Origin of the sequence: Bradyrhizobium sp. PSBB068 (genome assembly GCA_016839165.1) — a bacterium.
Classification (GTDB): Bacteria; Pseudomonadota; Alphaproteobacteria; order Rhizobiales; family Xanthobacteraceae; genus Bradyrhizobium.
On record CP069300.1, the window covers coordinates 112619 to 170289 of the forward strand.

General features: G+C 62.4%; 53 protein-coding genes. 31 read left to right on the forward strand and 22 right to left on the reverse strand.

Annotation, left to right across the window (positions count from 1 at the left end):
* Positions 1-626: 626 nt before the first annotated feature.
* Both JQ507_00540 and JQ507_00545 read right to left on the reverse strand, forming a co-directional pair.
* The gene (locus JQ507_00540; GenBank protein QRI70071.1) at positions 627-1502 is read right to left on the reverse strand and encodes an SIR2 family protein; all 876 of its coding nucleotides are present in this window, start codon (positions 1500-1502) and stop codon (positions 627-629) included.
* On the reverse strand, positions 1499-2557 hold the full coding sequence (locus JQ507_00545) for an AAA family ATPase (GenBank protein QRI70072.1): 1059 nt from the start codon (positions 2555-2557) through the stop codon (positions 1499-1501). The genes JQ507_00540 and JQ507_00545 overlap by 4 nt, the downstream gene beginning before the upstream one ends.
* Positions 2558-2697: 140 nt before the next feature.
* Here JQ507_00545 and JQ507_00550 point away from each other — a divergent pair, with 140 nt between their 5' ends.
* Positions 2698-3579 carry a hypothetical protein gene (locus JQ507_00550; protein QRI70073.1) on the forward strand — a complete coding sequence of 294 codons (882 nt, stop codon included), beginning with the start codon at positions 2698-2700 and terminating at the stop codon, positions 3577-3579.
* Here JQ507_00550 and JQ507_00555 read toward each other — a convergent pair.
* Positions 3576-4460: a site-specific DNA-methyltransferase gene (locus JQ507_00555; GenBank protein ID QRI70074.1), complete on the reverse strand. Its 885-nt coding sequence runs from the start codon at positions 4458-4460 to the stop codon at positions 3576-3578. The two genes, JQ507_00550 and JQ507_00555, sit on opposite strands and share 4 nt — an antisense overlap.
* A 145-nt stretch (positions 4461-4605) precedes the next feature.
* The gene (locus tag JQ507_00560; GenBank protein ID QRI70075.1) at positions 4606-5043 is read right to left on the reverse strand and encodes a hypothetical protein; all 438 of its coding nucleotides are present in this window, start codon (positions 5041-5043) and stop codon (positions 4606-4608) included.
* A gap of 169 nt (positions 5044-5212) precedes the next feature.
* On the opposite strand from JQ507_00560, the gene JQ507_00565 reads away from it, so the two are divergent.
* Positions 5213-5602 carry a hypothetical protein gene (locus JQ507_00565; protein ID QRI70076.1) on the forward strand — a complete coding sequence of 130 codons (390 nt, stop codon included), beginning with the start codon at positions 5213-5215 and terminating at the stop codon, positions 5600-5602.
* A gap of 227 nt (positions 5603-5829) precedes the next feature.
* On the opposite strand, the gene JQ507_00570 is transcribed toward JQ507_00565, so the two are convergent.
* The 5 genes from JQ507_00570 to JQ507_00590 form a co-directional block, all read right to left on the reverse strand.
* A complete protein-coding gene (locus tag JQ507_00570) occupies positions 5830-6378 on the reverse strand; it encodes an AAA family ATPase (GenBank protein QRI70077.1) in 549 nt (182 codons plus the stop codon).
* A complete protein-coding gene (locus tag JQ507_00575) occupies positions 6375-6962 on the reverse strand; it encodes a hypothetical protein (GenBank protein ID QRI70078.1) in 588 nt (195 codons plus the stop codon). Before JQ507_00575 ends, JQ507_00570 begins: the two co-directional genes overlap by 4 nt.
* Positions 6963-7147: 185 nt before the next feature.
* A complete protein-coding gene (locus JQ507_00580; GenBank protein ID QRI70079.1) occupies positions 7148-7330 on the reverse strand; it encodes a hypothetical protein in 183 nt (60 codons plus the stop codon).
* Between the two features lie 130 nt (positions 7331-7460).
* The gene (locus tag JQ507_00585; protein QRI70080.1) at positions 7461-7898 is read right to left on the reverse strand and encodes a hypothetical protein; all 438 of its coding nucleotides are present in this window, start codon (positions 7896-7898) and stop codon (positions 7461-7463) included.
* Between the two features lie 1942 nt (positions 7899-9840).
* Positions 9841-11217, reverse strand: coding sequence for a helix-turn-helix domain-containing protein (locus tag JQ507_00590; GenBank protein QRI70081.1), 1377 nt, complete (start codon positions 11215-11217; stop codon positions 9841-9843).
* 818 nt (positions 11218-12035) lie between these two features.
* On the opposite strand from JQ507_00590, the gene JQ507_00595 reads away from it, so the two are divergent.
* From JQ507_00595 to JQ507_00610, 4 genes are all read left to right on the forward strand, one after another.
* Complete coding sequence (locus tag JQ507_00595) at positions 12036-12296, forward strand: hypothetical protein (GenBank protein ID QRI70082.1); 261 nt, start codon at positions 12036-12038, stop codon at positions 12294-12296.
* Between the two features lie 114 nt (positions 12297-12410).
* The gene (locus tag JQ507_00600) at positions 12411-14078 is read left to right on the forward strand and encodes a PAS domain-containing methyl-accepting chemotaxis protein (protein QRI73124.1); all 1668 of its coding nucleotides are present in this window, start codon (positions 12411-12413) and stop codon (positions 14076-14078) included.
* Positions 14079-14202: 124 nt separating this feature from the next.
* Positions 14203-14535, forward strand: a complete 333-nt coding sequence (locus tag JQ507_00605) for a hypothetical protein (protein QRI70083.1) — start codon at positions 14203-14205, stop codon at positions 14533-14535.
* A gap of 296 nt (positions 14536-14831) precedes the next feature.
* Entirely contained in the window at positions 14832-16802 is a 1971-nt protein-coding gene (locus JQ507_00610) for an EAL domain-containing protein (protein QRI73125.1), read from the forward strand.
* Between the two features lie 89 nt (positions 16803-16891).
* Here JQ507_00610 and JQ507_00615 read toward each other — a convergent pair whose 3' ends face one another.
* Both JQ507_00615 and JQ507_00620 read right to left on the reverse strand, forming a co-directional pair.
* Positions 16892-17326 (reverse strand): VOC family protein, encoded by a 435-nt coding sequence (locus JQ507_00615; GenBank protein QRI70084.1) that lies wholly within the window; start codon positions 17324-17326, stop codon positions 16892-16894.
* A gap of 166 nt (positions 17327-17492) precedes the next feature.
* Positions 17493-17936, reverse strand: a complete 444-nt coding sequence (locus JQ507_00620) for a MarR family transcriptional regulator (GenBank protein ID QRI70085.1) — start codon at positions 17934-17936, stop codon at positions 17493-17495.
* A 178-nt stretch (positions 17937-18114) separates the two neighbouring features.
* On the opposite strand from JQ507_00620, the gene JQ507_00625 reads away from it, so the two are divergent.
* The 9 genes from JQ507_00625 (at position 18115) to JQ507_00665 (ending at position 27161) form a co-directional block, all read left to right on the forward strand.
* Positions 18115-19296 (forward strand): substrate-binding domain-containing protein, encoded by a 1182-nt coding sequence (locus JQ507_00625; GenBank protein QRI70086.1) that lies wholly within the window; start codon positions 18115-18117, stop codon positions 19294-19296.
* 68 nt (positions 19297-19364) lie between these two features.
* The gene (locus tag JQ507_00630) at positions 19365-20549 is read left to right on the forward strand and encodes a substrate-binding domain-containing protein (protein QRI70087.1); all 1185 of its coding nucleotides are present in this window, start codon (positions 19365-19367) and stop codon (positions 20547-20549) included.
* Positions 20550-20715: 166 nt separating this feature from the next.
* Positions 20716-22230: an amidase gene (locus JQ507_00635; protein ID QRI70088.1), complete on the forward strand. Its 1515-nt coding sequence runs from the start codon at positions 20716-20718 to the stop codon at positions 22228-22230.
* A gap of 36 nt (positions 22231-22266) precedes the next feature.
* Entirely contained in the window at positions 22267-23124 is an 858-nt protein-coding gene (locus JQ507_00640; GenBank protein ID QRI70089.1) for a branched-chain amino acid ABC transporter permease, read from the forward strand.
* A gap of 5 nt (positions 23125-23129) precedes the next feature.
* On the forward strand, positions 23130-24350 hold the full coding sequence (locus JQ507_00645) for a substrate-binding protein (protein ID QRI70090.1): 1221 nt from the start codon (positions 23130-23132) through the stop codon (positions 24348-24350).
* Positions 24301-25452 (forward strand): branched-chain amino acid ABC transporter permease, encoded by a 1152-nt coding sequence (locus JQ507_00650; protein ID QRI70091.1) that lies wholly within the window; start codon positions 24301-24303, stop codon positions 25450-25452. The genes JQ507_00645 and JQ507_00650 overlap by 50 nt, the downstream gene beginning before the upstream one ends.
* A complete protein-coding gene (locus tag JQ507_00655) occupies positions 25439-26173 on the forward strand; it encodes an ABC transporter ATP-binding protein (protein QRI70092.1) in 735 nt (244 codons plus the stop codon). The genes JQ507_00650 and JQ507_00655 overlap by 14 nt, the downstream gene beginning before the upstream one ends.
* Entirely contained in the window at positions 26166-26867 is a 702-nt protein-coding gene (locus JQ507_00660) for an ABC transporter ATP-binding protein (GenBank protein ID QRI70093.1), read from the forward strand. The genes JQ507_00655 and JQ507_00660 overlap by 8 nt, the downstream gene beginning before the upstream one ends.
* 63 nt (positions 26868-26930) lie before the next feature.
* Complete coding sequence (locus JQ507_00665; protein ID QRI70094.1) at positions 26931-27161, forward strand: hypothetical protein; 231 nt, start codon at positions 26931-26933, stop codon at positions 27159-27161.
* Between the two features lie 28 nt (positions 27162-27189).
* Here the strand turns inward: JQ507_00665 and JQ507_00670 are convergent, their stop codons facing one another.
* The 5 genes from JQ507_00670 to JQ507_00690 form a co-directional block, all read right to left on the reverse strand.
* Positions 27190-27585, reverse strand: a complete 396-nt coding sequence (locus JQ507_00670) for a nuclear transport factor 2 family protein (protein QRI70095.1) — start codon at positions 27583-27585, stop codon at positions 27190-27192.
* A gap of 396 nt (positions 27586-27981) precedes the next feature.
* A complete protein-coding gene (locus JQ507_00675; protein QRI70096.1) occupies positions 27982-29439 on the reverse strand; it encodes a murein L,D-transpeptidase in 1458 nt (485 codons plus the stop codon).
* 229 nt (positions 29440-29668) lie between these two features.
* Entirely contained in the window at positions 29669-30631 is a 963-nt protein-coding gene (locus JQ507_00680; protein ID QRI70097.1) for an acetyl-CoA carboxylase carboxyltransferase subunit alpha, read from the reverse strand.
* 202 nt (positions 30632-30833) lie between these two features.
* Positions 30834-31784 carry a site-specific tyrosine recombinase XerD gene (gene xerD / locus JQ507_00685; GenBank protein ID QRI73126.1) on the reverse strand — a complete coding sequence of 317 codons (951 nt, stop codon included), beginning with the start codon at positions 31782-31784 and terminating at the stop codon, positions 30834-30836.
* A gap of 80 nt (positions 31785-31864) precedes the next feature.
* On the reverse strand, positions 31865-32011 hold the full coding sequence (locus JQ507_00690) for a histidine kinase (GenBank protein QRI70098.1): 147 nt from the start codon (positions 32009-32011) through the stop codon (positions 31865-31867).
* 145 nt (positions 32012-32156) lie between these two features.
* On the opposite strand from JQ507_00690, the gene JQ507_00695 reads away from it, so the two are divergent.
* The 3 genes from JQ507_00695 (at position 32157) to JQ507_00705 (ending at position 35359) form a co-directional block, all read left to right on the forward strand.
* Entirely contained in the window at positions 32157-32792 is a 636-nt protein-coding gene (locus JQ507_00695; protein QRI70099.1) for a shikimate kinase, read from the forward strand.
* Complete coding sequence (locus JQ507_00700) at positions 32789-33931, forward strand: 3-dehydroquinate synthase (GenBank protein QRI70100.1); 1143 nt, start codon at positions 32789-32791, stop codon at positions 33929-33931. Before JQ507_00695 ends, JQ507_00700 begins: the two co-directional genes overlap by 4 nt.
* A 117-nt stretch (positions 33932-34048) precedes the next feature.
* Positions 34049-35359 (forward strand): HlyC/CorC family transporter, encoded by a 1311-nt coding sequence (locus tag JQ507_00705; protein ID QRI70101.1) that lies wholly within the window; start codon positions 34049-34051, stop codon positions 35357-35359.
* A 131-nt stretch (positions 35360-35490) separates the two neighbouring features.
* On the opposite strand, the gene JQ507_00710 is transcribed toward JQ507_00705, so the two are convergent.
* The 3 genes from JQ507_00710 to JQ507_00720 all read right to left on the reverse strand — a co-directional run bounded on the left by JQ507_00710 (position 35491) and on the right by JQ507_00720 (position 37908).
* The gene (locus JQ507_00710; protein QRI70102.1) at positions 35491-36819 is read right to left on the reverse strand and encodes an IS1182 family transposase; all 1329 of its coding nucleotides are present in this window, start codon (positions 36817-36819) and stop codon (positions 35491-35493) included.
* Between the two features lie 234 nt (positions 36820-37053).
* Complete coding sequence (locus JQ507_00715) at positions 37054-37503, reverse strand: hypothetical protein (GenBank protein QRI70103.1); 450 nt, start codon at positions 37501-37503, stop codon at positions 37054-37056.
* A 129-nt stretch (positions 37504-37632) separates the two neighbouring features.
* Positions 37633-37908 carry a BolA family transcriptional regulator gene (locus JQ507_00720; protein QRI70104.1) on the reverse strand — a complete coding sequence of 92 codons (276 nt, stop codon included), beginning with the start codon at positions 37906-37908 and terminating at the stop codon, positions 37633-37635.
* Between the two features lie 109 nt (positions 37909-38017).
* Here JQ507_00720 and JQ507_00725 point away from each other — a divergent pair, with 109 nt between their 5' ends.
* On the forward strand, positions 38018-38653 hold the full coding sequence (locus JQ507_00725) for a DnaJ domain-containing protein (protein QRI70105.1): 636 nt from the start codon (positions 38018-38020) through the stop codon (positions 38651-38653).
* Between the two features lie 188 nt (positions 38654-38841).
* Here JQ507_00725 and JQ507_00730 read toward each other — a convergent pair whose 3' ends face one another.
* The gene (locus JQ507_00730; GenBank protein ID QRI70106.1) at positions 38842-39936 is read right to left on the reverse strand and encodes a citrate synthase/methylcitrate synthase; all 1095 of its coding nucleotides are present in this window, start codon (positions 39934-39936) and stop codon (positions 38842-38844) included.
* A 76-nt stretch (positions 39937-40012) separates the two neighbouring features.
* Between JQ507_00730 and JQ507_00735 the strand changes: the two genes are divergently transcribed.
* Positions 40013-41236, forward strand: a complete 1224-nt coding sequence (locus JQ507_00735) for a citrate synthase family protein (GenBank protein ID QRI70107.1) — start codon at positions 40013-40015, stop codon at positions 41234-41236.
* Between the two features lie 3 nt (positions 41237-41239).
* Here JQ507_00735 and JQ507_00740 read toward each other — a convergent pair whose 3' ends face one another.
* Positions 41240-41902 carry a DedA family protein gene (locus JQ507_00740; GenBank protein QRI70108.1) on the reverse strand — a complete coding sequence of 221 codons (663 nt, stop codon included), beginning with the start codon at positions 41900-41902 and terminating at the stop codon, positions 41240-41242.
* A 295-nt stretch (positions 41903-42197) separates the two neighbouring features.
* Here JQ507_00740 and cobS point away from each other — a divergent pair, with 295 nt between their 5' ends.
* From cobS to JQ507_00775, 7 genes are all read left to right on the forward strand, one after another.
* The gene (gene cobS, locus JQ507_00745; GenBank protein QRI70109.1) at positions 42198-43196 is read left to right on the forward strand and encodes a cobaltochelatase subunit CobS; all 999 of its coding nucleotides are present in this window, start codon (positions 42198-42200) and stop codon (positions 43194-43196) included.
* Between the two features lie 3 nt (positions 43197-43199).
* Positions 43200-43610: a GNAT family N-acetyltransferase gene (locus tag JQ507_00750; GenBank protein QRI70110.1), complete on the forward strand. Its 411-nt coding sequence runs from the start codon at positions 43200-43202 to the stop codon at positions 43608-43610.
* Positions 43607-45505 (forward strand): cobaltochelatase subunit CobT, encoded by a 1899-nt coding sequence (gene cobT, locus JQ507_00755; protein ID QRI70111.1) that lies wholly within the window; start codon positions 43607-43609, stop codon positions 45503-45505. Before JQ507_00750 ends, cobT begins: the two co-directional genes overlap by 4 nt.
* Positions 45506-45508: 3 nt before the next feature.
* Positions 45509-46603, forward strand: a complete 1095-nt coding sequence (locus JQ507_00760) for an esterase-like activity of phytase family protein (protein QRI70112.1) — start codon at positions 45509-45511, stop codon at positions 46601-46603.
* 156 nt (positions 46604-46759) lie between these two features.
* Complete coding sequence (locus JQ507_00765; GenBank protein ID QRI70113.1) at positions 46760-47872, forward strand: NADH:flavin oxidoreductase/NADH oxidase; 1113 nt, start codon at positions 46760-46762, stop codon at positions 47870-47872.
* A gap of 183 nt (positions 47873-48055) precedes the next feature.
* Positions 48056-49156: an LLM class flavin-dependent oxidoreductase gene (locus JQ507_00770; GenBank protein QRI70114.1), complete on the forward strand. Its 1101-nt coding sequence runs from the start codon at positions 48056-48058 to the stop codon at positions 49154-49156.
* A 310-nt stretch (positions 49157-49466) separates the two neighbouring features.
* Entirely contained in the window at positions 49467-49886 is a 420-nt protein-coding gene (locus JQ507_00775; GenBank protein ID QRI70115.1) for a hypothetical protein, read from the forward strand.
* On the opposite strand, the gene JQ507_00780 is transcribed toward JQ507_00775, so the two are convergent.
* A complete protein-coding gene (locus tag JQ507_00780; protein QRI73127.1) occupies positions 49887-50507 on the reverse strand; it encodes a TetR/AcrR family transcriptional regulator in 621 nt (206 codons plus the stop codon).
* Between the two features lie 52 nt (positions 50508-50559).
* Here JQ507_00780 and JQ507_00785 point away from each other — a divergent pair, with 52 nt between their 5' ends.
* From JQ507_00785 to JQ507_00800, 4 genes are all read left to right on the forward strand, one after another.
* On the forward strand, positions 50560-50805 hold the full coding sequence (locus JQ507_00785) for a hypothetical protein (protein QRI70116.1): 246 nt from the start codon (positions 50560-50562) through the stop codon (positions 50803-50805).
* Positions 50806-51093: 288 nt separating this feature from the next.
* A complete protein-coding gene (locus JQ507_00790) occupies positions 51094-54546 on the forward strand; it encodes an acyl-[ACP]--phospholipid O-acyltransferase (protein QRI70117.1) in 3453 nt (1150 codons plus the stop codon).
* 87 nt (positions 54547-54633) lie between these two features.
* Positions 54634-56424: an NAD(P)/FAD-dependent oxidoreductase gene (locus tag JQ507_00795; GenBank protein ID QRI70118.1), complete on the forward strand. Its 1791-nt coding sequence runs from the start codon at positions 54634-54636 to the stop codon at positions 56422-56424.
* A gap of 9 nt (positions 56425-56433) precedes the next feature.
* Entirely contained in the window at positions 56434-57396 is a 963-nt protein-coding gene (locus JQ507_00800) for an alpha/beta hydrolase (protein QRI70119.1), read from the forward strand.
* The last annotated feature ends 275 nt before the right edge of the window (positions 57397-57671 follow it).

The following is a 57671-nucleotide window of genomic DNA, read 5'->3' on the forward strand; positions in this document are numbered from 1 at the left end:
AGATGAAATTAAGTTTTCGTAATGCGGCAATTGCCGGCGTCGTCGAGAGCTAAATACCAAGACTCTCCCTACAGCAAATCTCGGGTGCCAAACCTGTCGAGTTCGCAGCAAGCGAATGGAGTTCAGTGAGGACATCACGCCAAACGAGATTGGACGAGTCGCAAGCTACTGATGACACGTTGTCGGTGGCATGATGAGGGCGACGCCGCAACCTACTGCGACCCTCGAGCCGCACAGCTTCGGCCAAATGGGGCTGTGTTTGCTAGCGCTGACGAACAGGACGTAAAAGGGAGACCGCTCAGCCACCCCTTACCGAAGAGTGTCCGCATTTGGCGTGTGTGACGGGGCTATATGCAAGCTTCCACGATCATGCTTTGGCCTGCTCGGCTGAAGTGTGATTGAAGGCAACTGCAAGATTGGACTTAGGTACTTTGGAATTGTCCTCGTGATTGTTCACCCAATCAGTGGACACGAGCGCAGCGAGTATCGTCCGCAAGGACGATTGCATTTGATTCTATGGTTTCAGGCTGAACCATCATGCTGCGGCATTGGCAGCTAATTGATCCGGCCGTCGACGATACGAAATGATCCAGTTAAGGGAGAAATGGAGCTGGGGGTACTTTTGCTTATACTCCTGCTGGTATTGCACCGGTTAAATCGGCTCGAGCACTCTCCACCTGATCGAGCAAATTTTGTAGCTCGCCTTTTAGGTCGTCATGGTCAGGACCATACTCAATCACAGCTATGTTGTACGTTGCCCGCCAATCACGAATCATGAATTCATGCTTGCCCTGTTTTATGAGCGCATAATGAGGCTTACTTTGACGCCCCGATATTCGGACATCCTCAAGCAACAGGAGGATGTCAGGATCCTCTAGGCCGCAGCCGATGAAAACAATCGTGTTCGTTAAAAAGATTGCTCTCAGAACATCATAGAACCTTGGATAGTCTCTTTTCGCCTCGTGATATTGAGCCTTAGTGAAGATCATTTCATCGATTTTGTCGATGGTGCCATGCGCCTTCACGATGAGCCTCGTATCGGATCGAAGCTCATCAGCTAGAATTGCTGCTCTATAATCTATGATTTTAAATGCATCCATTCCACCTGGAGCCGAAAAGCAATACCGTTCATAGATCTTATCAAAATTGGTCGTGATCACTATTCGAGCATCGAGAGCATTGATGATGCGATGTAGTTCGCTGGGCTCAAAGTGAGGGCTATTGAAATGGCTATCTAGGAATGCGTGATAGTCCGCTTGATCGGACAGATCCTTAATCGCTTGAAGCGCTACTAGAAGCTTTCCTTCCGATATCAAAGCGTCTACCGCCGCACGCTTTGTCGGATCTTTCACCAAAGAGCAAGCCGCTGAAAGAAAGGTCTTCCAGTCCGGCGGTCGATTACCAGCCGGATTGCTGGCGGTAGCAGATACGCCAGCACCCAGGAAGAGAACACATCGCCCTTTGGCGATTTCGTTTATCAAGGTTGAGGGCCAGTCGATCATGGGCGCTGAACATCCGCAGCGGCTTGGCTATTCACATTGTTCAGCAAGCGATGACACACGACTTTCATCAGCTGTGCATAGTCAGCTACTTGGCGCACTTGATTCCCAACAACTGCCTTGTGTTGTGTAAGTGCGTGAATTGGCACCCGCTGTGACTGAGCAAGGGGAACCAGACTGTAGAGAAACGGGATGTGTCCCAGTTCTAGATCTTCGAACTTCAAAAAGTCAGGTATAAAGGCGCCGAGGCTTTCTTGCACCGTCTCAGGGATATCTTGAATTATTTCGTCATAAGCCTTTACCGGACGGGCCTTTTCTTTGAATTTTCGTTTGACATACTGCTGAACTGAATATCCGGCCAAACGAAATTTTACACTCGTGTCCACGATTCCAGAAAATTCGCTCAGTATCGTCTCGTTCTTTCGCTTGAGATTAGCGACAGCTCTCTCATAGTCATCCGACCAACTCTTGATCCATGCGGAGATATTCCGGATGCCCAAGAGGCTGAAAATGTCGGACCCGAATGGCGTGACGATGTAATCACAGCTCAACAGAATTGTACGATTTAGGGCGCCGAGCGACGGACCAACATCGAAAACAATGAGGTCATATCGGTCGCCGATTGAATGAAGCAACTGCGACATCCAGTTGCTGATTCTATAGCCCCGGATCGGATCGGCGCCTTGCAGATCGCTCCAAGCTTGACTGAGCCGATCTTCAACAAGGGACATATTGGGATGCCCTGCGATTAGGTCGGTCTTGTAAGCGTTTTCTGATGACCTCACGGGCTCGAATGTCCCTTCGATCGAAGGCTCGCCTCGCTCTAGTGGTTTAAGGTAGTGATAAAGCGTCTTTCGAGCGCTGAAACGATCCCAGTAGATTTCACCCAGCAGATCCTCCTCGAGGACCGACTGAGTTGCATTGCATTGCGGATCACCATCCACTAGCAGCACCCTCTTGCCGAGGTGCATGTTCAGGTAAGAAACGACGTTGCAGGCTAGGGTCGTCTTCCCAACGCCGCCTTTATTATTGAAAAAGACGATTGTCTTGGCGGTCAATGGCGACCTCTATCTCTGATTGTACCAAACGACATCAGACGTGGACGGAAGAATCAAGCTGATAAGTAGCCGTTTTCCATAGGTTTCAAATTGATAAAAAGGATGATATTCCTCGCCTTGGATTGGGCGAGAGGCATTTTGTGCAAATCTTCTTCCGAAAGACTTCCTCGATTGGTAACTCACAAACAGAGAAGCGTCTGTCCAGCGACGTGCAGATAGCTCTGCGCTATGTGAAGAGTTCAAACGAAGATTTCGTTGTGAACGATAGCGCCTGGTACTGGAAAAATCCTGCGGGCAAGGCAAAGCCCTCCGTAACCAACTCGGCAAAGTTTATTACGGGGCGCTTCCAGTCAAAGTTACGGGAGCTCGGTTGGGCCACTGACAAGACGATCCTTGATCAAGAAATCGACGGATACCTTGAGGTCGAAGACGAGTTCGCACTCTACCGCTTGGAAGCGAGCCGCCTTATTGAGCTGTTGCAGGCCTATGAAAAGCTCTCGGGAGCATCAGCGGGTCCAATCGCAACGTCAATCCATCAGAGTTATTGTCTTCGAGCGTCGCCTGGGTTGATCCCGGCGCTCAAGGGTTTGGAACATTTCTTCAGTCGTAGTGATGCCAAGACCACTTTTCGGTGCGGCGTGGAGTTTGAAACGGGGAATATTGCAAGTTCGTTTCGAGCAGCAATGAAGTTGGACTATCTTTTCAAAGAGAAGGCGCTCGATCTCGGCATCTTCATTACTTCGAATGACAAAGCAAATTGCGCTGCCCGCATATGGCCTGTCTCGAATCGCAACGGCAGTTTCCAGGAATTGGACAGGCGCAATTTTAGCGAGGCTGTCACAATCCCATTGTGGGAGATCGGCTTTGCGCCGGATCGGTTCGATGCGAATGCAAAGTACCTCGCCGAGGACGGCTCTCTCTACGAGATGAATGCTACTGGGAAGCAAGAAAGGATCGATTCAGTCCTGTACGATCAATATTCAGACATCAGGGGGCATATCAAACTTAAGCCGGTTGATTAATCCTCAACGTGATCGTCGTTGCGGTGATGTTTGATTTCCGCATCTTCCAGCCGGTCGACAATTACATCACAAAAATCCAACTCGATGCCAAGCCAACGGCGGTGCTTCTTTTCGCAAACTGCGAAGGTAGTTCCACTGCCACCGAAGGGGTCAAGGACGACGTCTCCCGCACGGGTGGATAGCTCCACTACTCGATCTACCAGCCGAGTAGACAGCGCATTGGCTCTCCGGTTCTTTGATTTGAATTTCCAGTGGCGAACAGGGGGGATGTCGGTCCACACGTCTTTTAGGTTTACCCCGTTCGGGTGCATGGCGTGTCGATGCCCCCCGTAGTCTCTGATCTCCTTACCGCAGTGCCGGCATAACTCGATGGGAGTTCTAATTTTTCTGAAGGTCTTGGGCTTGCCCTTGGAAAAATACAGAAGGCTGTAGTGACTTGGATAAAGACGCCCAGGAATTGGGAGAGAGCTTTTGAAGTCCACAGCAATGTCGTGTCGGAAGTCGAGCCCCCGATTCATCAGGTAGGCGCCGATCAATATGTTCCAGCGAGGAATATTGTAGATGAATAAGGACCCGCCTGGCTTGAGGACCCGTACACATTCTTCAATCCAAGCGTAGCACCAATTCAGATACTCTTCGGAGGATCGATTGTCGTTGGAGCGGCTCCCATATTGCTTGTTGAGGTTGAACGGCGGGTCCGCAAATACGGTATCAACGCATTCGTCTCTCAGAAGCGGCAGCACATCGAGGCAGTCTCCCTCGAAAAGGGCACCTAGGTCAGTCTTGTAGACGGGACGAGCACTATTTTTTTTCGCTAGGAAATCAGCAGCATTGAAGCGTGCCTCATGAAAGACGAATCCCTTTTGAACAGCAGTGCTCATTGAATGTAAGTTTCGTTATCCTCTAGGCGTAACCAGTCAGGCACCCGACCAAGAACAGATATAGAACCTGACTGGCTATGCAACTGCCAGATTGGCAATTTCGGTGGAAGACTCTCGAAAGTCTATCCGTGGAATCGACTGGACGTTAGGCAGCCCTACGGGGCGGCACCGGACGAGCCGACTTGCTCGTTTCGCTTAGCTGAGAATCAAGCTCGCCAGCTCGCACCGCCTTGATCAGCGCATCGATCACGGCGGGCAGCTTGTCCAATGAGCCAACGGCAATTGCTGCCTTACCCTTCTCGAACTCGATGCGCTTCGATCCGACCTTCACGGTCATCACGCAGGCACCGCTCTGATCCTGCTGCCACCACTTACTGGTGCGCAGGGGCTTCTCGACCAGCACCTTCTCGCCGCCCTCTTTCTTCTCCCAGCGCTTGATGCGTCGCTGGTATAGGGGATCGGCGAGCAACTTCTTCTGGTCTTCCAAACGGGACACCATGCGTTCCCGCTTCATGATCAGTGGGTCTGAGCTGGGCTTGGGCTGCGGCACGAAAGTAAGGGACTTCAAGATAGGGGACGACATCGTGTGCTCCTGCTTTCGAATTGGACTAAGCAGGAGTCGATCTACAGCCGTCGTTCGCACTGTCGAGCCGGAATGAAGCAGAATCAGCTGAAAAAGGTGAGTTTAAAATCTGCATAAATAACCCTGAGGCACGCCCCTTTGGCGTGCCTGCTTTTAACGGAGTTAGAATATGCAAGAAAATACGATTTCAAACTTTGAGCCCGGCATTTTAGCCGACGACAATGGTCGCACTTGGTTTCCTACCGTAACGAGGTGTCAAAAATCAGAGCCGCCAAAATTTCCGCCTGATGAGGACATCGAGCTTTGGCTGAAACACAATGCGCCGCTTTCATTTCAGCAACTCGCTGATATTCGTTACGCTCTCTATCATCGCTGCACCCGCAACGATTACTTCGTCGCACGGGCGACCGATGACCAATTCAGTCTAATAGGCCGACACAGCACCCTCGAAATCGTCAGCGACAATGCCCGCCAATATTTATTGTGGAGGTTGAGACTACTGGGCCGAAAAAAGAAATGGATCAGCGCTCTTCCTCGAACCAAGAATCCGAGAAGGTGATACCCCGTCCTGTGATCGGCCGAGGGGGCCATCCTCGGCCGATTGCTTTGTGTACCCAAGACGCCCATCTCAAGAAGGCGGGTTGGACCACATCGCTCAGCGTTCCATTTGGAACGTATCTCTTGGTTGGGTCTCGAATTCAAACTCTAGGCCATTCGCTATTCGCCTGAGATCCGGAAAATACAGCGTCACGATTTCGTCTAAACGGACGGGGTCAAATTTGACGCCTAGTTCGGCAAGACGTTCGGACAACCTGTCCCTAGCCGGAGCAGCACTGAGGGCCGACTAGCAGCGGGGGTCAAGAAGCTGACGCCGTGAAGCCTAGATTTCAGCGGGTCTGCGATTTTCTCAAGTCTATTTGCCGCAAAGATGAAACGACATCTGTGCTCGTTTTGCTCGATCAACACTCGCAAAGAAGCTTGAGCGCTCGCCGAAAGATAGTCAGCTTCGTCGATGAAACATATCCGCAAGTCGTCGGTCATGGAAAAGGGAGATCGAGCAAAGCCCTCGACCCGCTCTCGCATGAAATCAATCCCAGTTTGCGACGAACCATTGATCTGCATCACATCAAACGCATCCCACTTCCGCAGAAAGATCCGAGCGGCCGACGTCTTCCCTGTTCCTGGAGGACCATGGAAGATCATATTCATCGGACGTTTCTCCTCGATCATACGTTGAAGCCTTTCACTGGTGGCTGGCGGCAGCGTCAGGTCGCAAAAGCATTGCGGACGAAGGCGCTCCGATAGAAGGCTACGCTCGCTGTTATCTCCACTCATTGACTTTCATCCTCATGCTCGGTTTCGTCAAACTCGGGTGCGCTGACGGTCGCACCGTACTTGTCAGCAGACTCCTTGATCTCCCGATAGAGCTGCGTTTGCTCGCCGTGGCTCAGACTGGACCCGTCAACCTTGATGATGAATTTCGGCTTGTCGGAACCGCTAGCGGTAGCTGTCCGCAAATCAGCGGCCGTTATGCCGACATGCAAAGCGTCGTTTTGGACCAGTTCGTCGAATTCCTGAGGTTGCAATTTTGCAAGCTGGTAAAGGGTCGTCCACGAATCGGGCAGTCGGTCTGCAACCTTCAGCAAACGGTCGCCAGCCTCTGCGATTTTTCTCACTTTCCGATAAGTCGCCGAATTGCGTGGCAACCGAATTCGGTCGAAGAACCGCTGGACCGCTTCAACGGGGAGTTCCTCTTCAGCTTCGAGAACCAGTTGGCATTTTCGAATGTATATGTCTGCGGCGTCCTTGGTGAATTCGTAGTAGCCTTGAATGAAGTAGCTGAGCCTCGCTTCGATATCGGAGTTATCGTGCAGCCCAGGCAAAGCTCCGCCGTCGCCAGAATCGTGATTTCCGGTCATATCTAGTTTCCTGTTTGGGTTAGCTTAGTGCGGTGTAATAGCCTTCAGTTCCCGCAGTCGTCGGGCGAAGCTCCGCCGCTGCCAGAAATGACGTTTCATCTAGTCAATGGATTCTCCAAGAGCTTAGCGAAAGCGCCGTCCCATTAGCGACAACGGCAGGCATCAGACGTCCAGTTTCGTTTCAGTCACTTCAAAGGAACCGTGGCGTTGAGCGACACCTTCATGGCGCCATAGTTGATGAATCCGTTCGTGGTAGCGATAAGCTTGGTTTTCCCAGTCGAAGACGGCCTAGCCAGCTTGCGAGCTTTGGCCGAAATGTCGATCGTGAGGATCAAGAGATCACCTTTGAGTTCACCTATCACGTTCATTCCTGGCCTCTCCACGAAGTCATAGTCTCGTTGTGCGAGCATGTTCGATACTACTATTTTAGATAGAAGTTCCGGGCAGAGCGTTCCTGCGTTTGCTGCGAATGTCTTGGTCCGCTCGGGTTGTTGCCGCTTATGGAGTTGCGGTTTCGCCCACGGACCACCCATCAAACATCTCTCGTGTGACGTGGACCGTGACCGCCTGGCCCTCCTCCTCGAACCTTTCCAGCGTCTCTGCCCAGAAAGCCAAGAATGAGGTCATCGGCTCTGTCAGGAGGCTTTGAAGCGCCTGAGCTTCGCTATCGTCAGCTGACGTGTATGTTGCGGCCTGATTGCGGACCGATAACACCTTATCGAGTGCTTTTCTTATACGGTTGTAACCTCGTTCGGTCGGCTCGGCTGTTTTGCAGTAGTCAACAAAAGTCCTGTAGAATTTGATCCTTGCCTGCTCCGCCTTCGCAAAGAGCTTCATCGCTCGGTGGGAAAACTCCTTGTCCACAATGGGCAGGATTGGCAGACCCAGCTCCCGCAACTCTCGGGCATCGTCAATATTGATCACGTTGTCGGTCATTATCGTGCTCCTCTCGTCGCATATGTTTCCGTTTGCTCAGGTGTTTGATGCCGGCCGATAGCGCACGGCGGAATTGTGTTTCCGTCGCTAACGACCGACTTAGTTAGTTGGTTTAGAAGGCTGAGCTGAGGGACGGGCGGCCGTGCCTCAGCTCAGACTTTGTTGTTTCGCTCGGCTATTCCATAGGCTTCTCCATCGCTCGGGCGTCCTTGCGACGAGAAACCTATCTCGCTTTGAGTGTTTGGCAATCAGACGGCAGTTCTGTAAATCAGCAAAAACGCAACCAGTTGCGATCTAGCTTTTTCGAATCGGTTTTTTGACGCTTTTCAGGATTGCCGCATGGGCGACGCTCCTAGCGCCTTTTGGGAGGCGTCTACAGACCATCTCCGCAATGCAGCTCAAGAAATCGTGATGCCAATTTCTGCCATTAGATCAGCGATTTACACGTTGCCTAAGAAGTTCTGACCAACTATCAGCTTGAGGGGTATAATAAAACCGCAAAACCGTTTTGACCCTCACGAAAGGAAACCCCTCGGCGGGCGGTGATTCCTGGTGTTTGATCTTTCGAGTCCAGCGCTATGTAGGACCCCCAGCTCCATTTCTCCCTTAACTGGATCATTTCGTATCGTCGACGGCCGGATCAATTAGCTGCCAATGCCGCAGCATGATGGTTCAGCCTGAAACCATAGAATCAAATGCAATCGTCCTTGCGGACGATACTCGCTGCGCTCGTGTCCACTGATTGGGTGAACAATCACGAGGACAATTCCAAAGTACCTAAGTCCAATCTTGCAGTTGCCTTCAATCACACTTCAGCCGAGCAGGCCAAAGCATGATCGTGGAAGCTTGCATATAGCCCCGTCACACACGCCAAATGCGGACACTCTTCGGTAAGGGGTGGCTGAGCGGTCTCCCTTTTACGTCCTGTTCGTCAGCGCTAGCAAACACAGCCCCATTTGGCCGAAGCTGTGCGGCTCGAGGGTCGCAGTAGGTTGCGGCGTCGCCCTCATCATGCCACCGACAACGTGTCATCAGTAGCTTGCGACTCGTCCAATCTCGTTTGGCGTGATGTCCTCACTGAACTCCATTCGCTTGCTGCGAACTCGACAGGTTTGGCACCCGAGATTTGCTGTAGGGAGAGTCTTGGTATTTAGCTCTCGACGACGCCGGCAATTGCCGCATTACGAAAACTTAATTTCATCTGAGGCCTTAATCTATCGCCCGCTTTGTCTATTGGCATTTCAAGCGCCGTGGCCGCTGCGTCAGCTCATCGACATCACCACCGGCACGACGTGTCCGGTCGAATGCCCCCGAAGCCAATTTCACCTGTGAAAATCCAGATCGCTATCGGAGCAACGCAACAGTACATTTAGCCCAGCAGCTCACGACGAAGCCCGACGATGCGTCCAAAGCAGTTAGGTGTCCCGAAGCACTGGTCCCACCACGAAACGCATCAGAGACTCTGACAACGCTGGAGCGCATCAGCAGCACACGATGCACTGAAGAAAAGGCAGGCCGTTTGACAAAAGATTGACAGGGCAAACCATAGGGTTCGTACTTCGTTGAAACGACTCCACAATTTCACTTCCGTTGAAAATACAAGCACTGCCACGGCAGGTACGCGTAATCGGCTGCGATCGTCGCGATTGGAGGGTGGGCAAAGCGAAAGCATGTCCACCACGTCTTGCGTTGCTTTCGACGGTGGGCATGCTTCGCTTGGCCCATCCCACGATCTGTCGCTGCACCGGCTAAAGCATGATCCGGAAAAGTGCGAAGCGGTTTTCCGAAGAGATCATGCTCAAACAAAGGTCTAAAGCGCGATGATGATTCAACCAAATCTCATCGCGCTTTAGTGCGCGATGCACTTTAGCCTTTTGCGCATGGTCTCTTCGGAAGACCGCTTCGCACCGACGTCGTTGGAATTGGCCGGACCGACCGATGTTCAGCTGTGTCGCGCCAGCGTCTGCGACGGACGCTCGCCAAAGGCCTCGAAATAATGCCGTGCAAAATGACTTGCATTGGAGTAGCCGCAAGCCAGGGCGGTCCCGATAACCGTGGTCTCCGAAGTGGGTGCCGAAAGCAGCTCGCGCGCCCGTTGCAGGCGGACCAGTCTGGCAAACTGCATGGGCGAGCGGCCGCGAAATTGGCTGAACGAACGAAAAAGCGTCCTCGCTCCAACGCCCGCGACCGCAACGAGTTCTTCGATCGGAACCAAGCGAGACCAATTGGCTTCGATATATTCCTCGGCCTTCCGAACGTGATGAGGCGCCGCAGCGGCAGCCGCGCCCTGCAGAAAGCGACTATGCGAGTGTCGGCCGGCCTCGAGAGCCGCAACGATGACCGCCTGCTCCAGCTCGCGCAACGCAAGCGAAGGAACCTTCGCTGACGACGACCAGTTCACGGTCTCGGCGAGAAACAGTGTCGTCTGCAGCAAGCGCTGCGAGCGCTCGAGTGTCATGTCCAGCGACGGCTCAAAAACGAGCTCGCCGCTTGGCATTCCGCCCATCAAGGCGCTCAACTTGCGTTTGAACGCGTCAGGAGCAATTCGTAGCGCGAGACGTCGGTGGCCGCCGCGCAAGTGAAGTTCAGAGTGTTGCCCCGGCGGGAGGATACATGCGCGCTGCTCGTCGATTTCGGCGAATGCGTCTGCCGTTGCTGTCGTGCCGCTACCACTAATCGCAAACTGCAAACGAAAATGCGCCTCTTCGGGGAAGCTGCACGTGAAGTCGGTCGTTGTCGCCACATACACCAGGCCGAGTTCGTTGAGCGAAACGACACTGGCCCGCACCTCGAATGGGGCTGAAGACACGTGCAACTCTCTGACGCCGAAGACTGCCAGCGCCGACCGTTTGAGCCGATCCATGTCGGTTGCAAGAACTTGAAAGCGATCGAGCAAATGCCTTTGTTGCTGCAACGAAGACAATTCGAACAACGAGCCTCGTAGGGCGGGGGCGGTGTCGGGCTGCAGGACTTGGTCGTTGACCCGGCGAGCCAGCCCGACAAATACCTTTCGGTTTTGCATCATCTGGCACGTGACGCTGATCTCGACCGGATAACTCGAGCCGTCTCGTCTGACCGCGATCTCGCGGAAGGTCATCGCCATTCCTGGCTCTGCATTTCCCCACTTCACCGCGTTCTCGGCAGGGGTCGCTCCGATCGAGATATCGTTGATGGTCATCGCCAGGAGTTCTTCGCGCGAATAGCCGAGATCGATTGACGACTGTTCGTTGATATCGAGAAATCGGCCCTGCGCGTCGTGCACAAAGAAACCGTCGGGTCGATCAAGAATGAGATCGTGACGGTCGTCGTCTTTATTCATCCAAGAGCAGCCCTGCAAATGTTCGTTCGGCAAATGCCGAATACCAAATATTCACGGAACATCCACTGGCGCTGCTCAGACCATTGTCGTCGCCTTCGCTGCGGCTTCGCGTCTATCCAACCAGTCGATCAATATCAAATGAGCCTCCGGCATCTGTTCGGTAAATCAGGACAGCTGTCAAGCCGCATTCGTCCCTCCGCTGGTTCGCGCCGTGTCATCGCGAGAGGGCTGAGCAGAGTTTGAAATGAAGCAGGTCTGACCCGGATCGCGTTCGTCATTGCGAAGCATGATGTCGACGCGCCGCGCTCGTGCATATTCGCCGAAAATTGAGCTTGTGTTGCCGCGACTTAACGAAAATAAATCACGCGGTGCGATCAAGACGCGATCGCGCCAGCGTCTTCCGACGCCGTGAGTTCCGGTTCATGTGAGTGCAACGCTGCGTCCGTGCCGGTGCTTCGGCAGATTTCCAGAGTCGTTCGCGATCGCGCGACGATCACATCGCTTCTCGATGCATGGTGCTCAGGTGATTCGACGCCATGACGCTCGATCGATCAAGCTGGAACCTTTCGTCGTGGCACGAACCGGTCCTTCGTGGCGCTAACGGGCTTGCATGTCGCATCTGTTGGTTGGCGCAGGAGTGGTGCGACGCGCGAGCCTTGGCGCGATCTGGTTCAGTTTGACGCGAACAGGGCAGCAGCTCCGTTAAGCTCTCGGCGGTAGATGAATCTAACTCCGCGAGGCTTGACGCGGTTACGTGGTCACGAAGAAATGGAACCGTACGCGTGCCAGAGAATGTCGTCAGATTCCGCGCGAGGCGGATGCAGCTGTCCGAACCGGCTGATTCGGAGTCGCAGTTGCCCGGTGCCGACTCGATCTATCTTCGGCTCAGTCAATTGCTCGAACGCCAGAGGCAAGAGCTGGGCCGGTTTCGCGCCGGCCTGGATGGTTCCGTCGCACAGGGTGGAATGTCGCTGCAGGAGCAGGATGCGGCATTCGTGAGCCTGCTGATCGTGGCATCCGATATTCAAAGGATCGACAGGACGCTCCGTTCGCTGTCGGCGATCCGCACGTACCGGTGATTGAAACCCGTGGTTTCCGAGAGGCCATCCTAGTCAACATTTCCAACGGCGCGGCGGTCTCGAAGGCCTGAATTTCATCGCGAATCGTTGGCCAATCCAATCAGGAGGACATCAATGTTTGGTCGCAAAGAGCGTGCGGACGCGCAAGCCCTGATCGATGCGCTCGATCGGTCTCAAGCCGTGATCGAGTTCAACGTGGATGGCACGATCATCACGGCGAATCGTAATTTTCTCGACGCCGTCGGCTATTCGCTGGAGGAAATCCGCGGGAAGCATCACAGCATGTTCGTCGACGCGTCAGAGCGGGACACTGTCGAGTATCGCGAATTCTGGGCAGCGCTCGGCCGTGGAGAGTTGCGATCGGCGGAGTTCAGGCGTGTTGCAAAGGGCGGTCGCGAAATATGGATTCAGGCGTCCTACAATCCGATCGTCGACAAGCAGGGCAGGCCGTTCAAGGTGGTCAAGTTCGCGACCGACGTCACGCGGGCGAAGGCCCGCAATCTGGATGCGGCCGGCAAGCTTGCCGCGATCAATCGCACGCAGGCCGTCATCGAATTCGAACTCGATGGCACCATCGTCACGGCCAACGAGAATTTTCTCGGGGCGCTCGGCTACTCGCTCGCCGATATCAGGGGGCAGCATCACCGCATGTTCGTTGCGCCGGACGAGCGCGACGGATCGGCGTATCGAGAGTTCTGGTCACGCTTGACGCGCGGCGAATATCAATCCGGCGAATACAAGCGTATCGGCAACGGAGGCCGCGAAGTCTGGATTCTCGCATCGTACAATCCGATTCTCGATGACCAGGGCAAGCCGATCAAGGTGGTCAAGTTCGCGACCGACATAACCGAACAACGGCTCAAGGCCGCCGATTTCGCCGGGCAGATTTCTGCCATCGGAAAGTCCGAGGCGGTCATCGAGTTCAACATGGATGGCACGGTCATCACGGCCAACGAAAATTTTCTGAATGCATTGGGCTACTCCCTTCACGAGATCCAGGGGAGGCATCACTCGATCTTCGTTGCGCCGGCTGACAGCGGCAGCGAGGACTATCGGGCATTCTGGAAGTCATTGCGGGACGGCTGCTATCAGGCCGGAGAGTATCTCCGGCTCGGGAAGGGCGGTCGCGAGGTCTGGATACAGGCGTCGTACAATCCAATTCTCGATCTGAATGGCAAAGCGTTCAAGGTCGTGAAGTACGCTTCCGACGTCACGGCGCAAGTGATCGCGCGGAGAAAGAGCGAGCATGTCCGCGGGATGATGGAGTCGGTCGCGGCGGGCGCGGAGGAGCTCAACGCATCGGTCCAGGAGATTTCGTCCGCTATGTCCAAGTCGCGGGAAACGACGATGACGGCTGTCGGACATGTCGAGGGGGCGGACAAGCAGGCGCAACGCCTGACCGAAGCGGCTCAATCGATGAGCGGGATCGTGCAGATGATTCACGAGATCACCGGCCAGATCAATCTGCTGGCGCTCAACGCAACGATCGAGTCGGCTCGCGCCGGAGAGGCGGGGCGGGGCTTTGCGGTCGTGGCGGCCGAGGTGAAGAATCTTGCCAATCAGGCAAAGCAGGCGACCGACAAGATCAACCAGGAGATCGAAAGTCTCAATGGAATTTCGAACGATGTGGTCGAGGCGCTGAGAACGATCCGCTCAGCCATCCAGCATGTCAGCGAGTACGTGACGTCAACTGCCGCCGCGGTCGAAGAGCAGAGCGTGGTCACAAAGGAGATGTCGTCGAGTATGCAGCGTGCGGCGTCCGAAGCGGCGGCGCTGGGCTAATCGGCCGAGCCGGTCTGCGGAGGTGTCTGCCGCTGAAAGCGGGCGAGGCTGAGCGGACGCATTGAAGGGGCTCCCGATACGATCGTCGGCTGGTCGGGACCTGCCTGACCTGGAGTGTCTAATCATGGAGAATATCTTGATTTTCCCACGCAAAGCGCCACCGATCGCGGTGAACAGCGGTTCGATGCCAGATGCCGCGGGGCCCGACAATCCCGAGTGCGGCAACCAACGGCGATTGGCGGCGGAGGGCGCAAACGCCGCCGATGCCGGTGGTCAACTGCGGGCCAGATTGACCGGGGTGATTGGCCTCCTGGAGGGCGCGCTGCAGGAAATAAATCCGTTGCTTGAGACGTTGGCAGACGAGGAGCGTCGTCAGGAGCTGGCCTTGAGGATCGCCGTTGCGTGCCTCGAGGTAGAGCGTGCGAAATACAATGTCAGTCGCCTGATTGGTGGCTAGCGATTCTGGCGTGCTGTCAGCTTGGTGCGTGTGCGTCAGCGACAGAGTGGGTGTGATTGTCGTTGTCTTCGTCCGGATTCTATTGAGGCAATTGGCGGGTAGGTGAGGCGAACGACGCGACGCTCGGGGAAAATCGGCGTGGCAGTGAAAATCGCCGAGATCGGTTCGCCTCAACTCACCCATCTGCGGCCAGTTTTGTTGGCGTGAGAGGGGGCTTCAGCGTGTTGGAATCGTCGCAAGTCAGAATGCTGCGTTTGTGCGGTTCTCGGTTTGCCGGCACGCGCAAGGCATGCGTGATGGTCGTAAGGAAGGGGCTATCTGCGGCGGTCGGGCTCCTGTCGGTCGACAGCGGAAAGCCAGGCTTGCTCCGTGCGCAACTCGCGGCGCTCTCGCGATTGGTTCCGTTGCTCTACTTCATCCTTGTTGCAAACGCATGGGTCGTCTCATCCAACTTTATCGGGAAAGCGCCCGATTGGCTGACGCTCGGTGTTGCCTTGTTGCTCAGCGTCGTTTGTTGCGTCAGGCTGGTCGTGTGGTGGCGTAAGCGAGAGCTCGCGCTGACCGACGAGCGAGCGCTTCGTGAGCTGCGACGGACGAACTTGCTGGCCGCCATTCTCGGCTTGGCGTTCGCTGCGTGGGGATTTGCCCTGTTCCCGTATGGTGACGCGTACGAGCAAGCCTTTGTCGGCCTGTTCGAGACCATCGTGATGCTCAGCAGCATGGTGTGCCTGATTCATTCGCGTTCGGCGGCAGTGACTGTCGCGCTCACCGTCAGCCTTCCCTTCGTGGTGTTCTTTGCGTCGACTGGGGTTCCCGTTTTCGTCAGCATGGCAGTCAATTTCACGCTGGTGACGGTCGCTATCGTTATTGTCATATCGATTCAATATCGTGACTTTACCCGGATGGTCGAAGCGCAGGCGCGGGCGGAGTTGCTCGGCAACGAGAATTTGCGCCTCGCGAATCTAGACAGTCTCACCGATCTGCCGAACCGGCGGGCATTTTTCAGTCGCATTGGGGACGTGCTGCAGGACGCTTCGTCGGATCAATCGCGTGTCGCCCTTGCAATTATCGACCTGGATGGATTCAAGCCGGTCAATGACCTTTATGGTCACGCGGTCGGCGATCGGTTGCTGATCGAGGTTGCCAGGCGGCTTTCCGATCAATGTGCGTCCGACCGGGATGTATTCTTGGCGCGCCTCGGCGGAGATGAATTTGCGTATGTCGTCGCCAACGCGCCGAAGGACGAAGCGCTTGTCGCACAAGCAGACCAGCTTGCGCAATCGCTGCGATTGCCTTTCGTTCTGCCCGAAGCAACCGTGAAGATCTCCGGATCGATAGGGATCGGAGTTTATCCGGAGATGGCATCCTCCGTAGAGCAGTTGTTCGAGCGTGCCGACTACGCTCTTTATCATGGCAAGGGCGCCAAACGTGGTGAAGCGGTGCTGTTTTCCTCGAGCCATGAAGCGCAGATCAATCGTGACGCCCGCATTGAGCAAGCCCTGAAGCTGGCTGACTTTGATGAGGAGCTGACAGTCCTGTTTCAACCCATCGTCGACATTCGATCGCAAGCGACGGTTGGCTTTGAAGCGCTGGCGCGCTGGACCAGCCCGATCCTCGGCAAAATTCCCCCGGCGCAGTTCATCCCGGTCGCCGAGCGGGCAGGCATCATCGACTTGTTGACCAAGCCGCTGCTTCGGAAGGCGTTGGCGGCGGCGGCCCGCTGGTCGAGCGATATCCGGCTCTCATTCAATCTTTCAGCCCATGACCTCAATTCGTCCCGGAACACGTTGGCCATCGTCAGCATCATTCGCAACAGCGGGTTTCCGCCGAACAGGATCGACCTCGAAATCACCGAGACCGCGTTCACGCATGACTTCGAGGAGGTCCGCAACTCGGTTGAGTTGCTGCGGCTGCTTGGCTGCGGAATCTCGCTCGATGACTTTGGAACCGGATATTCGAGCCTGTCTCGCCTGCATGCGCTCCCGCTGACAAAGATCAAGATCGACCGAAGTTTCGTCACCAATCTGAACGAGAATCCCGCGAGCTACAAAATCGTCAAATCGCTGTTGGCGCTCAGCCGCGACATGGGTCTCGATTGCGTCATCGAAGGTGTGGAGACTCAGCAGGAACTGGACGTGTTGAAAGAGCTCGGGCGCCTCACGGTGCAGGGCTATTTCTATTCACCGCCGATCGCCGAGGCCGATGTCTTGGGATTTCTTCGGCGCAATGTCAGTGTCGACCCGTCCAGGCAAGCCGAAGGGGTTTAGCGCGGCCGATCGAACACTGAGCGTGCTTCGAAGGAAGCGCGCTCAGATGCCGGATCAGGCTAGGGGCTGCTCCAGATCGTCGGCAGCTCTCAGCCCGCGTACGCCCTGTCGAGGTCGGCGATCACGATCTTCTGCATCTTCAGCATCGCCTGCATGACGCGGTCCGCGGCCTTCCGATCGGGGTCGCCGAGGTAGCGGCTCAGCGCGGTCGGGATCACCTGCCAGGACAGGCCGAAGCGGTCCTTGAGCCAGCCGCAGCGCGATTCCTGGCCGCCGTCGGTGAGCTTCTCCCAGAAGTAATCCACCTGCTGCTGGGTCTCGACGCTGAGGAAGAACGACACCGCCTCGTTGAACTTGTACTGCGGCCCGCCATTGAGCGCGTAGAACCGCTGCCCCTCGAGTTCGAAGCTCGCCATGAAGTCGCTGACGGTCTCGATCTCGGCGTTCGGGAACACCGATTTGTAGAAGGCGACGGCATCGCGGACGTTGTTGTCGAGCCAGAGGAACGGTGTGATCGAAGGCATGACGGGATGTCCTCGCTAGTTTGTCGATCGGGTGGACCTAAAGCGCCCAGGCGCGAAGGCTGCGCCACCGGCGCGCCCAGAGGACGCACCGGTCAGCCATATCCCGACATTTCCCTGCCGTTTTTTTCGATGATTTCGATCGTGGCGGCGCCCGGCCGGCGCGGCCTTAGTTGGCGCTGCCGATCAGGCTTTCCAGCAGGCGCTTGAGCTCGGTGGTCGACTTGTCACCATAGCTCTCGACGATGTGCGCCTCCTGGCTCACCGCCAGCGAGTTCAGACGCCGGCACAGCGCCTTGCCGCGGTCGGAGACGAACATCAAGACCTTGCGGCGATCCTTCGGGTCCTGCACGCGGTAGACCAGCGCGTCCGACACCATGCGGTCGATCATCTTGGTCAGCGTCGGATGGTTGAGCAGCACGGCGTCCGCAAGCTCGCCCATCGAGTGGCCGTTGCCGTCGGACAGCACTTTGAGGATGCGCCACTGCTCGACCGGCACGCCTTCCTTAGCCAGCCGCGTCTCCAACTGCCGGTTGATCTCCCGGTTGGCTTGCGCGAGCAGGTAGGTGAGGTGTTCGGTGATCGGGGAGTTTTCTTTCGGCGGTTTAGCCACGGCGTGAGACCTGGTTCCTGACCCGGTGAATGAATGTCCGGCAACGCATGCCGTTTCTATATGCACTTCAATTGTTGAATATTCAATATTTTCCCCTAGGATATTCCCCCAACCAAGGGGCGGATGCCGTGACCGCCCGCTGGCTGCGTTGCGTATTGCTTCCCAGACAGGAGTTGGCGTGCTCTCGACGGTCTCTTACCAGGCGTATGGCGGCTTGCCCGTCGCGCCGCCGCACCTGTTTCGAAGCCCGTCGTCCTGCGCGGCCGATCTCGCTTTGACCGTCAAGCCGGGCTCCTCGCGCCGCGGTGGTACCGACAGCAAGCTTCGGATCGGCAATTTCATCACCTTCTCCGGCGCCCCGGGAATCTGGGGGCCGATCTCCGCCAACAGCGTCATGCTCGCGGTCGCCGAGATCAACCGGCGCGGCGGCATCCGCGGCCGCGAGGTCGAATTGTCGATGTACGACGCCGGCGGGCCCATCGACGAGGTCGTGCGCCGCGCCGAGCGGGCGATCGCCTATGACGAGATCGACGTCATCATGGGCTCGCATATCTCCGCGGTGCGCCTCGCGCTGCGCAAGGTCACGGCCGGCCGCATCCCCTATGTTTACACGCCGGTCTATGAGGGCGGCGAGCGGACCCCCGGCGTGATGGCGATCGGCGAGACGCCGCGGGCCGAAAGCCGGCCGGCGATCCACTGGCTCACCGAGGTGAAGAAGGCGCGGCGCTGGTACCTGATCGGCAGCGACTATGTCTGGCCCTGGCAATCGCATCGCGCGGTGAAGCGCTACATCAAGGAGGCCGGCGGCCAGGTGGTCGGCGAGGAGTTCGTTCCGCTCGGCGAGGACGATCACGAGCCGCATCTGGCGCGGATCCGCGCCGCCAAGCCCGATGTCGTGTTGATCACCCTGATCGGGACCGACAGCATCACCTTCAACCGCGCCTTCGCCGAGGCGGGCCTCGCCGCCACCACGCTGCGCTATGCGGGCGCGATGGACGAGACGGTGCTGCTCGGCATCGGGCCGGACGCGACGGAGAACCTGTTCTGCGCCTCCGGCTATTTCGGCTGCGTCGACTCGCGCGCCAATGACGAATTCCAGACCAGCTACCGCGCGATGTTCGGGGCGCACGCGCCGCCGATCGGCTCGGTCGGGCAGTCGAACTACGAGGGGATGCGCTTCCTCGAAGCGGCGGCCAACCGGGCCCGTTCGCTGTCGACAGGGCCGCTGTCGTCAGCGGCGCGCAACCTCGTCTACAGCGGTGCGCGCGGCACCGTCACCATTCGTGACGGCCGTGCCGAAATGCCGATCTATCTTGCCGAAGCCGACGGTCTCGACTTCAATGTGATCAAGACGATCTAGCTTGGCACCGTCGTCCGCGAGGCCGACGCCGCGCTTGTCCCAGGGTGCGGTGCCAGACAGGAGCAGGTGTGCATTCGACGCTCAACGTCACCGCAAGAAACCTCCCGTTCCCGCCGTCCCTGTTGTTCAGGAATCTGGCGTCGGCGGCGTCGGATCGCGCGCTTGCGCCGATGGATCGCAGCGGGTTCGGTCCGCGCGGCGCGCGCAACCGGCTGCGGGTCGCGGGCTTCGTCTGCTGCTCCGGTTCGCCGGGGATGTGGGGGCCGGCCACGACCTCGACCGCACAGCTCGCAGTTAGCGAGATCAACCGGCGCGGCGGCATCCTCGGCCGCGAGATCGAGTTCCAGGTCTACGACGCCGGCGGACCGCTCGACGAAGTCCTGGACCGCGCCGAGCAGGCGATCGCGTCCGACGACGTCGATCTCATCATGGGCATGCACACCAGCGCGGTGCGCCTCGCACTGCGTAACCTCATCACCCGCAGCAAGATCCCCTACATCTACACGCCGGTCTATGAGGGCGGCGAACGGACGCCGGGCGTGATTGCGATCGGCGAGACGCCGCGCTGGCAGAGCCGGCCGTCGATCCATTGGCTCGCCGAGACCAAGCGCGCCGCGCGCTGGTACCTGATCGGCAGCGATTATGTCTGGCCGTGGCAATCGCACCGCGCGGTGAAGCGCTACATCAAGGAGACCGGCGGCACGGTGGTCGGCGAGGAGTTCGTGCCGGTCGGCGAGGACGATCACGCGGCGCAGCTGGAGCGGATCCGTGCGGCGAAGCCCGATGTCGTGCTGATCTCGCTGATCGGCACCGACAGCGTGACCTTCAACCGCGCCTTCGCCGAGGCCGGGCTCGCCCGCACCATTCTGCGCTATGCCAGCTGCGTCGACGAAACGTCGCTGCTCGGCATCGGCGCCGACAAGACCGAGAACCTGTTCTGCGCCTCCGGCTATTTTCCCTCGGTCGGCTCGCACGCCGGCGACGATTTCAGGGACCGCCATCGGGCGATGTTCGGGCCGTTCGCGCCGCCGATCGGGTCGTGCGGCGAGTCCGCCTATGAAGGCTTCTGCCTGCTCGAGGCCGCCGCCAACCGCGCCGGCACGCTGGACATCCGGCCACTGCTCGCGGCGACCGACAATCTGGTCTATCGCAGTCCGCGCGGTTCGATCACGGTGCGCAATGGCCATGCCAGGATGCCGATGTATCTTGCCGAAGCCGACGGCCTCGACTTCAGGGTGATCAAGGCGATCTGAGTGGCGGTGCAACACCCTCGGGCAAGCGTTTCGCGAAATAATACTTGAAAAGGAAAATATTTCCGTTTTCAATACAGCGACGGGGTGAGCGGTTCGCGCGGGTCAGCGCGCAGCCCAGCCCCGTGCCGAGGGATCATCCAGGGATCAAAAGCTTCAGGAGAGCGCCGTGACCGTCGTCCTTCCCACGCCAACGCAACTTCGTGCCGTCGCCGAGCAGTGCGGTCTGTCACTCACCGATGAGGACGTGGCCTCGTTCCGCGGCCTGATGCAGGGCTCGGTCGATGCCTACAATCTCGTCGCCCAGATGCCGGACGAACTGCCCGAGGTGAAGTATCCGCGCACGCCCGGCACTCGTCCGGCGCCGGAGGAGAACAAGCACAACGCCTGGTATCGCAAGTCGACGGTGAAGGGCGCGGCCTCCGGCAAGCTCAAGGGCAAGACGGTGGCGCTGAAGGACAACATCATGCTGGCCGGCGTGCCGATGACCAACGGCTCGTCGACATTGGAAGGCTATGTGCCCGACTTCGACGCCACCATCGTGACCCGGATGCTGGACGCCGGCGCCGAGATCAAGGGCAAGGTGCATTGCGAGCACTTCTGCCTGTCCGGCGGCAGCCACACCGGCTCCTACGGGCCGGTGCACAATCCGCACAAGATGGGCTATTCGGCCGGCGGCTCGTCGTCGGGCTCCGGCGTCGTGGTCGCGCTCGGCGAGGTCGACATGGCGATCGGCGGCGACCAGGGCGGCTCGATCCGGATGCCGTCCTCGTTCTGCGGCACCTACGGCATGAAGCCGACCTGGGGCCTCGTGCCCTACACCGGCATCATGCCGATCGAGATCTATGTCGACCACACCGGCCCGATGACCGCGACCGTGGAAGACAATGCGCTGCTGCTCGAAGTACTCGCCGGCGACGACGGCTATGACCCGCGCATCAAGGCGCCGAAGGTCGAGGACTACACCAAGGCGCTCGGCAAGGGCGTCAAGGGCATGAAGATCGGCATCCTCAAGGAAGGCTTTGAGCAGCCGACCGCGGAAGCTGCGGTGAACGAAAGCGTGCGCGAGGCGGCCAAGCGCTTCAAGGATCTCGGCGCCTCGGTCGAGAATGTCTCGATCCCGATGCACATGGCGGGCGGCGCGATCTGGACGCCGATCGGCACCGAAGGCCTGACCCAGACCATGATGTTCGGCGACGGCTACGGCCTCAGCCGCGGCGACCTCTATTCGACCTCGCTGATGGACTTCCATCGCGGCTGGCGCCGCCAGGCGGATTCGCTGTCCGAGACCACCAAGCTGTTCATGCTGCTCGGCACCTACATCAACAACAATTTCGGTCCGCGCTTCTACGGCAAGGCGCTCAACATCTCGCGAAGGCTCACCGCGGCCTACGACAAGGCGTTCAAGGACTACGACCTGCTGCTGATGCCGACCACGCCGATGAAGGCGACGAAACTGCCCGAGGCCAATGCCAGCCGCGAGGAATACGTCGCGCGCGCGCTCGAGATGATCTCCAACACCGCGCCGTTCGACATCACCCATCACCCGGCGATGTCGCTGCCGTGCGGCATGGTCGACGGGCTGCCGGTCGGGCTGATGCTGGTCGGCCGGATGTTCGAGGAGAGCACCATCTACCGCGCCGCGCACGCCTTCGAGCAGGCCGGCGACTGGAAGAAGATGTGAGGCGCCGCTTGTCGCAGGCCGGAGGGATCGAACACCATGGCTAGCACCTTCGCCGCGGTGTTCGAGATCGTGAGCTTCGGCGCGATCATCGTGCTGGTCGTGCTCGGGCTCGGCATCATCGCCAGCATGATGGGCATCTTCAACTTTGCGCAGGGCGAGTTCGTCCTGCTCGGGGCCTATGTGACCTACCTGGCCTATGCCCATGGCGCCCCGGTCTGGGTCGGCATGATCGCGGCGCCCTTCGTGGTCGGCGCGCTCGGCTTCGTGCTGGAGGCGCTGATCATCCGGCGCTTCTACGCCGCGCCGATCGTGGCGATGCTCGGCACCTACGCGCTTGGGCTCATCATCCGCGAAAGCGTACGCGGCTTGATCGGCGGCTTCTATCTCACCGTGCCGGAGCCGATCGGCGGGTCGATCGACCTTGGCTCGGTGCACATCTCGGCCTGGCGCTTCACCATCATCGTGATCACGCTGCTGGTGATGGGGGCCTGCTACCTGCTGCTGGCGCGCACCTCGTTCGGGCTGCGGGTCCGCGCCACGCTGGAGAACCCGGCGCTGGCGCGCGCCTCGGGCATCTCGACACCATTGATCTACGGCGCAACCTTTGCGTTCGGCGCGGCGCTGGCCGGGCTTGCCGGCGCGTTGATCGTGCCGGTGTTCAGCCTGTTCGCCGATCTCGGCATCCGTTTCCTGATCCAGGGCTTCGTCGCCGTGATGGTCGGCGGGGTCGGCTCCTTCATCGGTCCGGTCGCCGGCGCCGGCCTGATCGGCACGCTCAGCGCGGCGCTGCCATGGGTGATGTCGCCTGTCGTCGCCGACGTGCTCGTCTTCGTGCTCGCCATCGCCTTCATCAAATTCCGGCCGCAAGGCCTCATTGCTGGGAAAGGGGTCTAATCACCATGTCGATTGAACGCATGAACCTGACGCGCCGCCGCTTCATGGGCAATTTCGCCTTCGCGACCGGCGCACTCGCGACCGGAGTCGGTAGCTGGGTGATCAGGCCGGATTGGGCCAACGCCGCCGAGGGCCCGATCAAGGTCGGCATCGCGACCGACCTGACCGGCCCGATCGCCTATGCCGGCAACGCCGACGCCAACGTCGCCAAGATGGTGATCAAGGAGATCAATGCCGGTGGCGGGCTGCTCGGCCGGCCGCTCGAGCTCTACATCGAGGACACCGCCTCGAACGAATCGGTCGCGGTCGGCAATGTCCGCAAGCTGATCCAGCGCGACAAGGTCGACATGGTGCTGGGCGGCATCACGTCGTCGATGCGCAACGCGATCAAGGATCCGATTGTGGCGCGCGGCAAGACGCTCTACATCTATCCGCAGCTCTACGAGGGCAAGGAGTGCACGCCCTATCTGTTCTGCACCGGGCCGACGCCGGCGCAGCAATGCGACACCTTCATTCCCTGGCTGATCAAGAACGGCGGCAAGAAGTTCGCGCTGCCCAGCGCCAACTATGTCTGGCCGCACACGCTCAACGTCTACGCCCGCAAGGTGATCGAGGACAATGGCGGCGAGGTGGTGTTCGAGGAGTATTACCCGCTCGACCAGGTCGACTTCTCGGCCACGGTGAACCGCGTCATCTCCAACAAGGTCGACGTGGTGTTCAACACCGTGATTCCGCCCGGCGTCGGTCCGTTCTTCAAGCAGCTCTATGAAGCGGGCTTCCTCAAGAACGGCGGTCGGCTCGCCTGCGTCTACTATGACGAGAACACGCTCAACATCAATCAGGCCAACGAGATCGAGGGGCTGGCCAGCTGCCTCGACTACTTCAAGGTGCTGACCAAGGAAGATCCGTTCGACGCCAAGCTGCAAGCGGCTTACGAGAAGGATTTCCCCGGCAACTTCCTGTTCGCGGCCGGCAGCGCCGCCACCGGAACCTATCGCGGCCTCAAGCTGTGGGAAGCGGCGGTCAAGAAGGCCGGCAAGATCGACCGCGAGTCGGTTGCGGCCGCGCTCGACCACGCCAAGATCGCCGAAGGGCCGGGCGGGCCGGCCGAAATGGTGCCGGGCAAGCGTCACTGCAAGATGAAGATGTACACCGCTGTTGCCAAAGGCGGGAACTATGAGATCGTGGCGCGCAGCGACGGTCTCGTTGATCCCAAGGAGTGCTGAGCGATCAATGGGTAGAGCAAGCGAGGCCGTCGCACGCGTCGGTGAGGAACCAGATGTCGTGACGGGTGAAAGTGCACCGGCCGCACGCGCGCCGGCGGGACAGGCATCGGCAGGATGGAAGGTCCTGCCGATCGTGGAAGGGCTGGTGCTGCTGATCGCACTGGTCCTGCCATGGGTGCTGCAGGATTATCTCACGGTGTTCGCCACCCGCGTGGTGATCCTCGCGCTGTTCGCGTTGTCGTTCGACCTGGTGTGGGGCTATGCCGGCATCATGAGCTTCGGCCAAGCGCTGTTCTTCGGCGCCGCCGGCTACGGTGTGGCATTGATGGCGCGCGACCTCAACGTCACCTCGATCCTCTTGATCCTGCCGGCCGGCGCCTTGATTGGCCTCACCGCATCGCTGTTGCTCGGCGGCTTCCTGCTGCTCGGGCGCTATCCTTCGAGCGTGATCTTCGTCTCGCTCGGCACGCTCACCGGCTCCTATGCCGCCGATCGGCTGGCGCGCGGCTGGTACTATCTCGGCGGCCAGAACGGCATCCCCTCGATCCCGCCGCTGACCCTCGGCAGCTACGAGTTCGAAGAGGGGCCGGTCTACTACTATATGGTGCTCGGCATCCTCGTCGTGGTCTATCTGCTGTGCCGCTTTTTGGTGCGTTCGCAGTTCGGCCTCGCGCTCGCCGGCCTGCGCGAGAACGAGCAGCGCATCGCCTTCTTCGGCTACAAGGCGCAGCACCTGAAGGCGATCATCTTCGCGGTCGGCGGCACCATCGCCGGCCTCGCCGGCAGCCTCTATGCTTTCCACGAAGGCTTCGTCTGGCCCAACATGCTGGGCGTCGTGTTCTCGACCCAGGTCGTGCTCTACGTGTTGTTCGGCGGCTCCGGCACCTTGATCGGCGCCGTGATCGGCACCGTGATCATCGAGGGCGTCAGCTTCTGGCTGTCGGACAATTACCGCGACATCTGGCCGATCATCCTCGGCGTGCTGCTGCTGCTCGTCATCATGTTCCGCCCGCTCGGGCTGATCTCGTTCGTGCTTGGCGAGCGCGAGCGGGTGGGCAGTTTCGGCAAGGCGCCAAAGGAGACCGGCAATGCCGCTCCTTGAGGCGCAAGGGATCAGCAAGGTGTTCGGCAAGCTCACTGCGCTTGACGGCGCGGCGTTGACCGTCGGCGAGAACGAGTTTCACGGCCTGATCGGCCCGAACGGCTCGGGCAAGAGCACGCTGATGAAATGCGTCGCCGGCGCCGAGGTGCCGACCACGGGCAAGGTCTCCTTCGTCAACACCGACATCACGGCATTCACGCCGACCGAGCGCGCTCGCGCCGGCATGAGCCTGAAATTCCAGATCACCTCGGTACTCCCCACGCTGACGCTGTATGACAACATCCTGCTGGCGTTGCAGGCGCATTGCTCGCTGTTCGATCTGGTGCTGTCGCGCACCCGCAAGAAGCTCCACGATCAGGTCATGACGATGCTGACCCAGTTCCGGCTCGCCGATCGCGCGCATGATGCGGCGGCGGCGCTGTCGCACGGTCAGCAGCAATGGCTCGAGATCGCGATGGCGCTCGCAGGCAAGCCGCGGCTGTTGCTGCTGGACGAGCCGACCGGCGGCATGAGCCTCGAGGAGCGCCGCGTCACCGGCGAGCTGCTGCAACCGATCAAGCAGCATTGCTCGCTTGTCATCGTCGAACACGACCTCGATTTCATCCGCGACATCTGCGATCGCCTCACCGTGCTCGACCAGGGCAAGGTGCTGGCGTCGGGGACGGTCGCGGAAATCCAGGCCAACAAGAGCGTCCAGGAGATTTATCTTCGCCGTGCCTGAGCAAACCTTCCTCGATATAAGGCATCTCGATGCCGGCTATGGCCGCAGCCAGGTCCTGTTCGATGTCAACATCGGCATTCCCTGGCGTGGCGGCGTCGCCGTGCTCGGCCGCAACGGCGCCGGCAAGACCACGCTGATGAAGACCATCGTCGGCGAGCTCGCGAGCTCGCAGGGTGAGTTGTCCTTCGATGGCCGCGACATCACCCGCCGCCGTACCGAGGAGCGGGTGCGCTCCGGTATCGGCTATGTACCGCAGGAGCATTCGGTGTTCGCGCGCCTTTCGGTGCGTGACAACCTCGCGGTCGGCTCGCTGTCCAATTCGGACGCCAGTGCGGTCGATCGGGTGCTGGCGATCTTCCCGAAGCTCGGCCAGCGGCTCGACCAGCCGGCCGGTACGCTGTCCGGCGGGGAGCGCAAGATGCTGGCGATCGGCCGCGCCATGCTCGGCAACCCGAAGCTGCTGCTGCTGGACGAGCCGACCGAAGGCGTCTGGATCGGCGTGATCGAGGAGATCACCGAGCGGCTGATCGAGCTCGCCAAGAACATCTCGGTCGTGATCGTCGAGCAGCATCTCGACCTTGCGCTGCGCGTCGCCGACTACGCCTATGTGCTGGACCGCGGCCGCGTCGCGCTGCAGGGCGAGGCAGGTAAGGTGCGGAGCGATCCGGAACTGCTGCGGTATCTCGCGCCATAGATTTCCGGTTCCACAGGAACGAAGCGTCCCCGGTTGCCGTTGGCCCGCGGGAGGACTTCACCGATGCGTTATTTTTCGATTGCAGCCCTTTTTGCCGTTGTCGCGATGAGCAGCGGTGCAGCGCTGGCGCAGCATGCAGGCACCTCGGCGGAACAGAAGGCGTGCTCGCGCGATGCACAGCGCTTTTGCCGCAAGGACCTCGGCAATGACGGCGCCGTGCAGAACTGTCTTCAGACCAATCGCGACAGTTTGAGCCGAAGCTGCAAGAAGGTGTTCAAGAGCCACGGCATGTAGCCGTCGCTTGCTGCGGCAATGCGTCGGCTCAGTGCGATGACGTCCCGTCGACGTGCTTGACGAGATGTGCCCGCGACGGCGAAGGGTCAAACCGGTCCGCGAAATACTGCGTTTCGTGGACGACCAGCCCGTCGCGGAATTCCATGATGCTCACCACGTAGGATGGCCTGTCGTCATAGGTCAGGATGTACTCGGTGATCCACAGCTCGCCACCGCCGAGGATACGCCGGATCGCGAACCGCTTCTTGTTCGGCTGCACCGTGCGGCTTTGCTGGATGTGATGCCGGCCGCGGATCCGCTCGCCCGATTGCGGATAGTCGAGCACGGCATCCTCGGCGTAGATGTCATGCTCGCGCTCGAAGTCGCTGGCATCGGACGCTTCCCAATGGCGCTGCAGCGCCGCCCGCACGGCTTGATCGTTCATCGTAATCTCCCGGCTGTGCCCCGCGTGTGATTCCGCGAAGGTCTGAGCGTGGATGGCAAGAGCAATGTGATCAAGAGGGCGTGGCCGGTCTCTCCCGTCATTCCGGGGCGTGCGCAGCGCGAGCCCGGAATCCATTCCACCACTTGTGTTGCGGGTCAATGGATTCCGGGCTCGCGCCAAGAGGCGCGCCCCGGAATGACGGGCAGAGACGCTCGGTGTTCGTCCCGGCCCTGAGCGACGACCCATAACCATGAATGCAAATTGCCTTGCCAAGCTGTGGCCACAGCGCGCTCCAACGACGCAGCCCTGTGGTTATGGTTCCCTGCTTTCGCAGGGACGACATCGTGTGTTGTTTGGGATGCTTATCGCCAACGTCGCGGCGCAGTCGCGCCGCGCTTACTTCACCGCGGAGAAGCGGGTGTCGAACGAGTTGGTCTGCACAACCGGCGCAGAGCCGGCGAGTTGGGTCGCCGCCGGCGCGGCTGCGGCGGTGTCGGTTGCTTGCGGCTTCGGTGCGGGCTTGGCGGTGACTTTCGGCTCGGCCTTCGGGGCGACGCGCACAACCGATTGCGGTTTGGCATCGGCGACCTTCGGCTTGGCCGGTGCGGCAGCGGCCGGCGCCGGTGCGGCGGTCTTGCTGGCGTCGGCGGTGGCGCCACCGATGCCGACCTTGCGGGCAAAGCTCGAGAGGAAGCCTTCGGACTTGTCCGACGCATTCGCCGAAGCGACACGGGTGTTGGCTGCGGGCGTTGTCGACGACGTCGTTGCCACCACCGGCTCGTCCTGCTGGACCGCGAGGTTGGGCCGTGGCGGATTGACCGTGCCGGGGATCGTGCCGGGCGCGCGGGCGAGCGACATCGATTGCAGCGCCTGGCTGTCGCCGCCTTCGGAGAGACCGGTGTTTCCTTCCGGAATCTTCGAGGCGAAGATCGCGTTCATGCCGCCGTCGATGCCGGTGTTGAGGCGCGCCACCGGCGTGCCCTTGGACACCAGCTTGGCAGTCTCGGCGGCGTCCTGCTGCTCCTTCTCGCGCACCGCGCTCGCGATCTCCTCGGGGACCACATAGGCCGGGCACTTCGCGGAAGCATCGAACACCGGATCGCGCGTGGCGTTCGGTGCCTTGACGGCGTCGAACACGTATTTCTTCTCGCAGAAGTCGACCTTCGGCTCCTGCTTCGTCACTTCGAAATGATCATAGCCTTCCTTGATCATCTTCCAGAAAGGCATGTTCGGATTGTTGCGGTGCTTGGCCATGTTCACCGGCGTCATCCGGAACGGATAGGCCTGCAGCTGGAACGCCTTCTGGCCGCCGAAGAAGGACTCACGGCCCAGCGAATAGATTTCCGCAATCTGCTCGTCGGTCATTGCGTAACAGCCGCGCGAGGAGCAGTCGCCATGCACCATCAGCTGCGAGCCGGTACGGCCGAGCGCCTTGTCGAACGCGTTGGGATAGCCGGTGTTGAACGAGAGATAGTAGGCCGACTGCGGATTCATCTGGCTCGGGTTGATCGAGTAGAATCCCTCTGGCGCCTGGCGGTCGCCCTCGCGGACCTTCGGGCCGAGATCGCCCGACCAGCGGCAGATCGGATAGGTCTTGAGCAGTGCGAACTGGCCGGAGCGGGTCTGCTTCCAGACCTCGAGCTCGGCCTCCTGCTTGAACAGCCGCACCAGGATCGGCGACTGCATATCCATGTCCTTCTCGGTCATGGCAGCGACGAGTTTCGGCGGGACCGGCTGGTTGGCCTTGGCGTTCTGGGCGAGCGAAATCTGGTCGCTGTCACAGCCGGCGAGCATGACGCCCGCGGCGAGCACCGCCGAAGTCAGAAGCGCGCGTACGAGCGTGCGATGAGTCAAGTCCGAGCTCCACACCCACCGGGCGATTTTCGCGACCCCAACACGGCGAATATGCCCTGAAGCCATTGTGTAAAATATTAGCCTTCGACCACCCCTGCTCGCAACCTGAACCGGGGCTGACAGCCCTCACGGTAGCAGGCATGGTTCAAGGAACGTTAAAGACCCGCCTCGGGGCCCAATTACGGCGAAATCGGCCGATTTGGACGAAAAATCCGGCCGTTTGGACGCCTCAGCCGAGCTTGCGGCCGATATCGAGGAACTTCTGGCGCCGCTGTTTGCGAATCGCGTCCGGATCAAGATTTCGTAGGTCGTTCAAGGCCTGGGCGATGGCATCGCCGGTGGTCGCGATCATCGCGGCGGGGTCGCGATGTGCGCCGCCGGAGGGCTCCTTGAGGATCTGGTCGATCACGCCGAAGCGCAGCATGTCCTGCGCGGTGATCTTCATGCTGTTGGCGGCCTCCTGGGCCTTGGTGCCGTCGCGCCACAGGATCGAGGACGCGGCCTCCGGTGAGATCACGCTGTAGATCGCGTGCTCCATCATCAGCACGCGGTTCGCTGTGGTGATGGCGATGGCGCCGCCCGACATGCCTTCGCCGGTGACGATCGCGATATTGGGCACGCCGAGCGACAGGCAGGCATCGGTCGAGCGTGCGATCGCCTCGGCCTGGCCGCGCTCCTCGGCACCGATGCCGGGATAAGCGCCGGCGGAATCGACGATCGACAGCACCGGGATGCCGAAGCGATCGGCCATCTCCATCAGCCGCACCGCCTTGCGGTAGCCTTCGGGGCGCGCCATGCCGAAATTGTGCTTGATGCGGCTGTCGGTGGTGGCGCCCTTCTCCTGGCCGACCACGCAGATGCTCTCGCCGCGGAAGCGGCCGAAGCCGCCGATCAGCGCTTCGTCGTCGGCGAATTTGCGGTCGCCGGCCATCGGCGTGAATTCGGTGATCAGGCCGCCGATGAAATCGGTGAAGTGCGGCCGCTGCGGATGCCGCGCCACCAGCGTCTTCTGCCACGGCGTCAGATTGGCGTAGAGGTCGGTGAGCGCCTGCGCCGCCTTGTCCTCGATCCGCGCGACCTCGTCGCCGATGTCGCTGCCGCTTGCGGCAAGCGTGCGCAACTCGTCGATCTTGGATTCAAGCTCGGCGACGGGTTTTTCGAAGTCGAGATAGCTGCGCATCGGGTCGGGCATCAACTCAATATAGGGAGGAACGGTGCGAGGGGCGAAGCGGTTTCGGCGTGATACAGAGAAGTTACGTAACTTCAAATGGTTAACGCGCATTCGGGCGGTATGCGCGCTTCGGGATCGCAGGCAGGTGACGCTCTTTCCGCGGAGATGGTGCGGAAGTCAAGGCGGATCAGGTGGCGGTATCGATGTCCGGTGGGCGCTGGACTTACTTCTCCGCCAGCGGATGCAGGTCGCGGACCAGGCTCTTCAGCCGCTCCTCGACCACATGCGTGTAGATCTGGGTGGTCGAGATGTCGGTGTGGCCGAGCAGGGTCTGCACGATGCGCAGGTCTGCGCCGTTGTGCAGCAGATGGCTGGCGAAGGCGTGACGCAGCACGTGCGGCGAGACCAGCCGCGGCGCGAGGCCGGAGGCGCTCGCGAGCTCCTTCAGGTCGCGGGCAAAATGCTGCCGGGTCAGATGGCCGCTCTCGCCGGAGGACGGAAACAGCCATTTCGATGGCGCGGCCTTCTTCGCCTTCGGCGTCATCACCTCGAGCGCCGCAAGGTAATCCGCCATCGCCTGGCGCGAGGCATCGTTCAGCGGCACCAGCCGCTCCTTGTTGCCCTTGCCGCGGACCACGATCATCCGCGCATCGCGTCGCGCCGCGGAGACCGGCAGCGACACCAACTCGGAGACGCGCAGGCCGGTGGCGTAGAGCACCTCGAGCAGGCAATAGAGCCGCAACGCGCGCAGCCGCTGCGCCGGCGAGACGTCGGTCTGGGTCAGCTCCCTGGCGCGGGTCAGCATGCGGTCGACGTCGGAGATCGACAGCACCTTGGGCAGGCCGCGGCCGCGCTTCGGGCCGGACAGGATCGCGGCCGGATCGTCGGAGCGGACCCGTTCATTGAGCAGGAAGCGGTAGAGATGCCGCATCGCCGACAGCCGCCGCGCGACACTGGTCGACTTGAAGCCGCGGGTGTCCAGGTCGGCGAGGTAGCCGCGCAGCGCCTCGGTGTCGGCGCTGGTGAAATCGGCGCCGGCATGGCCGAGGTAGTCGGAGAAATCGGTGAGGTCGCGCCGGTAGGCGTCGAGCGTGTTGCTGCCTGCGCCCTGTTCCGCGGCCAGCATGTCGAGGAACAGCGCGGTCAGTTTGGCGTCGGAGGACTTGGCCGGGATCTTGGCCGGGGTCTTGGTGCCCGGCTTGGCGGATGTCTTGGTGATCTTGGCGGAAGCGGTCATGCCAAGACTCATAGCGCCTATTTCTTGAGGAACTTATCCGGCGGGATGGTCACCGTCATTTCGCGCGGCTTCGGCTGCACGAAATTCGCCAGCGCGAAGACGATGCCGTAGCCGATCCCGAAAATCACGGCGACGACCGTCAGGAAGCGGAACAGGCTGGGCATGGAGGCGACTCGGGCGGCGAATTAACCAATGAAATCATCCAACATGTTCCCCGCGCGGTTGCAAGAGTCGCTGGTAACGGTGTCGCCGGGGGTAGTATAGGTTGCTCGAATTCTGAACAATTCGTCCCAATATCCGAGCTTTTTGATGTCCGACGCAGCCGTCCCAGCGTCCACCACCCACCCGACCCTCGAGGCCGATATCACGGCCGCGCTGGGGCCGCGGTCGATCGTGTTGGTCGGCATGATGGGGGCCGGCAAGTCGACCATCGGCCGGCGGATGGCGGCGCGGCTGAAGCTGCCGTTCACCGATGCCGACACCGAGATCGAGACGGCGGCGGACATGACGATCCCGGAGATCTTCGAGACCCATGGCGAGCCGTATTTCCGCGACGGCGAGGCGCGGGTGATCGCCCGCATCCTCGACAGCGGCCCGGTGGTGCTGGCCACCGGCGGCGGCGCGTTCATGCGCGAGGAGACCCGCAACCGGATCCGCGACCGCGCGATCTCGATCTGGCTCAAGGCCGACAGTGATATCATCATGCGCCGGGTCCGCCGGCGCGCCGATCGGCCGCTGCTGCAGAACGCCGACCCCGAGGCGACCGTGAACCGCCTGCTCAGCGAGCGCGAGCCGGTCTATCGCCGCGCCGACCTGACGATCGCCTCGCGCGACGTGCCGCATGACCGTATCGTCGACGAATGCCTCGCAGCCCTGCATGCGCATCTGTGCGGCGTGCGTCCGGCCAGTGAGCCACCATCTGATGGAATGAACACGACCTCATGACTGCGCCCTTGAAACATTCCGCCTCCGTTACCGTCGACGTCGCGCTCGGCGACCGTGCCTATGACATCGTGATCGGCCGCGACGTGCTGGCCTCGCTCGGCGACCGCGTCGCGGCGCTGCGCCCCGGTGTGCGGACCGCCATCGTCACCGACCGCACCGTCGCCAGGCACTGGCTGGAGCAGACCGAGGCGTCGCTCGCCGCCGCGGGCGTGCCGACGGCGCGGATCGTCGTCGAGGAAGGCGAGGGCTCGAAGAGCTACGCCACCCTGACGCAGGTCAGCGAAGCGCTGATCGCGGCCAAGATCGAGCGCAACGATCTGGTGATCGCGCTCGGTGGCGGCGTGGTCGGCGATCTCGCCGGCTTCGCGGCGGCGATCCTGCGCCGCGGCGTCGATTTCGTGCAGGTGCCGACCTCGCTGCTCGCGCAGGTCGATTCCTCGGTCGGCGGCAAGACCGGCATCAACTCGCCGCAAGGCAAGAACCTGATCGGCGCCTTCCATCAGCCGGTGCTGGTGATTGCGGACACCTCGGTGCTCGACACGCTGTCGCCGCGCCAGTTCCGCGCCGGCTACGCCGAGGTCGCGAAATACGGCATCCTGGGCGACGAGGCCTTCTTCGCCTGGCTCGAGAAGAACCATGCCGACATCTTCGCCGGCGGCGCCGGGCGCGAGCACGCGATCGCGACCTCCTGTCGCGCCAAGGCCGGCGTCGTCTCCCGCGACGAGCGCGAGACCGGCGAGCGTGCGCTGCTCAATCTCGGTCACACTTTCGGTCACGCGCTGGAAGCCGCAACCGGCTTCTCCGACCGCCTGTTCCACGGCGAGGGCGTCTCGGTCGGCATGGTGCTGGCCGCGGAGTTCTCGGCGCAGCTCGGCATGATCTCGACCGACGATGCCGCCCGGATCGCGCGTCATCTTTCCGCGGTAGGATTGCCGACGCGCCTGCAGGATATCGCGGGCTTCACGCAGGAAGGGCTCGCCGACGCCGACGCGCTGCTGGCGCTGATGGCGCAGGACAAGAAGGTCAAGCGCGGCAAGCTCACCTTCATCCTGCTCGAGGCGGTCGGCCGCGCCGTGATTGCCAACAATGTCGAGCCGCAGCCGGTGCGCGACTTCCTGCAAGCCAAGCTGAAGGCTTAGATCGGGATGCCCCTCCTTTGGATCGTCATCCCGCTCTATCTTTTTGATTCGAGCATGATCTTCTCGGAGAACCGCGACACACTTTTCCGGATCATGCTCTAGCCACGGATCAAATCAGTGGGATGGTTCACCTTCTCGATCGTTCTGCTCTGCCTGCTCATCTCCGCCTTCTTCTCGGCGAGTGAGACCGCGCTGACCGGCGCCTCGCGCGCCAGCATGTTGCGGCTGTCGAAGCAGGGCAACAGCGAGGCCACGGTGGTCTCGAGCCTGATGGCGATGCGCGAGCGGATGATCGGCGCGCTGCTGCTCGGCAACAATATCGCCAATATCGGCGCGTCCGCGCTTGCCACCGGCATCTTCACCGCCTGGTTCGGCGATGTCGGCGTGCTCTACGCGACCGGCGTGATGACGGTGCTGGTGGTGATCTTCGCGGAAGTGCTGCCGAAGACCGTCGCGATCAATGCGCCGGACCGGGTGTCGCTTTTGGTGGCCCGGCCGATGCGGTTGACGGTGTTCGTGCTCGGGCCGCTGCTGACCATCATCGAAGGGATCGTCCGTGCCCTGATGAAGCTGCTCGGCATCAAGATCGGCGCGCATCAGGCCATCCTGTCGCCGACCGAGCGCCTGCGCGGCGCGGTCGATCTGCTGCATCACGAGGGCAAGGTCGAGAAGCAGGACCGCGACATGCTCGGCGGACTGTTGGACCTCAGCGAGCTGCAGGTCTCCGACGTGATGGTCCATCGCACCGAGATGACCATGGTCAATGCCGACCTGCCGCCGGAAGAACTGGTGCGCGAGGTGCTCGCCAGCGAATATACCCGCATCCCGCTGTGGCGGGAGAAGCCGGAGAATATCGTCGGCGTGCTGCACGCCAAGGATCTGCTGCGCGCGATGCGCGCCAATGAAGGCGACATGTCCGCGATCGATGCCTCCGCGATCGCGCTGCCGCCCTGGTTCGTGCCGGAGATGCGCCCGGTCTCCGAACAGTTGAAGGCGTTCCGCCGCCGCAAGACCCATTTCGCCCTCGTGGTCGACGAGTATGGCGAGGTCGAAGGCATGGTCACGCTGGAGGACATCCTGGAGGAGATCGTCGGCGACATCTCCGACGAGCATGACGTCGTCGTCGCCGGCGTGCGGGCGCAGCCGGACGGCTCCGTGGTGGTCGACGGTTCGGTGCCGATCCGCGACCTCAACCGCGCGATGGACTGGCGCCTGCCGGACGAGGAGGCGACCACGGTCGCCGGCCTCGTGATCCACGAGGCGCGCTCGATCCCGGAGCGCGGCCAGAGCTTCACCTTCCACGGCTTCCGTTTCCGCGTGCTCCGCCGCGAGCGCAACCGCATCACCGCGCTGCGCATCGTCGCCGTGCCGCGCGAGGCCGCCGAGCTCGACGAGAAGAAGCCGAAGCGGGCCGGCACGGCGTTCTAGGCGTACGGCTGGTGTCGATCTATCACCGTCACCCTGACAGCTTGTGAAGCTTTCGGGTTTTGCCTTTTACGTCTGTAGGTCGGGTGGGTTTGGTTTTTTGCGCAGCTGCGGCCGGGTGGCCGATGTGGTGTTTAAGCGCTGTAGAGCCGATGCCCTTGTAAGACGTTGTTGGTGAGGGCGAACCAGAGCGCGACGGCACGGACCTTTTCAAGGCCGCGTACGGTGAGTTGCCGCAGGCCCCAGTTGCGCCATCGAGCGTGGATGCACTCGCAGATCGATCGGAGCTTGTACTGGGCCTTGCCCGGCTCGCTTGCCATCCGTGCCCGCCAAGCCAACACGCCCGGGCCGTCGCCGCGCCGCGGCAGGTAGGGATCGGTACCGTGCTTGGATTGCGTGGGCGGACAATAGACCTCAACCCCTTGATCATGCGCCCACTCGATGTCCTCGGCACTGCCAAAGCCGCCATCAACGAGATGGCGGCCCGGAAGGCGGCCGGTCCGCGCGCGCAAGCGATCTAGCATTGGCTGCATGAGGCCGCGATCGGAACCAATATTGGTCACGTCGAGCCCGGCCACGATCTGCTCGCCGGCCGCGCTCGCCACCTGCACATTGTATCCTGGCCGGAAGCCGCCGTCGGCCATCTTCATGACGCGGGCGTCGGGGTCCGTCGTAGAGGCGCGCGGCTCCTTCGGCGTCTTGCCGTTGTTGCGCTTGTCTTCGCGCGCCTGGCGCTGCCGCTTGATCTCGGCGAGCGCGGCCTGCGCTGCCTTCAGGCGTTCGGTGCGCTCACGCGCCGCTCGCTCCTTGGCCGCCTTGATGCGCTGGTTGCTGGCATCGGAGCGCGCCTCGACCTCGCGTTTGAGCTCCGCCACGATCGTCTGCGCGGTCTCCAAATGGTGATCGAGTGTCTGTTCTCGCCGGAACGAGGCGGCCCCGGCGCTCGCCCGGATCCGCACGCCGTCCTGCGCCAGCTTGCTGAGGTCGACCAGGCCCACCTCCGCCAAGGCCGCAAGATGTTCGGCGAGCAGCCGATCGAGCAGATCGGCGCATCCGACCCGGAAGTCCGCCAGCGTATGGTAGTTCACCGAGACCCCGCCACACAGCCAGCGATAGACATCGTGGCTCTCGCACAGCCGCTCCAGGGCGCGAGCGCTTCCTACCCCGTCGCTGGTCGCATAGAGCCACAGTGCCAGCAAAAGCCGTGGCGACGTCGCCGGATGACCCGGCCTCTCGCCCCGCGCCTTGATCCGATCTTCAAGCTCGCGCAGCTCGAGCCCGTCGACATAGCACCAGATCACCCGCGCCGGATGATCTTCCCCGATCAGGCTATCGATATCCACCGCCCGCAGTTCAATCTGATCGCGCTGCGGCTCGCGCAGACGCGGCAAACCCGCTGGCGCCGCATCAGTTTGCGGCTTCGGCTGCTCCGGCAGTTCTCCAAACAGCTGGTCTTCAGCCATCTCCCGCTCTCCCGCAATTCAGCGATTGCAGGGAATCACATCCCCCATCCCTCCCGCTACATCTTTCGCCCAAGCCACAAAAATTCACACGCTCTGAGGAGCCGCGAAGCGGCGTCTCGAAGGGTCGGCGGCCTGGCTAGCGGCCGTGCATCCTTCGAGACGCGCTGCGCGCTCCTCCAGCGACAAAGGCGAAGCCTTTGCGCGGGGATGACGGATCAGGCAGCTGTGTTTGGCCTACTCGATATCGATCGAGATGCCCGACAGCTTCCACGCGCCGTCGGAGGGGATGAAGCCGAGCTGATACTTCACTTGCTTCGGCGTGGTGTCGAAATGGCCCTTCAGCCGCAGCACGCCCTTGTCGTCGATCTTGGCGTCCTCATCGAGCACGATCGGCTTGGCGACCACGGCGTCGAACACGGCGTGCTTGTCGACCAGATCCTTGAAGATGGTCTGCAGCTTGTCGGGCGGAAACTGGTCGCGGAACGGCTTCGATATCTTGGCGTGGAACACGGTGAAATTGTTCGCGGCCACCGCATCGTTGAGCGACACCAGGATGCTTTTGATCAGCACCTCCTGGACGAACGGGCTCGGCATATCCAGCGCCGCGGCGGGGCGTATTGCGCAGAACAGGAGCAGGCCGGCGGCGGTGACGATCGACCGGAAACGTGGCCAGCAAGGGATCATCAATGGCCCCATATCAATGCGCGGCGATGCGATCCGTCATTTGCCTGCTCATCCACCGAGCAGGTCCATCGCCGGATGGTCCGTTTCTCTTAACGGAAAACCATGGCGTCGTCTTGAGCCAAGCGCGCGCTAGCGCGGCTTTTCCCCGGGGGCGTTCGCATGGATCGCCAGCGCATGCACCGAGCCGGCAAGTTCCTGCGCCAGCGCCGCATTTATCATGCGATGGCGTTCGATCCGGCTCTTCCCTTCGAAGGCCGGAGACACAATATATACCCTGAAATGCGTCTCCCCGCCTGGGCTGTGGCCGGCGTGGCCCTCATGCAGATGTGACTCATCGACGACGTCGAGGCTTTCGGGCAAGAAAGCTTCACGCAACTTGTTTATGATAGCGTCTTTGGTGCTCATGGCGGCGGAGTTAGGTTCGCGACGGCTTTTCGTCAATGGTGCTAACGGGAAACGAGGTCTGCGCAATGTCAAGACTTGAAGATTTGTGCATTGCGTAGTCAAAGAGATCATGCCGATCGATTCATCAAAATTCTTCGACTCCATTCGCATCAAGCCGACCAAGGTGAGTGCGAAGCGCCAGGCGCAGGCCGGCGAGCAGGCTGTGACCTGCGAGTGGGCGGGTTGCCAGAACAAGGGCGCGCACCGCGCCCCGAAGGGCCGCGAGAATTCGCGCGAGTATTGGCACTTCTGTCTCGATCACGTCCGCGAGTACAACCAGTCCTATAATTTCTTCCAGGGCATGAATCCTGACGACGTCGCGCGCTATCAGAAGGATGCGCTGACCGGTCACCGTCCGACCTGGAAGATGGGCGCCAACAACGGCAAGAAGGAGAGCGGTCTCGATGCCGCCTCCGATCCGTTCCACGTGTTCTCCGAGCTCAACGGCCGCGGCCGTTGGCGCCCCGGGCCGGGCGGTGCGGAGCCGAAGCCCGAGACCCGCAAGGTGATGAACGCCGAGCGCAAGGCGCTGCTGGTGATGGGGCTCGGTGCCGGGGCGACGCTGGAAGACGTCAAGTCGAAGTACAAGGCGCTGGTCAAGCAGCACCACCCCGACGCCAATGGCGGCGACCGCTCCACCGAGGATCGCCTGATCGAGATCATCAAGGCGTATAATTACCTGAAGACCGTGGTGCGCGAGGCGTAAGCGCTCTCCATCGTCGTCCCTGCGAAAGCAGGGACCCATAACCACCAGCGGTCATAGTTCGCGCGAGACGTTTGCCAGATTGCCCCATTGAAGGGCCGCGGCGTATGGGTCCCTGCTCCCGTGCGCAATTGCGCACGACGGCAGAGTTTTTGGCTCCGCCGCGTCTGCCTCTTGCGGTCCCGATTCTCTCAACCCTTCGGCACCGCCCCGACATAGGACGAGCTCGGCCGGATCAGCCGGCCGGTGCGGCGCTGCTCAAGGGCGTGCGCGGTCCAGCCGGCGGCGCGGGCCACCGCGAAGATTGGCGTGAAGGCCTGCCGCGGGATCCCCAGCCCATCGAGCAGGATCGCGGTGAAGAACTCGACATTGGTCTCGAGCGGCCGCTCCGGATTCTTCTTGCGCAGCGCTTCGCGGATATAGGCCTCGACCTCGCCGGCAAACGGCAGGTCGGCGCCGCTGGCCTCGAGGCGCTCGATCGCGACTTTCAGCACGTCGGCGCGCGGGTCGCGCACCCGATAGACGCGATGGCCGAATCCCATCAGCCGCTCGCCATGCGCCAGCGCGCCGTCGACCCAGGGCTTGATGCGTTCGCGCGTGCCGATCGCATCCAGCATCTCGAGCACCGGCTCCGGCGCGCCGCCATGCAGCGGGCCGGTCAGCGCGCAATAGCCGCCGGTGATGGCCGCGAACAGATCGGCCTGGGTCGATGCGATCACCCGGGTCGTGAAGGTCGAGGCATTCATGCCGTGATCGCAGACCGTGACGAGATAGGCGTCGAGCGCCGCGACCTCGCGCGGCGCAGCCTTGCGGCCCAGCAGCATATGCAGCGTGTCGGCGGCGTGGCTGACATTGGGATCCGGCGCGATCGGATCATGTCCCTTGGCTTGCTGGACCAGGGCGCCGGCGATCACCGGGAAGGCGCCGACAATGGTCGCCTCGTGCTCCAGCCCGTTCTCGCCGCGCAGCCCGGCGATGGCGGCCCGGAAGCCGTCGACAACAGACATGCCGCGGGTTGCCGGCAGCAGGTCCGGCAGCCGCGCGAAGGCGCGTTCGCGGGCGGCACCTAAGCTGGCGCGGACATTGGCTTCGCTCAGCGACTTGCCGGTGGCGCCGTTCCAAAGCCGCGCGGTGACGCCCTCGAAGCTCGACTTGCCGGCGAGGCTCGCGACGTGCTCGCCGGCGATGATGAGTTCGCCGCGCTCGCCGTCGACATGGCTCAACACGGTCTCGGCGGCGGGAACGCCGTCCAGACCGATCTGGCTCTTGGTGAGAATCATATTCATGGCCCGATCTCCTTGCTTCACCGCTTCAAGGTCGGGCCACTCGACGAGTTGATCAATCTTGATTATATAAATCAATATGAAAAAATCCGACGAGCTTTACCTCTCCGCCCGCGAGGCCGCCGCCGAGCTCGCGATCTCGCCGGCGACCCTCTACGCCTATGTCAGCCGCGGCCTGATCCGCTCCGAGCCGTCGCCGGATTCGCGCAGCCACCGCTACCGCGCCGAGGACATCAGGGGGTTGAAGGAGCGCCGCGTGCCGTCGCCGGAGCCGCGCGGCTTCCGCAATTTCGATGCCGACTTGCCGGTGATGGATTCGGCGATCGCGACGATCACCGAGCAGGGGCCGATCTACCGCGGCGTCAACTGCGTCGATCTCTCCCTGCGCGACACGCTGGAGCACACCGCGACGCTGCTGTGGGATGTCACCGGCGTCGATCCGTTCGCGCCGGATAATTGCCCGCATGTCTCCGATGAAATGCGCGCGATCGCCGAGGCCGCGCGCCGCGCCCAGCCGATCGACCGCACGGTCGCGGTACTGGCGCTGGCGGCGAGCGCCGATCCCGGCGCCTTCACGCGCGCGCCCGATGGCCGCGCGATGGTCGGCGGGCGCATCTTGCGGTTGCTGGTCGCGACCATGCTGAACGCAGTGCCGTCGGCCGAGCCGCTGCACGAGCAGGTGGCGCAGGCGTGGGCGCCCGACAATAAGCACGCGCCGGACTTGATTCGCCGCGCGCTGGTGCTGCTCGCCGATCACGAATTGAATGCATCGACCTTCACCGCGCGCTGCGCGGCATCGACCGGGCTCAATCTGTACGATGCCGTGATCGCAGGGCTCGTCGCGCTGAAGGGCCCGATGCATGGCGGCGCCGGCGTGCTGGCCTCGCGCCTCGTCAAGACGATGATCGACAATGACGTTGCGCCTGTGGTGCGCGAGCGGGTCGCACTCGGCGAACGCTTCGCCGGCTTCGGCCACGGCGTCTACAAGAAGGGCGATCCGCGCGCGATCTCGCTGCTGGAGGCGCTGACGCGGGCCGGCGCGCCGCGCAAATTCACCCGGGAAGTGCCAGATCGAATCGCGGAGGCAACCGGCGAGTTCGTCAACATCGATTACGCGCTGGCGGTGCTGGTGCATGCATTGCGGATGCCCGCAGGCAGCGAGCTTGCGCTGTTCGCGATGGCGCGCAGCGTCGGTTGGGTCGCGCATGCCAGCGAGCAGCTTCAACTCGGCAAGCTGATCAGGCCCCGTGCGCGTTATGTCGGCCCGGCTCCTGGGCGGGCCGGTTCGACCAACAGCATTTAGGTCTTATTCTGCCGGCTTGGACGGTTCGATCAGGCCGCCGCCATGGCGGCGGCGGATGGTCCAGACGGCCAGCATCAGGATGACGGCGCCGCCCGCCACCGCGAACATCCACAGATGCTTGCCGACATGTTGATGATGCGGCAGGCCGGCATAGTCGTGCAGCGCAGTGACCGCGAGGACCCCGGGCAGCACATGCGCCGGCGCCCAGAGCAGGATGGCGGGGATGTTGATCGCGTAGAAGCGCGCCGGCGGCATGTCGAGCGCGCCGGCGGTGATCGGCACGAAGGCACGAATCGGCGGCACGAAGCGGGCGAAGAACACCGCGAGCACGCCCCAGCGGTTGAAGAAGGCCTCGCTCTGCGCGACCACGCGCGGATAATTGGAGAGCGGCCAGGCGGAGAGGATCTCGCGTTGGCTGCGATAGCCGATCAGGTAGGCGGTGCCGTCGCCGAGCATTGCGCCGCAGGCCGCCGCGGCGAGCACCGGCCACAGCTTCAATTCGCCGCCCGGGACCAGCGCGCTCAGCGCCAGGATGATAGTCGAGCCCGGCACCAGCGAGCCGACCACCGGAACGGCTTCCAGCAGGGCGGCCAGAAACAGCGTCAGATAGGCGAGCCAGGCATGCGCCGAAACGAACGCGATCAAGGGGTCAAGGAATGAAGTCACAGAAGCCCATGGGTGGCAGTGAAATAGGTCCGAGAGCTAACAACTCCCCGCGGGGCTGAAAAGTGCCTGGCCCGACAGGCCGCCGTGGCGCTGCGGCAAAAGTACGGCGGGATTTGCAGAGCAGCCTTCCAAAAACCGGGTTTCGCGCCTATCTTGATGATACAACAACGGAACTTTGATTTGCCCGTGGGCTTCTGCCGGCCGATGCTCTCTGCTAGGCTTGTGCGTAGCACCCCATCCGCAGCCAAATGACCTACAATCTGGTTTCGGGAATGCCCGGGACCTCGGAGGATGAATGACGACCGCCGTCCAGACCAAAGAGCAACAACCCGTCGGCTTGCCCGACATGAAGGTTTCGGTTCGGCAGGTCTTCGGGATCGATAGCGATCTGGAAGTTCCCGCCTATTCCGAAGTCGATCCGCACGTGCCGGAAGTCGACAGCGACTATCGCTTCGACCGCGCCACCACGCTTGCGATCCTCGCCGGCTTTGCCAAGAACCGCCGCGTGATGGTCACCGGCTATCACGGCACCGGCAAGTCCACCCACATCGAGCAGGTCGCGGCCCGACTCAACTGGCCGTGTGTGCGCGTCAACCTCGACAGCCATATCAGCCGTATCGATCTCGTCGGCAAGGACGCCATCGTGGTCAAGGACGGCAAGCAGGTCACCGAATTCCGCGACGGCATCCTGCCCTGGGCGCTGCAGCACAACATCGCGCTGGTGTTCGACGAATACGACGCCGGCCGCCCCGACGTGATGTTCGTGATCCAGCGCGTGCTGGAAGTCTCCGGCCGCCTGACGCTGCTCGACCAGAACAAGGTGATCAAGCCGCATCCGGCGTTCCGCCTGTTCTCGACCGCCAACACGGTCGGCCTCGGCGACACCTCGGGCCTCTATCACGGCACCCAGCAGATCAACCAGGGCCAGATGGACCGCTGGTCGATCGTCACGACGCTGAACTACCTCGCCCATGACGAGGAAGTGGAGATCGTGCTGGCCAAGGCGAAGCACTATCGCACGCAGGAAGGCCGCGACATCGTCAACAAGATGGTGCGCCTCGCCGATCTCACCCGTAACGCGTTCGCCAATGGCGACCTGTCGACGGTGATGAGCCCGCGCACGGTGATCACCTGGGCCGAGAACGCCGATATCTTCAACGACATCGGCTTCGCGTTCCGCGTCACCTTCCTCAACAAGTGTGACGAGCTGGAGCGGCCGCTGGTCGCCGAGTTCTACCAGCGCTGCTTCAACGTCGAGTTGCCGGAATCCTCGGTCAACGTGGCGCTCAGCTAGTCCATGCCGAAAATCTCCGTCGAGCGCACAGTCACACAGACGAAGAAAGCGGTGCTCGGCGGACTGCTCCGCTACAACAACGAGAAGATGGGGAAGCAGAAGTACAAGCGCTTCGCCATCTCGCTGCGACAGGGCGACGAGATCGTCGGCGGCGTCGTCGGCGAGGTCTGGACCGCGGTGTTGTTCATCCAGCTGTTCTGGATGGAGCAGAAGTTTCGCAACAAGGGCTTTGGCGCGAAGCTGATCAAGGCGATCGAAGACGAGGCGCGGCGCTTCGGAGCCACGCAATCCTATCTGGATACGATGAGCTTCCAGGCGCCGGGTTTCTACCGCGCCAATGGATATAAAGAGTTCGGTTCGATTGAGGGGTATCCCGGCGGCGTCACGCGCCACTGGTTTACGAAATCGCTATGACAACCTCCAATATCAAATTCCGTCCCGGTTCGAAGGAAGCGCCGACCGAGCCGTTCAAGCGCTCGGTGTCGGCCTGCCTGAAGGCGATCGCCAAGAAGCCGGAGCTCGAGATCTCGTTCGCGGCCGAGCGGCCGGGCCTTGCGCCAGGCAAGGCGCGGCTGCCGGAGCCGGCGCGCAAGATGACCAAGCGCGATGCGGCGATCGTGCGCGGCCACGCCGATTCGATCGCGCTCAAGATCGCCTGTCACGATCCCAAGGTGCACCGCAAGCTGATGCCGGGCAATCCGCAGGCGCGCGGCGTGTTCGAGGCGGTCGAGCAGGCACGCGTCGAGGCGATCGGCTCGCGCCGGATGGCCGGCGTTGCGAAGAACCTCACCGCGATGCTGGACGATCATTTCCATCGCGGCAAGTATGACGAGATCACCGACCGCGCCGATGCGCCGCTGTCGGATGCGCTGGCGATGCTGGTGCGCGAGCGCCTCACCGGCATGGCGCCGCCCGCGGCCGCCAAGAAGATGGTCGATCTCTGGCGTCCGACGCTGGAGGACAAGATCGGCTCGCGGCTCGACCAGCTCAGCCGTTTCACCGAAGACCAGGCGAGGTTCGGCGACCTCGTCCATGACCTGCTGTCGGCGCTCGATCTCGGCGACGACCGCAACATGGATTCCGACGACGACGATGACCAGGACGAGAACCAGGACGGCGAGAACGATCAGTCCGGCGCCGAAGGCTCGCCCGATTCCGACGCCGCGCAGGAGATGAGCGCCGACCAGGCCCAGACGTCGGCGGAAGAGATGAGCGAAAGCGCGATGGAGAGCGCGCAGGCCTCGACGTCGGATACGTTCGACGACGGCGAGCTCGGCGACGACGAGACGCCGGGCGAGGCGACGCGGCCGAATTCGCGCGGCCAGAACGAACCGCGCGGCCCGGAATATCACGCCTTCGCGCCGAAATTCGACGAGGTGATCGCCGCCGAGGATCTTTGCGACCATGACGAACTGGAGCGCTTGCGTTCCTATCTCGACAAGCAGCTCGCGCATCTGCAGGGCATCGTGGCGCGGCTTGCCAACCGCCTGCAGCGCCGCCTGATGGCGCAGCAGAACCGCGCCTGGGATTTCGATCTCGAGGAAGGCATCCTCGATCCGGCGCGGCTGTCGCGCGTCGTCACCGATCCCTATCATCCGCTGTCCTTCATGCATGAGAAGGAGGCGACCTTCCGCGACACCGTGGTGACGCTGCTGCTGGATAACTCCGGCTCGATGCGCGGCCGTCCGATCACGGTTGCCGCCACCTGTGCCGACATCCTGGCGCGCACGCTGGAGCGTTGCGGCGTCAAGGTCGAGATCCTCGGCTTCACCACCCGCGCCTGGAAGGGCGGGCAGTCGCGCGAGGCCTGGCTCGCCGCCGGGAAGCCGGCTAACCCCGGCCGCCTCAACGATCTCAGGCACATCATCTACAAGTCGGCCGACGCGCCGTGGCGTCGTGCCCGGAAGAATCTCGGCCTGATGATGCGCGAAGGCCTTCTGAAGGAGAACATCGACGGCGAGGCGCTCGACTGGGCGCACAAGCGCCTGCTGGCGCGTCCCGAGCAACGCCGCATCCTGATGATGATCTCCGACGGCGCGCCGGTCGACGACTCCACGCTGTCGGTCAATCCCGGCAACTATCTCGAGCGGCATCTGCGCCACATCATCGAGGAGATCGAGACCCGCTCGCCGGTCGAGCTGATCGCGATCGGCATCGGGCACGACGTGACGCGTTATTATCGCCGCGCCGTCACCATCGTGGATGCCGAAGAGCTCGGCGGTGCCATCACCGAGAAGCTCGCCGAGCTGTTCAGCGAGACCCATGGTTCGGCACCCGCACCGGGTACCCGCCGTCGCCTCCACTCGTGAGACATGCGCTCACCCGTTAGCCGCCGCCATGTCCTGCAAGGGATGGCGGCGGGGCTGTCGGCCACAGCAGTGCCGCGCCTCGTGCAGGCACAGGGCGCGAGCCAGCCGGCCCTGACGCCGGGACCGCCCGGCAGGCCGGGCCGTCACCGCGTCGATGAACCGGCCTCGATCGAGGTCAACGCACGGCCGCTGCCGTCGTTCGACATCCGCGATCGTGCGCGCACGCGGTTCGGTTCGCTGGAATATCGCAGCGGTCTCATTCTGACCTCGTCGTTCGCCGGCTTCGGCGGCCTCTCTGCGCTCAGGCTTGACGCCAAGGGCGAACGCTTCATCGCGGTCAGCGACCAAGGCACCTGGTTCACCGGCCGCATCGTCTATCGCGGCCGCGAGATGGCCGGGCTCGACGATGTCGAGGCGGCGCCGCTGCTCGACGCCCACGGCAAACCGATCACCGCCACCCGCGGCTGGTACGATTCGGAATCGCTCGCGCTCGACGGCTCGATCGCCTATGTCGGTCTCGAGCGGGTCAACCAGGTGCTGCGCTACGATTTCTCCAAGGGCTTCACGCGGTCGCGCGGCGAAGTGGTGCCGCTGCCACCGGCTGCGCGCAGGCTGCCCAACAATAAGGGGTTGGAGGCGCTGGTCTTCGTGCCCAGGGCCTTGGCCAAGCCTCAACCGCTTGCGGGCACGCTGATCGCGTTTTCGGAGCGCGGGCTCGATGCAAGCGGCAATCTCATGGCCTTCCTGGTCGGCGGCAAGACGCCGGGCCAGTTCAGCATCCGGCGCACCGAGAATTTCGACATCAGCGATGCGGTGCTGCTGCCGTCGGGCGATCTGTTGATCCTGGAGCGGAAATTCTCCTGGCTCGGCGGCGTCGGGATCCGCATCCGCCGGCTCGTCCTGTCCGACATCGCGCCCGGCGCCGTCGTCGATGGCCCGGCGATCTTCAACGCCGATCTCGGCAATGAGATCGACAACATGGAAGGGATCGACGCCCATGTCAGCGCGGAGGGTGAGACCGTGCTGACCATGGTTTCCGACGACAATTTCTCCCTGATCCAGCGCAATCTGCTGCTGCAATTCACGCTGGTGGAGTGAGGCATCGCTTCACCTTCCCCTCAAGGGCAGGGCGAACCGACGCCATATCCGCATTGCTGGTCTGCGTCCCGGCCGGTCCGCCGCTGCTGCCTGTTGGTGATCGCAGCCCCGCCCTCTATCTTGGGCGTGCCCTTTCCCCGATCCCGGATATCCCGCATGAGCACCCTGTTTTCCCCGATCGAACTGCGTGGACTCAATCTCGCCAATCGCGTCATGGTCTCGCCGATGTGCCAGTATTCGGCCGACGACGGCTCCGCCAATGATTGGCACTTCACCCACATCAACATGCTGGCGCTGTCGGGTGCCGGGATGTTCTGCATCGAGGCCACCCATGTCGAGGATATCGGGCGGATCACGCCAGGTTGCCTCGGCCTCTATAGCGACGCCAACGAGGCGGCGCTGAAGCCGATCCTCGCCTCGGTGCGCAAGCATTCCAAGGCGGCGGTCGCGATGCAGCTTGCCCATGCCGGCCGCAAGGCTTCCAGCCAGCGTCCGTGGGAGGGCGGGCAGTTGATCCCGGTTGCCGACGGCGGCTGGCAGACGGTCGGGCCGTCGGCGGTCCCGCACAAGGACGGCGAGGCTGCACCGGTGGCGCTCGATGATGCCGGCCTGAAGCGCATTCGCGATGCCTTTGTCGCGGCCGCCAGGCGTGCCGACCGGCTCGGCATCGATGCGCTCGAGCTGCATGGCGCGCACGGTTATCTGCTGCACCAGTTCCTGTCGCCAATCGCCAACAAACGGACCGACCGGTATGGCGGTTCGCTCGAAAACCGCATGCGCTTCCCGCTGGAAGTGTTCGACGCGGTGCGCGCAGCATTCCCGGATCATAAGCCGATCGGCATGCGGGTGTCGGCGACCGACTGGGTCGACGGTGCCTGGGACCTCGCGCAGACCATCGAATTTGCCAAGGAGCTGAAGAAGCGTGGCGTCGACTGGATGGATGTGTCTTCCGGCGGCGTGTCGCCGCTGCAGAAGATTCCGCTTGGTCCGGGCTACCAGGTGCCGGCGGCGCAGGCGGTGAAGGAAGCGACCGGCGTCACCACGATGGCGGTCGGCCTGATCACCGAAGCGAAGCAGGCCGAGGAGATCGTCGCATCAGGGAAGGCCGACATGGTCGCGCTCGCCCGCGGCATGCTCTACGACCCACGCTGGGGCTGGCACGCCGCCGCCGAACTTGGCGGCGAGGTAAGCGCGCCGCCGCAATACTGGCGCTCGCAGCCCTCCACCCAGAAGACGCTGTTCGGCAAGACCACATTCGGCGCGCGGTAGCGCCATCCGGGAATCGCGCAGCCTGCAGAATTGTCCCGGATCGCGCGTCGCGCCATCCGGGCTAGCTCTGCGCATCGCCAGGGAATGACGATGTGATCCATTGAGCCATTGTCCTGCCGCAGCCCGGGCAGCTACTCTCCGATCGCGTGCGGAAGACACGCAACGAACAAGGAGAGGAAACCCATGGAACTCGGATACTTCGCGATGCCGTCGCATCCGCCGGAGTGCGGACTGAAAGAGGGCCACGATTGGGACCTGCAGGTGCTGCGCTGGCTCGACGAGCTCGGCTACCAGGAAGCCTGGATCGGCGAGCACCACACCGCGCCCTGGGAGCCGCACCCGTCGCCCGATCTGCTGGTGGCGCAGGCACTGCTGCAGACCAAGAACATCCGCATCGGACCCGGCGGCTTCCTGCTGCCGTATCACCATCCAGCCGAGCTCGCCAACCGCGTCGCGATGCTTGATCATCTCTCGAACGGGCGGCTCAATTTCGGCGTCGCGGCCTCCGGCTTGCCGAGCGACTGGGCGATGTTCAACGTCGACGGCATGTCCGGCCAGAACCGCGACATGACCCGCGAGGCGCTCGAGATCATCCTGAAGATGTGGACCGAGCCGGCCCCGTGGACTCATAAGGGCAAGTTCTGGACGGTGACCAAGCCGGACACGATGTTCGACTTCCTGAAACCCCACATCAAGCCTCAGCAAGCGCCGCATCCACCGATCGGCGTCGCCGGCCTGTCCAAGAACTCCGACACCTTGAAGCTCGCCGGCGAGCGCGGCTTCATCCCGATGAGCTTGAACCTCAATCCCGCCTACGTCGGCAGCCACTGGGACTCGGTCGAAGCCGGCGCCGCCAAGACCGGCCGCAAGCCGAGCCGCAAGGACTGGCGGATGGTGCGCGAGGTTTTTGTCGCCGATACCGATGAAGAGGCCTGGAAGCTCTCGACTGGCGACATGATGGGCCGGATGATGGGCGAGTATTTCCTGCCGCTGCTCGGCCATTTCGGCTTCAAGGATTATTTGAAGGCATCGCCCGACGTTCCCGACAGCGACGTCACGGTCGAATATTGCGCGCGCAACAACTGGATCGTCGGCTCGCCGGCGACGGTCACCGAGAAGATCGAGAAGATCTATCAGGAGGTCGGCGGCTTCGGCGTGCTCTTGGTGTTCGGCTTCGACTACAAGCACAAGCCCGAGGCCTGGCACAATTCGCTGCGGCTCTTGAAACAGGAAGTGTTGCCGCGGCTGAAGCACCTCGACGCCTCGGTCGGCCGCGCGGCGTAGGCGTCAGGATGAACATGCGGGGCAGCCTCAACGCTGCCCCGTGCTTCATGTCCCGCCCGATCTTACGCCCAGTGCATTGTCCGGAGAGCCGCCGCCGACACCGGAATGAATGAAGCGGATCGCACAGCACCGCAGCAACGGGATCGAGTGCTACCTTGGATCGATCGATCATCATTCCATGCCGCGCTGGGTGTGAATCGGCGCCCAAAAGCATCACGAGGTCGCGGCCATGTGAGGCGTCACGACTTTCGCGACGTGACGAAAAGGCCTAGCCTGACCGACGGCGCAGTTCATTTGATGAGGCATAGCGATGCGCAGCCGCGTCAGAAAATTTGCCCATATCCTGGAGCGCTTCGGCCTTGCCCTGGCGGGCGCCGCAAGCGGTCTGTTCGTCGCCATCCATGTCGGCTCGAGCGTGTCGGCGCTGACCTCGCAGGCGTTCCTGCTGATCATGATGCTGGGCGGCGCGATCGGCTTCTATCTCGGCATCGACACGCCGCCGAAGCTCTTCCACCCGAAGGACGGCGCCTCGACGCGCAAGATCGACGCGGCGGAACTACTCAGCGCGATCGGCACTTTCCTGGCGACCATGGTGGCGTTCTTCTCGGTTGGTGTCGTCGTGCTGCGCAGCGAGCCGGATATCGGCTGGACTGCGGCGATCATGGCCGGCTGGGTGCTCGGTGTCGCCATGCAGATCGTCGCCGGCACGATCGCCCGCACCCGGGTGTAATTACGCGCCGCGCGCCACGCCCAATCCGGCGAGATGCGTGTCGACGAACTGCGTGAGCCGCTCGCGCAGCATCTCCGGCGGCACCGCGACCATCCGCTCCTCGAGGCCCAGCGATATGATGCCGTGGACCGCGGAGAACATCATCCGCGACAGTAGCGCGACCTCGTTCGGATCGCGATCGGGCAACAGCCGCACCAGCGGCGCATGCATCAGCGCGAACGCATCCATCACCATCGCCAGGATATCCTCCGGAAACGGCCGGTCGTCCTCCATCCGGTGCTCGAACAGCGAGCGCAGCAGATTGGCGTGCTCGCTGGCGAAGCCGAGATAGGCGTCCGCGAGCCCGTGGAGCTGGCGCAGGGGATCCTCGGCCGGGACGGCCTTGAGCCGCGCGGCCAGGGCCTGAACGGTCTCCCTGTTCACGGTCAGGATCAGGCCGTCGAAGTCGCCGAACTCGTTATAGACGCTGCCGATGGAGCAGCCGGCGGCCTCGGCGACATCACGAACCTTCAATGATCTCAATCCTTTAATCGCGATATATCGACGCGCGATCTCGATCAGCAGAGCTCGCCGCTGAAGTTTTTTCCGGTCCCGTCGTGATTCTTCTTGAACAATGTTCATTTTCAGGCTACTAATTTGAGCGTTGCTCAAGTTGGCATAGGAGGCCACTCAGATGCAGACCCTAGCACTTCAACTGACCACCACCTTCGTCGATGATGCGATCGAGCTCGTGAAGGGCTTTGGCCGCGTCGTCCACTCGCTGGCGACCGAGCCGATCGAGCGGATCGCCCGTGCCTGCGACGTCGCGGGCGTGCTGGAGCAGCGGCGCGCCGAGCGCCCGGCGGCACAGCATGGCGGCCGCTGCAAGTCGCGCAACTGCAGCTGGTCGCCGTTCGGCGGCTTGCGTGAACTGACCTGAAGCGCTCCGGCCGCAATTGTCGCCGAAACCTCAACAAAGCACTCACCATGTCGCCGCGAGCTGGTCTCGAGATCGATCAACCCCAGGTCTGGATAAGGTCTCATACATCTCTGGCGGGCAATGTCGCCGCGGCCCGGCGCGTGTGGATGTGCGCCGGTTCGAACCGAACCGTTGCGGAAAAGACTAAAGGCTGCGGCATTTCCGTCAATTTCACCCCGTTCACCCATTCTCTGCCCAACCAATTCGCAGACCTGCCAGCGCCGTGCGCGCTAACCCAAGGAACCGGTCATGATCAAGGAATTGATGACGTCCCGCCGCTTCGCGCCGCTGTTCTGGTCGCAGTTCTGCTCTGCTTTGAACGACAACGTGCTGAAGAACGCGCTGGTCATCATGCTGCTGTATGGCGTCGCCAACGAGCAGGGGCCGGCATTGGTTCAGCTCGCGGGTGCGGTGTTTATCTTCCCGTTCTTCGTGCTGTCGGCACTCGGCGGTGAACTCGCCGACCGCTACGTCAAATCGATCGTCGCCCGCCGGCTGAAGTTCTTCGAGATCTTCGCCGCGGCTTTCGCCGCCGCCGGTTTCTTCACCCATTCGATCCCGCTGCTGTTCATTGCGCTGGCGCTGTTCGGCATCGTCGCCGCGCTGTTCGGGCCGGTGAAATATGCCGTGCTGCCCGACCAACTGTCGGTGTCCGAACTTGCGACCGGCAACGCACTGGTCGAGGGCGCGACCTTCATGGCGATCCTGATCGGCACCATCGCGGGCGGGCTGTTCGTCGCGGGTGCCAGCCATATGGGCTGGATCTGCGCCGCCGTGGTCGGCCTGTCGGTGCTGTCCTGGGGGTTTGCGTCGCGCATTCCGGTGACACAGCCTTCCGCGCCTGAGCTTGCCATTACCAAGAACCCGTGGACCTCGACGGTGCGCCTGTTGAAGTCGCTCTATGCCGAGCCGCGGCTGTGGGACGGCATGGTGATCGTGTCCTGGTTCTGGATGGTCGGCGCGATCGTGCTGTCGCTGCTGCCTGCGCTGATCAAGGAGGGCGTCGGCGGCACCGAGGGCGTGGTCACGCTGTGCCTCGCGGTGTTCGCGATCGGCATCGCTGCCGGTTCGCTGTTCGCCGCGCAGCTCAGCCATGTTCGGCCGAATCTCGCGCTGGTGCCGATCGGCGCCATCGTGATGGGCGTGGTCGGCCTAGACCTCGCACTTGCGATCGCCACCACCTCGCTCGGCAAGGACGTCACCGCGGCTGCGTTCGCGACCTCGTTCGGTGGCTTCCGCATGCTGGCCGACTTCTTCCTGTTCGCTTTCGGCGGCGGCCTGTTCGTGGTGCCGTCGTTTGCCGCCGTGCAGGCCTGGACCGCGCCGTCCGAGCGCGCCCGCATCATCGCTGCGGGCAACATTTTGCAGGCGGGCTTCATGGTTGCCGGCGCGGTGTTCGTCGGCGCGCTGCAGGCTACCGGTCTGCCGATCGCCTGGATCTTCTTCGGCCTTGCGATCGCGAGCTTCGGCACCGTCTGGTTCGTGCTGACCAAGTGGGGCAAGGAGGGCGTCCGCGATTTCGGCGCGCTGCTGTTCCGCGCGCTGTTCCGCCTCGAAGTGCGCGGCATGGAGAACCTGCCGCCCGCCGGCACGCGGATGCTGATCGCGCCCAATCACGTCAGTTTGGTCGACGGTCCGTTGCTGCATGCCATGCTGCCGATCGACGCCAGCTTTGCCGTCGACACCGGCATCGCCAAGGCGTGGTGGGCCAAGCCGTTCCTGAAGATGATCAAGCACTACACGATGGACCCGTCGAAGCCGTTGGCTGCGCGCGACCTGATCAAGCTGGTCGCCGCCGGCGAGCCGGTCGTGATCTTCCCGGAAGGCCGCATCACGGTGTCCGGTTCGCTGATGAAGGTCTATGACGGCACCGCGATGATCGCCGACAAGGCCGATGCGGTGGTCGTTCCGGTCCGCATCGAGGGCGCGCAGCGCTCGCATCTCAGCTATCTCAAGAACGGCGAGATCAAGCGCTCCTGGTTTCCCAAGGTGACGATCTCGATCCTGCCGCCGGTGAAGCTGCCGGTCGACCAGGCGCTGAGGGGCAAGGCGCGCCGCAACGCCGCCGGCGCCGCGCTGCAGGACGTCATGATCGATGCCATGGTCCAGAACGCGATGCTCGACCAGACGCTGTTCGAAGGTCTCGGCCATGCCTATCGCGACCGCGACACCGGCAAGCCTGTTATCGAGGACGCGCTCGGCACCAAGCTGACTTATCGCAAGCTAATCCTCGGGGCGCAGGTTCTGAGCCGCAAGCTCGAGCAGGGGACCTCGGTAGGCGAAAATGTCGGCGTGCTGTTGCCGAATTCGGCCGGCGTTGCTGTCGTGTTCATGGCGTTGCAGACCATCGGCCGCGTGCCGGCGATGCTCAACTTCTCGGCCGGGCCGGTCAACGTGCTGGCCGCGATGAAGGCGGCGCAGGTCAAGACCGTGCTGACCTCGCAGGCCTTCATCGAGAAGGGCAAGCTCGACAAGCTGATCGCGGCGATGGCCGGCCAGGCACGCGTGATCTATCTCGAGGATGTCAGAGCCGGCATCAGCCTCTCCGACAAGATTGCGGGCTTCCGCGCCGGCATCGCGCCGCGCATTGCGCGAAGCGCGAATGATCCCGCGGTGATCCTGTTTACCTCGGGTTCGGAAGGCACGCCGAAGGGCGTCGTGCTGTCCCACCGCAACATCCTCGCCAACGCAGCGCAGGCGCTGGCGCGGGTCGATGCCAATGCCAACGACAAGGTGTTCAATGTCCTGCCGGTATTCCACTCGTTCGGCCTGACCGGTGGCATGATGATGCCGATCCTCGGCGGCATCCCGATCTTCATGTATCCGTCGCCGCTGCATTACCGGATCGTGCCCGAGCTGATCTACCAGACCGGCGCCACCATCCTGTTCGGCACCGACACCTTCCTCACCGGCTACGCCCGCTCGGCGCATGCCTATGATTTCCGCACGCTGCGGCTCGTCATCGCCGGCGCGGAAGCGGTGAAGGAGCGCACGCGGCAGGTCTATATGGAGCGCTATGGCATTCGCATCCTCGAGGGCTACGGCGTCACCGAGACCGCGCCGGTGCTCGCGATGAACACGCCGATGGCCAACCGCCAAGGCACCGTCGGCCGGATTTCGCCGTTGATGCAGTACCGCCTCGATCCGGTCCCCGGCATCGAGGAGGGCGGCCGGCTGTCGGTGAAGGGGCCGAACGTCATGATCGGCTATCTCCGTGTCGAGAATCCCGGCGTGCTGGAGCCGCTGCCCGATGGTTGGCACGACACCGGCGACATCGTCACGGTCGATGCGCAGGGCTTCATCGCGATCAAGGGCCGCGCCAAGCGCTTCGCCAAGATCGCGGGCGAAATGGTCTCGCTCTCCGCAGTGGAGGCGATGGCATCGGCGCTGTGGCCGCAGGCGATGTCGGTTGCGGTGACGCTGCCCGATCAACGCAAGGGCGAGCGCATCGTGCTGCTCACCACCGAGAGGAATGCCGACCGCGCCGCGATGCAGCGCCAGGCCAAGAGCGTCGGCGCCTCGGAGCTTTCGGTGCCTGCCGACATCCGCGTCGTCGACAAGGTGCCGCTGCTCGGCACCGGCAAGACCGACTATGTTGGAGCGACGGCATTGGCCAAGGAACTCGCCACAGCGCCTGCGACGCAGTCCGAGCCCGCCGGCGACGAGCCCGAGCCGGAGTCGCTGCAGCAACACGTTGCATGAGTCCTGGCATGAGTCTTGGCAGGATGGTTGTGCTTTTCGGGAGCATGTTGTCAGATAGACGGCAACTGCTCCCGAGAAAGCACGATCATGCTGGACAAACTGAACCCGGCTACCGAGGACGCGCCTGAACTGATCGCCGAGCGCTGGATCGGCGCGCTCGATGCGGCGCTTGCCGGCCGCTCCGCTCATGCTCTCACCGCGTTGTTCGCGCCCGAGAGCCACTGGCGCAATATCTTCGGTATTTCCTGGCATTTTGCGACATTCAGTGGGCGGCAAGGCGTCGTTGCCGAGCTGCTGGCCCGCGTCGCCTCGGTGAACGCCACTGGATTCCGTCTCGATGGCCGTGCCTTGATACCGCGACGCGCCGTGGTGGCCGGACGGGAGGTGATCGAGGCCGTTTTTACCTTCGACACGTCGAACGGGCCGGGCACTGGCGCGATCCGCCTGCTTCCAGACGTCGATGGAAATTCCGCGGCGTGGACGTTTTCCACCATGCTCGACTTCGATCGCGTCTGCGACGCGCGCGCCGGGCACACCGCCGAACAATCCCATGCGCGCGATTTCGCCGCACCCGACTGGCTCGAGCAGCGCCATGCCTCGCGCGCCTATGCCGACCGCGAGCCTGACGTGCTGATCGTCGGCGGCGGCCATGCCGGCATCGCGGCCGCGGTCGAGTGCAAGCGGATCGGGCTCGACGCCTTGATCGTCGATCGCGAGCGGCGCATCGGCGACAATTGGCGGCTGCGCTATCGCGGCTTGAAGCTGCACAACAAGACGCCGGTCAATCTGTTTCGCTACCTGCCGTTCCCGCCGACCTTCCCGGACTACATCCCGAAGGACAAGATCGCGAACTGGCTGGAAAGCTATGTCGACATCATGGAGCTCGACTTCTGGACCGAGACCTCGTTCGACGGCGCGCGCTATGACGATGCCATGCAACGCTGGACGGTGACGCTGCAACGGAGCGATGGCCCGCGCACGCTGCATCCGAAGCACATCGTGCTCGCGACCAGCGTCAGCGGCACGCCGAATATCCCCACCATCCCTGGCATCGAGAATTTCAAGGGCAAGGTGCTGCATTCGAGCCAATTCGCGGCGGGGCGCGAATGGGCAGGCCGCTCGGTCGTCGTGTTCGGCACCGGCACCAGCGCGCATGACATCTGCCAGGAGCTGCACGCTGCCGGCGCCGACGTCACCATGGTCCAGCGCAGCCCGACCATGGTGGTCAATGTCGAGCCGGCACAGCTCTACGACAGGACCTATCTCGGCGACGGCCCGCCGATCGAGGTGCGCGACATCCTCAATTCCGGCGTGCCGCTGCCGGTCATGAAGGTCGCGCACAAGATCATCACCGACGAGGTGAAGCGGCTCGATGCGCCGTTGCTGTCGCGGCTGGAGCGCGCCGGCTTCCGGCTCGAATTCGGCGAGGACGGCACCGGCTGGCCGCTGAAATTCCGCTCCCGCGGCGGCGGCTACTACTTCAACGTCGGCTGCTCCGAGCTGATCGCCGACGGCAAGATCCGCCTGATCCAGGCCGCCGACATCACCGGCTTCACCGCCGATGGCCTCGCGCTGAAGGGCGGCAAGACGCTCGCGGCCGAGCTGTTTGTGCTCGCCACCGGCTACAAGGGCCCCGACCATCTCGTCGGCCGACTGTTCGGCGAGGATGTCGCCGCGCGCGTCGGCCGGGTCTGGGGCTTCGACGAGGCGACGCAGGAGCTGCGCAACATGTGGACGCGCACACCCCAGCCCGGCCTCTGGTTCACTGGCGGCGCCTTCTCGCAGGCCCGCATCTACAGCCGCTTCATCGCGCTGCAGATCGCCGCGATCGAAGCCGGCACGCTTTCCAAATCATTCAACTGCAAGCACGCGAACTGAAGGACCCCCATGCCGCTCCCGCTCGATGCCGTCATTGCCAACATCATTCCGCTGCTGCCGCTGCGCGATCCCACCACCATGACGCCGCAGAGCGCGCGTGACTCGCTGCGCGCTTTGGCCGATGCGCGCGCCGCGGTGCCGCCACCGCCGGTCGATGTCGCCAGCAACATCGAGGTGCAGGGCGCCGGCGGCAAGCTCGCCGCTCGGCTCTACCGCAACGGCCGCGGCTCGGCGCCGACCGTGATCTTCTTCCATGGCGGCGGCTGGGTCGCCGGCGATCTCGAGACCCATGATCGCCAGGCCCGCAACCTCGTGATCGAGACCGGCGCTGTCGTGATCTCGGTCGATTACCGCCGCCCGCCGGAGACGCGCTTTCCCGGCGCGTTCGAGGATGCGTTCGCCGCGGTCCGCGACGTGGTGGGGCGCATCAGCGAATTCGGCGGCGATCTCTCCCGCGTCGGCGTCGCCGGCGATTCCGCCGGCGGCAATCTTGCCGCGACCGCAGCGCTCGCCTGCCGCGACGCCGGCATCGCGCTCGCCGGGCAGCTGCTCGTCTATCCCGTCACCGACGTGGTCGGCAATTTCGCCGATCCCGCGGAGAATGCCAAATTCCCGTCGCGCGCCGAGAATGCCGAGGGCTACTTCCTGTCACGCGCGGTGATGGAATGGTTCTGCGGCCATTATCTCGCGAACCCCGCGCTGGGCACCGACTGGCGCGTTTCGCCGCTGCGCGCGACGAGCCTCAAGGGTGCCGCGCCGGCGGTCGTCACCACGGCCTGGTTCGACCCGTTGCGCGACGAGGGCCATGCCTATGCGAGGGCATTGCAGGCGGCCGGCGTGCCTGTGACCTATCACACGGGCGATGGCCTCATTCACGGCTATTTCGGCCTCGGCGACGCCTCGGCCGCCGCGCGCGCCGAGGCGCAGCGCGCGCGAGCCGATTTCAAGGTGTTGTTGGAGAAGGGGGTGTAACTCCTCCCCGCGGGGCGGCGCGCGTTACCAAAACTGTGAAAACAACCCCATGCAAAGGAGCCGGCGGTAGCCCGGGGCGTTCCTTCAGGTGACTTGACGCGTCGGGCAACTCAGGGTTATATTTCTAATATTCCGAAATCTGGCACGCGTGTGCGCCCCAGGGGTACATATGGCATTTGCGTGCGTCTGAACTGACGTTTCCGCGTCGTCCTGGTATTGGTTGACGAAGGGAGTCTAACTTCCGTCGTCCCGGCGAAGGCCGGGACCCATTACCC

Bases quoted from the DNA above. Each gene is read 5' to 3' on its own strand.
- JQ507_00540 (QRI70071.1), bottom strand. From the start codon at position 1,502: ATGATCGACTGGCCCTCAACCTTGATAAACGAAATCGCCAAAGGGCGA.
- JQ507_00750 (QRI70110.1), top strand. From the start codon at position 43,200: ATGCCGAAAATCTCCGTCGAGCGCACAGTCACACAGACGAAGAAAGCG.
- JQ507_00730 (QRI70106.1), bottom strand. From the start codon at position 39,936: ATGAATATGATTCTCACCAAGAGCCAGATCGGTCTGGACGGCGTTCCC.
- JQ507_00670 (QRI70095.1), bottom strand. From the start codon at position 27,585: ATGAACGATCAAGCCGTGCGGGCGGCGCTGCAGCGCCATTGGGAAGCG.
- JQ507_00680 (QRI70097.1), bottom strand. From the start codon at position 30,631: ATGCCCGACCCGATGCGCAGCTATCTCGACTTCGAAAAACCCGTCGCC.
- JQ507_00555 (QRI70074.1), bottom strand. From the start codon at position 4,460: ATGAGCACTGCTGTTCAAAAGGGATTCGTCTTTCATGAGGCACGCTTC.
- JQ507_00690 (QRI70098.1), bottom strand. From the start codon at position 32,011: ATGCCCAGCCTGTTCCGCTTCCTGACGGTCGTCGCCGTGATTTTCGGG.
- JQ507_00710 (QRI70102.1), bottom strand. From the start codon at position 36,819: ATGGCTGAAGACCAGCTGTTTGGAGAACTGCCGGAGCAGCCGAAGCCG.
- JQ507_00695 (QRI70099.1), top strand. From the start codon at position 32,157: ATGTCCGACGCAGCCGTCCCAGCGTCCACCACCCACCCGACCCTCGAG.
- JQ507_00665 (QRI70094.1), top strand. From the start codon at position 26,931: ATGCGTTATTTTTCGATTGCAGCCCTTTTTGCCGTTGTCGCGATGAGC.
- JQ507_00715 (QRI70103.1), bottom strand. From the start codon at position 37,503: ATGATCCCTTGCTGGCCACGTTTCCGGTCGATCGTCACCGCCGCCGGC.
- JQ507_00700 (QRI70100.1), top strand. From the start codon at position 32,789: ATGACTGCGCCCTTGAAACATTCCGCCTCCGTTACCGTCGACGTCGCG.
- JQ507_00610 (QRI73125.1), top strand. From the start codon at position 14,832: ATGGTCGTAAGGAAGGGGCTATCTGCGGCGGTCGGGCTCCTGTCGGTC.
- JQ507_00775 (QRI70115.1), top strand. From the start codon at position 49,467: ATGCGCAGCCGCGTCAGAAAATTTGCCCATATCCTGGAGCGCTTCGGC.
- JQ507_00770 (QRI70114.1), top strand. From the start codon at position 48,056: ATGGAACTCGGATACTTCGCGATGCCGTCGCATCCGCCGGAGTGCGGA.
- JQ507_00580 (QRI70079.1), bottom strand. From the start codon at position 7,330: ATGAACGTGATAGGTGAACTCAAAGGTGATCTCTTGATCCTCACGATC.
- JQ507_00725 (QRI70105.1), top strand. From the start codon at position 38,018: ATGCCGATCGATTCATCAAAATTCTTCGACTCCATTCGCATCAAGCCG.
- JQ507_00585 (QRI70080.1), bottom strand. From the start codon at position 7,898: ATGACCGACAACGTGATCAATATTGACGATGCCCGAGAGTTGCGGGAG.
- JQ507_00595 (QRI70082.1), top strand. From the start codon at position 12,036: ATGCAGCTGTCCGAACCGGCTGATTCGGAGTCGCAGTTGCCCGGTGCC.
- JQ507_00655 (QRI70092.1), top strand. From the start codon at position 25,439: ATGCCGCTCCTTGAGGCGCAAGGGATCAGCAAGGTGTTCGGCAAGCTC.
- JQ507_00760 (QRI70112.1), top strand. From the start codon at position 45,509: ATGCGCTCACCCGTTAGCCGCCGCCATGTCCTGCAAGGGATGGCGGCG.
- JQ507_00785 (QRI70116.1), top strand. From the start codon at position 50,560: ATGCAGACCCTAGCACTTCAACTGACCACCACCTTCGTCGATGATGCG.
- JQ507_00600 (QRI73124.1), top strand. From the start codon at position 12,411: ATGTTTGGTCGCAAAGAGCGTGCGGACGCGCAAGCCCTGATCGATGCG.
- cobS (QRI70109.1), top strand. From the start codon at position 42,198: ATGACGACCGCCGTCCAGACCAAAGAGCAACAACCCGTCGGCTTGCCC.
- JQ507_00780 (QRI73127.1), bottom strand. From the start codon at position 50,507: ATGAACATTGTTCAAGAAGAATCACGACGGGACCGGAAAAAACTTCAG.
- JQ507_00795 (QRI70118.1), top strand. From the start codon at position 54,634: ATGCTGGACAAACTGAACCCGGCTACCGAGGACGCGCCTGAACTGATC.
- JQ507_00615 (QRI70084.1), bottom strand. From the start codon at position 17,326: ATGCCTTCGATCACACCGTTCCTCTGGCTCGACAACAACGTCCGCGAT.
- JQ507_00720 (QRI70104.1), bottom strand. From the start codon at position 37,908: ATGAGCACCAAAGACGCTATCATAAACAAGTTGCGTGAAGCTTTCTTG.
- JQ507_00645 (QRI70090.1), top strand. From the start codon at position 23,130: ATGTCGATTGAACGCATGAACCTGACGCGCCGCCGCTTCATGGGCAAT.
- cobT (QRI70111.1), top strand. From the start codon at position 43,607: ATGACAACCTCCAATATCAAATTCCGTCCCGGTTCGAAGGAAGCGCCG.
- JQ507_00570 (QRI70077.1), bottom strand. From the start codon at position 6,378: ATGAGTGGAGATAACAGCGAGCGTAGCCTTCTATCGGAGCGCCTTCGT.
- JQ507_00765 (QRI70113.1), top strand. From the start codon at position 46,760: ATGAGCACCCTGTTTTCCCCGATCGAACTGCGTGGACTCAATCTCGCC.
- JQ507_00640 (QRI70089.1), top strand. From the start codon at position 22,267: ATGGCTAGCACCTTCGCCGCGGTGTTCGAGATCGTGAGCTTCGGCGCG.
- JQ507_00575 (QRI70078.1), bottom strand. From the start codon at position 6,962: ATGACCGGAAATCACGATTCTGGCGACGGCGGAGCTTTGCCTGGGCTG.
- JQ507_00800 (QRI70119.1), top strand. From the start codon at position 56,434: ATGCCGCTCCCGCTCGATGCCGTCATTGCCAACATCATTCCGCTGCTG.
- JQ507_00790 (QRI70117.1), top strand. From the start codon at position 51,094: ATGATCAAGGAATTGATGACGTCCCGCCGCTTCGCGCCGCTGTTCTGG.
- JQ507_00565 (QRI70076.1), top strand. From the start codon at position 5,213: ATGCAAGAAAATACGATTTCAAACTTTGAGCCCGGCATTTTAGCCGAC.
- JQ507_00590 (QRI70081.1), bottom strand. From the start codon at position 11,217: ATGAATAAAGACGACGACCGTCACGATCTCATTCTTGATCGACCCGAC.
- JQ507_00605 (QRI70083.1), top strand. From the start codon at position 14,203: ATGGAGAATATCTTGATTTTCCCACGCAAAGCGCCACCGATCGCGGTG.
- JQ507_00735 (QRI70107.1), top strand. From the start codon at position 40,013: ATGAAAAAATCCGACGAGCTTTACCTCTCCGCCCGCGAGGCCGCCGCC.
- JQ507_00650 (QRI70091.1), top strand. From the start codon at position 24,301: ATGAGATCGTGGCGCGCAGCGACGGTCTCGTTGATCCCAAGGAGTGCT.
- JQ507_00560 (QRI70075.1), bottom strand. From the start codon at position 5,043: ATGTCGTCCCCTATCTTGAAGTCCCTTACTTTCGTGCCGCAGCCCAAG.